This window comes from Novosphingobium sp. ZW T3_23, from assembly GCF_044987305.1.
GTDB lineage: Bacteria > Pseudomonadota > Alphaproteobacteria > Sphingomonadales > Sphingomonadaceae > Novosphingobium.
This window is the reverse complement of the sequence record NZ_JBJDRF010000010.1, coordinates 52,461-109,537: the sequence shown is the minus strand read 5'-3', so window position 1 is coordinate 109,537 and position 57,077 is coordinate 52,461. Positions and strand designations below refer to the sequence as shown.

47 protein-coding genes, 1 tRNA gene and 1 pseudogene (1 of these 49 only partly in view) are annotated in these 57,077 nt (G+C 65.8%); 33 read left to right on the top strand and 16 right to left on the bottom strand.

The window, feature by feature from the left end; genetic code table 11:
- The 5 genes and pseudogenes from ACI3K3_RS08380 to ACI3K3_RS08360 form a co-directional block, all read left to right on the top strand.
- Positions 1-162 (top strand): annotated as a pseudogene (locus tag ACI3K3_RS08380) (tRNA (adenosine(37)-N6)-threonylcarbamoyltransferase complex transferase subunit TsaD); the annotation flags it as partial.
- On the top strand, positions 159-1,163 hold the full coding sequence (locus tag ACI3K3_RS08375; protein ID WP_404913145.1) for an NAD(P)H-dependent glycerol-3-phosphate dehydrogenase: 1,005 nt from the start codon (positions 159-161) through the stop codon (positions 1,161-1,163). The pseudogene ACI3K3_RS08380 and the gene ACI3K3_RS08375, both read left to right, overlap by 4 nt.
- Positions 1,160-2,683, top strand: a complete 1,524-nt coding sequence (locus tag ACI3K3_RS08370) for a lipopolysaccharide biosynthesis protein (RefSeq protein WP_404913144.1) — start codon at positions 1,160-1,162, stop codon at positions 2,681-2,683. The genes ACI3K3_RS08375 and ACI3K3_RS08370 overlap by 4 nt, the downstream gene beginning before the upstream one ends.
- Positions 2,684-2,771: 88 nt before the next feature.
- Positions 2,772-3,494 (top strand): OmpA family protein, encoded by a 723-nt coding sequence (locus tag ACI3K3_RS08365; RefSeq protein WP_404913143.1) that lies wholly within the window; start codon positions 2,772-2,774, stop codon positions 3,492-3,494.
- Between the two features lie 152 nt (positions 3,495-3,646).
- Complete coding sequence (locus ACI3K3_RS08360; protein ID WP_404913148.1) at positions 3,647-4,228, top strand: hypothetical protein; 582 nt, start codon at positions 3,647-3,649, stop codon at positions 4,226-4,228.
- An 84-nt stretch (positions 4,229-4,312) separates the two neighbouring features.
- On the opposite strand, the gene ACI3K3_RS08355 is transcribed toward ACI3K3_RS08360, so the two are convergent.
- Positions 4,313-5,260, bottom strand: a complete 948-nt coding sequence (locus ACI3K3_RS08355; protein ID WP_404913142.1) for a complex I NDUFA9 subunit family protein — start codon at positions 5,258-5,260, stop codon at positions 4,313-4,315.
- 257 nt (positions 5,261-5,517) lie between these two features.
- Here ACI3K3_RS08355 and ACI3K3_RS08350 point away from each other — a divergent pair.
- The 3 genes from ACI3K3_RS08350 to ACI3K3_RS08340 all read left to right on the top strand — a co-directional run bounded on the left by ACI3K3_RS08350 (position 5,518) and on the right by ACI3K3_RS08340 (position 9,764).
- Positions 5,518-5,604, top strand: a tRNA-Leu gene (locus tag ACI3K3_RS08350).
- A gap of 352 nt (positions 5,605-5,956) precedes the next feature.
- On the top strand, positions 5,957-7,453 hold the full coding sequence (locus ACI3K3_RS08345; RefSeq protein WP_404913141.1) for a lipopolysaccharide biosynthesis protein: 1,497 nt from the start codon (positions 5,957-5,959) through the stop codon (positions 7,451-7,453).
- A 64-nt stretch (positions 7,454-7,517) separates the two neighbouring features.
- Positions 7,518-9,764 carry an FdhF/YdeP family oxidoreductase gene (locus ACI3K3_RS08340; RefSeq protein ID WP_404913140.1) on the top strand — a complete coding sequence of 749 codons (2,247 nt, stop codon included), beginning with the start codon at positions 7,518-7,520 and terminating at the stop codon, positions 9,762-9,764.
- Positions 9,765-9,961: 197 nt separating this feature from the next.
- Here the strand turns inward: ACI3K3_RS08340 and ACI3K3_RS08335 are convergent, their stop codons facing one another.
- Positions 9,962-10,897 carry an autotransporter domain-containing protein gene (locus ACI3K3_RS08335; protein WP_404913139.1) on the bottom strand — a complete coding sequence of 312 codons (936 nt, stop codon included), beginning with the start codon at positions 10,895-10,897 and terminating at the stop codon, positions 9,962-9,964.
- Positions 10,897-13,059 (bottom strand): ATP-binding protein, encoded by a 2,163-nt coding sequence (locus ACI3K3_RS08330; protein ID WP_404913138.1) that lies wholly within the window; start codon positions 13,057-13,059, stop codon positions 10,897-10,899. Before ACI3K3_RS08330 ends, ACI3K3_RS08335 begins: the two co-directional genes overlap by 1 nt.
- A 664-nt stretch (positions 13,060-13,723) precedes the next feature.
- Here ACI3K3_RS08330 and ACI3K3_RS08325 point away from each other — a divergent pair.
- From ACI3K3_RS08325 to ACI3K3_RS08315, 3 genes are all read left to right on the top strand, one after another.
- Positions 13,724-14,518 (top strand): response regulator, encoded by a 795-nt coding sequence (locus ACI3K3_RS08325; protein WP_404913137.1) that lies wholly within the window; start codon positions 13,724-13,726, stop codon positions 14,516-14,518.
- Positions 14,519-14,693: 175 nt separating this feature from the next.
- Complete coding sequence (locus ACI3K3_RS08320) at positions 14,694-15,623, top strand: intradiol ring-cleavage dioxygenase (protein WP_404913136.1); 930 nt, start codon at positions 14,694-14,696, stop codon at positions 15,621-15,623.
- A 99-nt stretch (positions 15,624-15,722) separates the two neighbouring features.
- Positions 15,723-18,899, top strand: a complete 3,177-nt coding sequence (locus tag ACI3K3_RS08315) for an autotransporter domain-containing protein (RefSeq protein WP_404913135.1) — start codon at positions 15,723-15,725, stop codon at positions 18,897-18,899.
- Positions 18,900-19,069: 170 nt separating this feature from the next.
- Here the strand turns inward: ACI3K3_RS08315 and galE are convergent, their stop codons facing one another.
- Positions 19,070-20,074, bottom strand: a complete 1,005-nt coding sequence (gene galE, locus ACI3K3_RS08310; protein ID WP_404913134.1) for a UDP-glucose 4-epimerase GalE — start codon at positions 20,072-20,074, stop codon at positions 19,070-19,072.
- Positions 20,075-20,615: 541 nt separating this feature from the next.
- On the opposite strand from galE, the gene ACI3K3_RS08305 reads away from it, so the two are divergent.
- From ACI3K3_RS08305 to ACI3K3_RS08265, 9 genes are all read left to right on the top strand, one after another.
- Positions 20,616-21,248 carry a polysaccharide biosynthesis/export family protein gene (locus ACI3K3_RS08305; protein ID WP_404913133.1) on the top strand — a complete coding sequence of 211 codons (633 nt, stop codon included), beginning with the start codon at positions 20,616-20,618 and terminating at the stop codon, positions 21,246-21,248.
- Positions 21,249-21,411: 163 nt separating this feature from the next.
- Positions 21,412-22,467 carry a glycosyltransferase family 4 protein gene (locus tag ACI3K3_RS08300; RefSeq protein WP_404913132.1) on the top strand — a complete coding sequence of 352 codons (1,056 nt, stop codon included), beginning with the start codon at positions 21,412-21,414 and terminating at the stop codon, positions 22,465-22,467.
- A complete protein-coding gene (locus ACI3K3_RS08295) occupies positions 22,464-23,858 on the top strand; it encodes a hypothetical protein (protein WP_404913131.1) in 1,395 nt (464 codons plus the stop codon). The genes ACI3K3_RS08300 and ACI3K3_RS08295 overlap by 4 nt, the downstream gene beginning before the upstream one ends.
- Before the next feature lie 32 nt (positions 23,859-23,890).
- A complete protein-coding gene (locus tag ACI3K3_RS08290) occupies positions 23,891-25,183 on the top strand; it encodes a glycosyltransferase family 4 protein (protein WP_404913130.1) in 1,293 nt (430 codons plus the stop codon).
- A complete protein-coding gene (locus ACI3K3_RS08285; RefSeq protein ID WP_404913129.1) occupies positions 25,173-25,706 on the top strand; it encodes a serine O-acetyltransferase in 534 nt (177 codons plus the stop codon). Before ACI3K3_RS08290 ends, ACI3K3_RS08285 begins: the two co-directional genes overlap by 11 nt.
- Positions 25,703-26,173, top strand: coding sequence for a serine O-acetyltransferase (locus ACI3K3_RS08280; protein ID WP_404913128.1), 471 nt, complete (start codon positions 25,703-25,705; stop codon positions 26,171-26,173). The genes ACI3K3_RS08285 and ACI3K3_RS08280 overlap by 4 nt, the downstream gene beginning before the upstream one ends.
- 26 nt (positions 26,174-26,199) lie before the next feature.
- Positions 26,200-27,639: a lipopolysaccharide biosynthesis protein gene (locus ACI3K3_RS08275; protein WP_404913127.1), complete on the top strand. Its 1,440-nt coding sequence runs from the start codon at positions 26,200-26,202 to the stop codon at positions 27,637-27,639.
- Positions 27,636-29,009 (top strand): O-antigen ligase family protein, encoded by a 1,374-nt coding sequence (locus ACI3K3_RS08270; protein ID WP_404913126.1) that lies wholly within the window; start codon positions 27,636-27,638, stop codon positions 29,007-29,009. Before ACI3K3_RS08275 ends, ACI3K3_RS08270 begins: the two co-directional genes overlap by 4 nt.
- Positions 29,010-29,027: 18 nt before the next feature.
- Complete coding sequence (locus ACI3K3_RS08265; RefSeq protein WP_404913125.1) at positions 29,028-30,005, top strand: acyltransferase family protein; 978 nt, start codon at positions 29,028-29,030, stop codon at positions 30,003-30,005.
- A gap of 52 nt (positions 30,006-30,057) precedes the next feature.
- On the opposite strand, the gene ACI3K3_RS08260 is transcribed toward ACI3K3_RS08265, so the two are convergent.
- Complete coding sequence (locus ACI3K3_RS08260) at positions 30,058-31,101, bottom strand: NAD-dependent epimerase (protein WP_404913124.1); 1,044 nt, start codon at positions 31,099-31,101, stop codon at positions 30,058-30,060.
- A gap of 727 nt (positions 31,102-31,828) precedes the next feature.
- Here ACI3K3_RS08260 and ACI3K3_RS08255 point away from each other — a divergent pair.
- From ACI3K3_RS08255 to ACI3K3_RS08230, 6 genes are all read left to right on the top strand, one after another.
- A complete protein-coding gene (locus ACI3K3_RS08255; RefSeq protein ID WP_404913123.1) occupies positions 31,829-32,995 on the top strand; it encodes a nucleotide sugar dehydrogenase in 1,167 nt (388 codons plus the stop codon).
- Positions 32,996-33,039: 44 nt separating this feature from the next.
- Positions 33,040-34,227, top strand: a complete 1,188-nt coding sequence (locus ACI3K3_RS08250; RefSeq protein ID WP_404913122.1) for a glycosyltransferase — start codon at positions 33,040-33,042, stop codon at positions 34,225-34,227.
- Between the two features lie 645 nt (positions 34,228-34,872).
- Positions 34,873-36,303, top strand: a complete 1,431-nt coding sequence (locus ACI3K3_RS08245; RefSeq protein WP_404913121.1) for an O-antigen ligase family protein — start codon at positions 34,873-34,875, stop codon at positions 36,301-36,303.
- Positions 36,304-36,359: 56 nt separating this feature from the next.
- Positions 36,360-38,552: a GumC family protein gene (locus ACI3K3_RS08240; protein WP_404913120.1), complete on the top strand. Its 2,193-nt coding sequence runs from the start codon at positions 36,360-36,362 to the stop codon at positions 38,550-38,552.
- 6 nt (positions 38,553-38,558) lie between these two features.
- Complete coding sequence (locus ACI3K3_RS08235) at positions 38,559-39,719, top strand: hypothetical protein (protein WP_404913119.1); 1,161 nt, start codon at positions 38,559-38,561, stop codon at positions 39,717-39,719.
- A 304-nt stretch (positions 39,720-40,023) separates the two neighbouring features.
- Complete coding sequence (locus tag ACI3K3_RS08230; RefSeq protein ID WP_404913118.1) at positions 40,024-41,385, top strand: UDP-glucose dehydrogenase family protein; 1,362 nt, start codon at positions 40,024-40,026, stop codon at positions 41,383-41,385.
- A 123-nt stretch (positions 41,386-41,508) separates the two neighbouring features.
- Here ACI3K3_RS08230 and ACI3K3_RS08225 read toward each other — a convergent pair whose 3' ends face one another.
- The 4 genes from ACI3K3_RS08225 to otsB form a co-directional block, all read right to left on the bottom strand.
- Positions 41,509-41,763, bottom strand: coding sequence for a hypothetical protein (locus ACI3K3_RS08225; RefSeq protein ID WP_404913117.1), 255 nt, complete (start codon positions 41,761-41,763; stop codon positions 41,509-41,511).
- Positions 41,764-42,141: 378 nt separating this feature from the next.
- Positions 42,142-43,560: an alpha,alpha-trehalose-phosphate synthase (UDP-forming) gene (gene otsA / locus ACI3K3_RS08220; protein ID WP_404913116.1), complete on the bottom strand. Its 1,419-nt coding sequence runs from the start codon at positions 43,558-43,560 to the stop codon at positions 42,142-42,144.
- A 60-nt stretch (positions 43,561-43,620) separates the two neighbouring features.
- On the bottom strand, positions 43,621-45,435 hold the full coding sequence (locus ACI3K3_RS08215; protein ID WP_404913115.1) for a glycoside hydrolase family 15 protein: 1,815 nt from the start codon (positions 45,433-45,435) through the stop codon (positions 43,621-43,623).
- Positions 45,432-46,262 carry a trehalose-phosphatase gene (gene otsB, locus ACI3K3_RS08210; RefSeq protein ID WP_404913114.1) on the bottom strand — a complete coding sequence of 277 codons (831 nt, stop codon included), beginning with the start codon at positions 46,260-46,262 and terminating at the stop codon, positions 45,432-45,434. Before otsB ends, ACI3K3_RS08215 begins: the two co-directional genes overlap by 4 nt.
- Positions 46,263-46,537: 275 nt before the next feature.
- Here otsB and ACI3K3_RS08205 point away from each other — a divergent pair, with 275 nt between their 5' ends.
- From ACI3K3_RS08205 to ACI3K3_RS08180, 6 genes are all read left to right on the top strand, one after another.
- Complete coding sequence (locus tag ACI3K3_RS08205) at positions 46,538-47,290, top strand: HAD-IIB family hydrolase (RefSeq protein ID WP_404913113.1); 753 nt, start codon at positions 46,538-46,540, stop codon at positions 47,288-47,290.
- A gap of 20 nt (positions 47,291-47,310) precedes the next feature.
- On the top strand, positions 47,311-47,868 hold the full coding sequence (locus ACI3K3_RS08200) for a hypothetical protein (RefSeq protein WP_404913112.1): 558 nt from the start codon (positions 47,311-47,313) through the stop codon (positions 47,866-47,868).
- A gap of 99 nt (positions 47,869-47,967) precedes the next feature.
- Positions 47,968-48,426, top strand: coding sequence for a Dps family protein (locus ACI3K3_RS08195; protein WP_404913111.1), 459 nt, complete (start codon positions 47,968-47,970; stop codon positions 48,424-48,426).
- Between the two features lie 161 nt (positions 48,427-48,587).
- Positions 48,588-49,208 carry a 6-phosphogluconolactonase gene (locus tag ACI3K3_RS08190; RefSeq protein ID WP_404913110.1) on the top strand — a complete coding sequence of 207 codons (621 nt, stop codon included), beginning with the start codon at positions 48,588-48,590 and terminating at the stop codon, positions 49,206-49,208.
- On the top strand, positions 49,196-49,699 hold the full coding sequence (locus ACI3K3_RS08185) for an NUDIX domain-containing protein (protein WP_404913109.1): 504 nt from the start codon (positions 49,196-49,198) through the stop codon (positions 49,697-49,699). The genes ACI3K3_RS08190 and ACI3K3_RS08185 overlap by 13 nt, the downstream gene beginning before the upstream one ends.
- Positions 49,692-50,213: a GNAT family N-acetyltransferase gene (locus ACI3K3_RS08180; protein ID WP_404913108.1), complete on the top strand. Its 522-nt coding sequence runs from the start codon at positions 49,692-49,694 to the stop codon at positions 50,211-50,213. The genes ACI3K3_RS08185 and ACI3K3_RS08180 overlap by 8 nt, the downstream gene beginning before the upstream one ends.
- Positions 50,214-50,376: 163 nt before the next feature.
- On the opposite strand, the gene dinB is transcribed toward ACI3K3_RS08180, so the two are convergent.
- Positions 50,377-51,513 carry a DNA polymerase IV gene (gene dinB, locus ACI3K3_RS08175; RefSeq protein WP_404913107.1) on the bottom strand — a complete coding sequence of 379 codons (1,137 nt, stop codon included), beginning with the start codon at positions 51,511-51,513 and terminating at the stop codon, positions 50,377-50,379.
- Between the two features lie 50 nt (positions 51,514-51,563).
- Between dinB and ACI3K3_RS08170 the strand changes: the two genes are divergently transcribed.
- The gene (locus tag ACI3K3_RS08170) at positions 51,564-52,862 is read left to right on the top strand and encodes a multidrug effflux MFS transporter (RefSeq protein ID WP_404913106.1); all 1,299 of its coding nucleotides are present in this window, start codon (positions 51,564-51,566) and stop codon (positions 52,860-52,862) included.
- Between the two features lie 34 nt (positions 52,863-52,896).
- Here ACI3K3_RS08170 and ACI3K3_RS08165 read toward each other — a convergent pair whose 3' ends face one another.
- From ACI3K3_RS08165 to crtY, 6 genes are all read right to left on the bottom strand, one after another.
- Positions 52,897-53,046, bottom strand: a complete 150-nt coding sequence (locus ACI3K3_RS08165; RefSeq protein ID WP_021232111.1) for a lmo0937 family membrane protein — start codon at positions 53,044-53,046, stop codon at positions 52,897-52,899.
- Positions 53,047-53,445: 399 nt separating this feature from the next.
- On the bottom strand, positions 53,446-54,426 hold the full coding sequence (locus ACI3K3_RS08160) for a phytoene/squalene synthase family protein (RefSeq protein ID WP_404913147.1): 981 nt from the start codon (positions 54,424-54,426) through the stop codon (positions 53,446-53,448).
- 51 nt (positions 54,427-54,477) lie between these two features.
- Positions 54,478-55,074 carry a TIGR00730 family Rossman fold protein gene (locus ACI3K3_RS08155; protein WP_404913105.1) on the bottom strand — a complete coding sequence of 199 codons (597 nt, stop codon included), beginning with the start codon at positions 55,072-55,074 and terminating at the stop codon, positions 54,478-54,480.
- Positions 55,074-55,529 (bottom strand): hypothetical protein, encoded by a 456-nt coding sequence (locus ACI3K3_RS08150; RefSeq protein ID WP_404913104.1) that lies wholly within the window; start codon positions 55,527-55,529, stop codon positions 55,074-55,076. Before ACI3K3_RS08150 ends, ACI3K3_RS08155 begins: the two co-directional genes overlap by 1 nt.
- Positions 55,526-57,004 carry a phytoene desaturase gene (locus ACI3K3_RS08145; RefSeq protein WP_313436593.1) on the bottom strand — a complete coding sequence of 493 codons (1,479 nt, stop codon included), beginning with the start codon at positions 57,002-57,004 and terminating at the stop codon, positions 55,526-55,528. Before ACI3K3_RS08145 ends, ACI3K3_RS08150 begins: the two co-directional genes overlap by 4 nt.
- A protein-coding gene (gene crtY, locus ACI3K3_RS08140) for a lycopene beta-cyclase CrtY (RefSeq protein WP_404913103.1) crosses the window boundary here: on the bottom strand, positions 57,001-57,077 show its end. The gene runs 1,123 nt beyond the window's last position; 77 of the gene's 1,200 nt are visible here — the last part of the coding sequence; its start codon lies off the right edge, out of view; it ends in the stop codon at positions 57,001-57,003. Before crtY ends, ACI3K3_RS08145 begins: the two co-directional genes overlap by 4 nt.

Below are 57,077 nucleotides of genomic sequence, written 5' to 3'. Positions count from 1 at the left end.
CCGCCGCTGGGGCTCTGCACCGACAACGCGGCGATGATCGCCTGGGCGGGCGTGGAGCGCTTCGCCATGGGCCAGTCCGACCCGCTCGACGTGGCGGCGCGTCCGCGATGGCCGCTCGACCCCGAGGCCGAGACCGTGCGCGGCGCGGGGGTGAAGGCATGACCGCGCAGGTTGGCGTGATCGGCGCCGGGGCCTGGGGCACCGCGCTGGCGCAGTCGCTCGCGGGCGACGGCAGCGACGTCCTGCTCTGGGCGCGCGAACCGGAACTCGTGGATCGGATCAACGCCGAGCGGCGCAACGTGGCCTATCTGCCCAGCGCCGAACTGGCGGAGACGGTGCGGGCCACCAGCGCGCTTGCCGAACTTGCGAAATTGCCCGCGCTGCTGGCCGTCGTGCCCGCGCAGTTCCTGGGCGGCGTGCTGGCGCAACTGCCCGCGCTCGGCTTCGCTGGCGATCTGGTGCTCTGCGCCAAGGGTATTGAGGCGGGCAGCGGCCGGCTCATGGCAGAGGTAGCCGCCGAAGCGGTGCCCGGCGCGGAGATCGCCGTGCTTTCCGGGCCTACGTTCGCGCACGAAGTGGCGGCCGGATTGCCCACGGCAGTGACGCTGGCCTGTTCGGGCGGCGAAGCGCAGTGGCGGCGTCTTTCGCCGGTCATCGCGCGGCCTTCGCTGCGTCCTTATTATTCCGACGACGTCGTCGGCGCCGAGATCGGCGGCGCGGTGAAGAACGTGCTCGCCATTGCCTGCGGTGTCGTCGACGGGTTGAAGCTCGGCCAGAACGCTCGCGCCGCGCTGATCGCGCGCGGCTATGCCGAGATGCTGCGCTTCGGCCTTGCCCGCGGCGCCCGCGCGGAAACGCTTTCCGGCCTTTGCGGCCTTGGAGACCTTGTGCTCACCTGTTCCTCTACTTCCAGTCGCAACTTCTCGCTCGGCCTTGCGCTGGGGCAGGGGCTGACCGCCGCCGAGGCGCTTTCCGGCAAGAATTCCGTAGCAGAAGGCGCCGCCACCGCGCCGGTCCTGGCAGAGATCGCCCGCCGCGACGGCATAGAGATGCCCATTGCCGAGGCCGTCTGCCGCCTTCTCGAAGGCAAGGCTCCGGCTGCCGAAGTGGTCTCCCAGATTCTTGCCCGCCCGCTGCGTGCCGAGCAGGAGCCGCTTTCTTGACGGACGGCCTCGCAAGCGGCTCCGAATTGAAGCAGGCCGCCAAGGAACACGACGATATCGCGGCGCTCGCCAAGGGCGGCCGCACGAACCTCTTCGGATTTTTCCTGCGGCTGGCCGCGCGCATCCCCTTCCTGTTCATCGCCGGCCGCGCTTCGGTCTACGGCCCGGCTGCGCTGGGGCGCTTCGCCTCGGCGCTGGTGGTGATCGAACTGACCTCGATGATCTGCACCATGGGCGAGAAGCGCGGGTTGGCGCAGCGCCTGTCGGACACCGAGGGGCAGGTTCGTCCGGCCAACGTGATCGCCGACGGTACGATCATTGCCCTCACCGCGTCCTGCACGGCGGCGCTGTTCTTCTGGTTCGTGCCCACGCCGATGTTCCCCGGCGGACATTTCACCCAGCTCGACCGGTTGATGGTGATCGCCATTCCGCCGCTGACGATGACCGAGATCTGGCTGGCGGCACTGGCCTATCGCCTGCGGGTGACGCCGACCGTGTGGTCGCGCGCGATCGTCGAGCCGTGGACGATCTCCATCCTGGCGGGCGCGATGATCTGGATCGCGCCCGAGAGCGGCCTTTCTATCGCCTACATCGGATCGGTCCTGGCAGCGGCGATCACGGCTTTCATCCCGTTCTTCCGCGAGTACGGCTTGCCGCAGGGCTGGCGGCCACGGCTGGGCGACATGCGCAGGCTGGCCATCCGGTCGACTCCCATCGCGCTGGCGGACACGATCGAATGGGCCACCCGCCGCGTCGATATCTTCCTGCTCGGTTTTCTGGCGCCGTCCTCTGCCGTGGGCGTCTATTATGCGGCGCAGCAGGTCGCCAGCCTGCCGCAGAAGCTCAAGACCAGTTTCGAGCCGGTGCTGGGCCCGGTCATCACCCGCAACCTGAAGCAGAAGGACTACGGCGCGATCGCCCGGCAGGTATGCCAGGTCGGCTTCTGGATCACCGCGGCCCAGGCGGGCATCGCCCTGGCCCTGGGCATCCCCGGGGAAGGCGTGATGGGCCTGGTCGGCCGCGAGTTCGTGGGCGGAACCGGAGCGCTGGTCTTCCTGCTGGCCGCCGAAGTGGTGGCGGCCACTGCCGTCGTCAGCGAGGCGGCGCTGGTCTACGTGGCGCGGATGCGCAACCTGATCGTGTCGGTGGCGACCATCGCGCTCCAGGCGGTGCTGACGCTGGGCGGTATCCTGGTCATGCAGGAACTGGGCTACAACTCGCTGTTCCAGGCCGCCACGGCGGCAGCGGCGCTGATGCTGGCGCTCGGCTTCGCCTCGCTGGTGAAGTCGAAGATGCTGGCTGCGTTCCTGAAAGAACCGATCAACAACTGGCGCTGGGCGCTGGTATGGGCGGCGGCGCCGGCCGTGGTGCTGGGCTATCTGGCCACGCAGTTCCTGCCGGAATGGGCCGAGCTGGCCTTCGGCATTCCGGCGATACTCGGATCGTACTTCCTGGTGATCTGGAAAAAGGCGTTCGGGCCCGAAGATCGCAAGCTGTTCCAGAAGACCAAGGCGGCGTGACCGCGCCGCCGGGTTTTTCTTCGGTTTTTCGTGCGATTTCGATGCTGCCGGCATTTCCGCAGTCGAGTTTACACCCTAGGCTGGTGCCATGAACCCCCGTCGCGCTTCCATCGTCGCCGCCGGTGCCGCCTTGTGCCTGGCGCTTTCCTTCGTGGCCACCGACGTCCGCGGGCCGATCTTCATCGGCCAGCTAGAGCATGAGGCGGAGCTGGTGCGAGACCAGGCGGGCGGCCGAAGTGTCGATCTGGCTTTTCGCGACCGTTATGGCTGGCTCACCCGGCATCCGGTGCTCTCGGGCGGCCAGGCGCTCGATTCCGATACCCGCAAGCGCGTGGCTGCCGCCGTGGCCGGGGTGCCGGGCATCGGTGGCATAACATGGTCTAGCGAGGGTGAAGCAGGCGCCATGAAACTGCGCTGCCAGGACGACGTCGAGGCAATCCTTGCCAGCCGGACCATCCGTTTCACCGAGGCCAGCGCCCGGATCGATCCGGTAAGCGAGCGGCTGCTGGATGAAGTCGCCCGGGCCTTGCGCCCCTGCGTGGGCAGCATCATCGCGGTGACGGGACATACCGACGCCACCGGCAATCCCGAAGCGAACAAGGCGCTGTCGCTGGCGCGTGCCGAATCCGTGCGCTGGGCCCTGATCGGGCGCGGCATCCCCGCCGATGGCCTGCGCGCCGCGGGGCTGGGATCGAAGACGCCGATCGAAGGGCTCGATCCGCTCGATCCGGCCAATCGTCGCATCGAATTCTCGGTGATCGCCTCTGCGCCTATCAAGCCGACGCCGATCGATACGCCGGGCCCCGAATGACAGGGGACAAGGTGATCGGGTGCAAATTACGATGAAAGGAGCCGCCGATGCCGCTATGGCTTGAGATGGCCGTCTCGGTGCTGCTGACCTACATGGCGGGTTTCGGCATCGGCTGGCTGGTGTGGAACCGGAAGGGATAAGTTGTGGTGGAAATGATTTCGGCCAACTGGCTGATATTCGTCGTCGCGTTGCTGGTGGGCATCGCGATAGCCTATTGGCTGTTCGCGCGTGCCTCCAGGCCCGCACCCCGCCAGCATCGTCCCGACGTGCTGGACGAGGGCGCCGCGCCCGCGCAGCGCAACCAGGCGCTGTTGGACGATGCTCCGCCGGCGGCGCAGTTCACCGCGCCGGTCCACATCGATCCCCCGGCCATGGCGGGCACGATGGCCGGGATCGGCGAAGTGATCGCGGTGGCTGCACAGGAGGAAGTCGACGCGGTCAAGCCGCCGCCGCAGACGATCGCGGCGGAGCCCGAAGCCGGGGAAACTGCGGCGGAAGGTGATGACTTGCGCAAGATCAAGGGCCTGGGCCCGAAGATGCTGACGCTGCTTCAGTCGCTGGGCATTACCCGGTTCGAGCAGATCGCTGCCTGGACGGAGGCCGATCTGGATGAACTGGACGGCAAGCTGGGCGCCTTTGCAGGCCGGCCGCGCCGTGACAGCTGGGTGGAGCAGGCCCGCCTGCTCGCCAGCGGCGATACCGGCGCTTATGAGGGCAAGTTCGGAAAGCTCTGAGAGCCGGTCCGATCGAGATGCGAAAAGGGGCGGGAAGTGCGAACTTCCCGCCCCTTTTTCATTTACGGCTGGGCCGTGGGCCGATCAGGCGGCGGCCTTGGTGCCGAAGCGGCCGTGATTGCGGAACGGCGTCATCCAGCGATCCAGGAACAGTTCCAGCGGGCGCGGGGCAATGCCGAGTTCCACGAGGCCCGGATAGGCGCCGCCGGCGACGTTTCCGGCCTTGAGCAGCTTGATCTGGTCCGCGCTGATCGGGGTTCCAGGCAGTGCGGCGATGAGGCCGGCAACGCCATCCGGCAGTTCCGCGAAAGTGCGCTTGCGGCAGGCCGCTTCGGCGATGCGCTTGTTGAGATCGATCATCGAGATCACCTCCGGCCCGGCCAGTTCGAAGGTCTTGCCGCCATGGATGTCCGGCGCGCCGAGGGTTTCGGCGATGGCCAAGGCCACGTCGTCCACGAAGACCGGCTGGAGCCGGGCCTGCGGCGCGAAGACCGGCAGGACCGGCAGGCGCGAGACGAGGTTGCCGAACATCATCACGAAGTTGTCGTCCGGCCCGAACATGACCGAAGGGCGCAGGATCGTGGCGGCCGGGAAGGCAGCGAGCACTGCCTTTTCGCCTTCCGCCTTGGTGCGGGCATAGGCGACGCTCGACGAAGCGTCGGCGCCGATCGCGGAGATGTGGACGAATGCCGTGGCACCTGCCGTCTTGGCGGCGGCGGCGATGCGGCCCGCGCCTTCACCCTGCACGGCGTCGAGGTTGCCGGTGAAGGCGCCGACGAGGTTCACGACCGCATCCGATCCGGCGAGCACGGCTGCCAGCGATTCGGGCTTGGTCACGTCCACGCCTGCGAACTGCACTTGCCCCAGATTGCCGAGCGGCTTGAGCGCGTAGGACTTCTTGGGATTGCGGCTGGCGATGCGCAGGCGGGCGCCGCGCGCGAGCAGTTCCTGCGCAACGTGCTTGCCAACGAAGCCGCTGCCGCCCAGCAGCGTGACGATTTTGCCGTAGAGAGGGTCGGTGGCTTGGCTCATGTTCAGAACGGTCCTTCAGCGTGGCGCAGGCGCGGCCGAAGGAGAAAAGAGCCGCCTGCGCCGGTTTCGCGCATGATAAGCGCCCTTGGCACAAGCCCGGTTCCCGAGCAACCGGGCGCAGGCTCTCAAGCCGGTTTTCGCCTTTTTTCGCGTGATTTGAAAAAAGTTCGAGAACGAGCGTTGACAAGAATCGGGGAGCCCCTTAGAGGCGCCCTCCTACCCGGCGAGGACGGCACCAACGGCCCCCTCGCTTCCGTGCCCAGATGGCGGAATTGGTAGACGCACCAGCTTCAGGTGCTGGCGCTCGCAAGGGCGTGGAGGTTCGAGTCCTCTTCTGGGCACCATTCTCAACTCGGTTGAGAATACGTAAGGGGTCGCCGAAAGGTGGCCCCTTAGTCGTTTCTGCGCTCCGGACATTTCGGTCCTCATGTGCCTCGTCGGCCTGCCGCCTCATCCGCTGCGCTACGCCTTTCGGTGTAGTTCCCGAGGGGCCACTCATTCCTATGAAGTCCTGATAATCCCGCGACTTGGACCTTTCGGGTGATGGTGCTCGGCGGAGGGCGAAGCTACTCTGCGCGCGAAACCGGCAGCCCCTGCCGCGGCGGAATGCAGCTTCGAAAGGTCGCAGCCTTGATGGCACCGGCAAAGCAGTCGATTATCGCCGCCATGCCCATTATCGGCATCTAAGGTCCGGCCATGACGAAAACCGACGAGATCGGCCGGAAGGCCACGCGGGGCATGGCCTCGACCGGACTGGCGCAGATCGTCAAGGTCTTCACCACCATGGCGACGACCATTGTGGTGGCCCGCATCCTCTCGCCCTCGGACTACGGCGTGGCCGCCATGGTCGCGCCGTTGATGGGCCTGATCATGACCTTCCAGAACCTCGGGTTCACGCAGGCCGTGGTACAGGCGCGAGAGCTGGGTTCCGAGCAATCGAACGCACTGTTCTGGCTGAGCGTGGCCATCTCGATCGTCGCGGCGCTGGTGATGGTGGCGCTGGCGCCGCTGGCAGGGAGCTTCTACGGAGACGCACGGGCCGGATATGTGACGGCCGCGACCGGCCTGACCATTCTCGTCACCGGCTTCAAGCTTCAGCACCAGGCCCTGCTCAACCGCGAGATGCGGTTCCATGCGCTCAGTGTGAACGATATCGTCGTGGCCATCGCCACGTTCGTATTGACGGCGCTCGCGGCGCTGATCCTGAAGAACTACTGGGCGATCTGGCTGGGCACGCTGCTCAACGCAGTGGTCAGCACGGCGATGATGTGGCGGGCCTACCCCTGGCGGCCGCGTCTGGGCGCTTCGTTCGCGGGGGTGCGCAAGCTGGTGGTCTTCGGGGCGAACCTGACCGGGTTCAACCTCGTCAACTTCTTCGCCCGCAATCTGGACAACGTGATCATCGCCAAGGCCGAAGGCGCCGATGCGGTGGGCCTCTACGATCGCAGCTACAAGCTGATGCTGTTCCCGCTGCAGAACATCAACCAGCCGCTCAGCCGGGTGATGCTGCCGGTGCTGAGCCGGGTGCGCGACGAACCCGCGCGCTACCGCCGGGTCTACGAGATGGCCTTGCGGGCTCTGGCGCTTGTCTCGATGCCCGGCATCCTGGCGGCGGCGATCTGCAGCGAGCAGCTCGTGCCCTTCCTGCTGGGCGAGCGCTGGGCGGGGGCGAGCCCGATCTTCTTCTGGCTGAGCCTCACCGCGATCGTGCAATGCGTGCCGAACACCACCGGCTGGCTCTACATCACCAGCGGCAACACGCGGAACATGATGTATTGGGGCATGTTCTCCAGCACGGTCAGCATCGTCAGTTTCGTCATCGGCGTACGCTGGGGCGCGGTGGGCGTGGCCTGCGCCTATTTCATCGGCCAGCTCGTCACCCTGCCGCTGCTGTACCACTATGCGACCAGGGGCACGCCGGTTTCCCAGCGCTTCATGTACCTGGTTCAGCTACCTTCGCTGGTGGGCGGCCTGTTCGCCTGGGGCGTGGTCGAATTGGTCCGCGAGACGGCGGCCGGCCGGGCGTTGCCGACGATCTGGCTGTTGATGCTTGCGGTGACCGCCAGCTACATCGGGGCGGTGGCGGCGCAGGCCTGCACCTCGGGAGGGCGGCAGGCCATGCTGGAGATGCTGCGCCTTGCCGCAAACCTCTTGCCCGATCGCTTCCGGCGCGGAAAACTCCAGCCGCGTTGACCGTAAGCAGCCTGTTCCTTCGTGGATCGTTGGTCTAAGCGACGAGTCTCAGAAGGACAGGTTCATGGCCGAAAATCACCCCGTCGACGGCAATCCCGAAGGCATTAACGACTACAAGGGGCCCGCCGGGGGCTGGGGTGCGCTGGGCGCGGTGGCGCGCACCGTGCGCGAGCAGATGAAGGCCAGTCCGGACACCCGCGCGCTGCTCCAGATGAACCAGCCCGACGGATTCGACTGCCCCGGTTGCGCCTGGCCCGACCCCAAGCATACCTCTTCCTTCGAGTTCTGCGAGAACGGCGCCAAGGCGGTGACCTGGGAAGCGACCGTCAAGCGCGTCGATCCCGAATTCTTCGCGCAGCACAGCGTCAGCGAGTTGTGGACCTGGAGCGACCACCGGCTGGAAGACGCCGGCCGCCTCACCGAGCCGCTGCGCTACGACCCCGACACCGACCACTTCGTGCCGATCAGCTGGGACGAGGCTTTCGCCCGCGCCGGCGCCGTTCTGCGCGACCTTGACGATCCGCACGCCTGCGAATTCTACTGCTCGGGCCGCGCTTCCAACGAGGCGGCGTTCCTCTATCAGCTTTTCGCACGCGAGTTCGGCACCAACAACTTCCCCGATTGCTCCAACATGTGCCACGAGGCGACGAGCGTCGGGCTGCCCAAGTCGATCGGCATCGGCAAGGGCACGGTGACGCTGGAAGACTTCGACCATGCCGATGCCATCTTCTGCATCGGCCACAATCCCGGCACCAACCACCCGCGCATGCTCTCCACGCTGGCCGCCGCTTCCAAGCGGGGCGTGCCGATCGTCGTCGCCAATCCCATGCGCGAGCGCGGGCTGGAGCGCTTCAAGTCGCCGCAGCACCCCACCGAGATGCTGTCCACCCACGCCACGCCGCTGGCTTCCGCCTATCATCAGGTGCGGATCGGCGGCGACATGGCGATGCTCAAGGGGATGATGAAGCTGGTGATCGCGGCCGACGCGCTGGATCATGCCTTCATCGCCGAGCATACCGAGGGGATCGAGGCGCTCAAGGCCGATCTCGACGCGACCTCGTGGGACTGGATCGAGACGGAGTCCGGCCTGACGCGCGATGCCATCGAGACGATGGCCAGGGTCTACATGAATGCCGATCGGGTGATCGTCTGCTACGGCATGGGCATCACCCAGCACCGCCACGGCACGCAGAACGTGCAGTCGATCGCCAATCTGCTGCTGCTGCGGGGCATGTTCGGCAAGCCCGGCGCCGGCATCTGCCCCTTGCGCGGCCACAGCAACGTCCAGGGCGACCGCACCGTGGGCATCACCGAGATCCCGGCCGAGGAGATGCTCGAACGGCTCGACGCCACCTACGGGATCACTTCGCCGCGTGAGCATGGGCACAATGCCGTCGAGGCGCTGGAGGCCATGCGCGACGGGCGATCGAAGGCGCTGATCAGCCTCGGCGGCAACCTCGCCGTCGCCATGCCCGATCCGGATGCCTGCTTCGCCGCCGTGCGCAGGCTGGACCTCTCGGTGAACATCCTGACCAAGTTCAACCGCACCTGCATGCTCACCGCCAGGGAGACGCTGGTGCTGCCCTGCCTGGGCCGGACCGAGCTGGACGAGCAGGCTACGGGCGCGCAGTTCGTCACCGTGGAAGACAGCATGTCCATGGTTCACGCCTCGCGCGGGAAGCTGAAGTCGCCGGGGCCGCTGGTGCGCTCGGAGCCGGCGATCGTCGCGGGGCTCGCCAAGGCGGCCATGCCGCGCTCCCTGGTCGATTGGGACGTGCTGGTGGCCGATTACGACCGTATTCGCGAAGGGATCGAGCAGGTCTATCCCGACTTCCACGACTTCAACGGCCGCGTCCGCGAGCCGGGCGGTTTCCGCCTTACCATCGCGCCCGATCACCGCGTCTGGAAGACGCCCAGCGGCAAGGCGCAGTTCATCGCCCACTCGGTGGAGGCGGAGCACGGCGCGCGGTCCATGCTGCTCACCACGATCCGCAGCCATGACCAGTACAACACCACGATCTACAGCCTGGACGATCGCTATCGCGGCGTGACCGGCCGCCGCGACGTGATCTTCGCGAACGAGGTCGATCTCGACATGCTGGGCCTGGCGCATGGCGATATCGTCGACGTGACCACCGCCGCCGGGCGCGCGCTGAAGGGCTACACGGTCGTCAAGCACGCCATCGCGCGCGGCTCGCTGGCGGCCTATTATCCCGAGGCGAATTGCCTGGTGCCGCTGGAGGACTTCGATCCGGTGAGCGGGACACCGGCCTACAAGTCGATACCGGTGGAGATTGTGCGGGCGGCGTAGGGTCCGGTCCTTCGCGGCCCACGCGGGCTTTCAGGCGTTAGTGCCTTAGTGCCTCCGCCACCTCAGACCCAAACGCCACGTCATCCTGAACTTGTTTCAGGATCCATTGGTGACCATCACCCGTCGCCCGATCGGCGAAATGGATCCTGAAACGAGTTCAGGATGACGTTAGCGGTTTGGTGGAATGGTGGCTGCTCTCAAAACGACCGTCGCAGCGAAACCCCTGCGGAGGTCGTGTTGCCCGCCAGCGCATCGAAACTGCGCGAGGCATAGAGGTCGAGATGGAGCCGGTCCGTCAGCTTCATGTTGGTGCTGACCCCCACTTCCCACCAGGCATCCGAATAATGCTGCGAGGGGAGCAGGCCCGAGCGGGGGACGTCGCTCAGATCCTCGAACTGTCCGCCCGTAACTTGCGAGACCGCATTGCTCGTCCAGTTCCGGGAGACCGAGAGCCCGGCGTAATTATCCGCGTTCCTGCCGAAGGCATGGTCGATGCGCAGGGTGCTGCCGAGCGTCCAGGTGGGCTCGCGGGTTTCCAGGTCGATCAGGCCGGTGAATTCGGGCGCCGGGCGCAGCAGCCGCCCTTCGGCATAGGAGCCGACGACGGTAGGCGTCACGAACCAGCGGGGCGATAGCGGCAGGATCCGGCCGAAGTCGCCCCCCAACGCGAAATAGCGGCTGCTCTTGGCGCCGGTGCTCTCGCGGCTGCCCCGGCCGGTGGTGATGCGGCCGTATTCCTGCCGGCCGTAGCTGGCCCAGCCGTCCACCACCCAGTTGTCGAAATTTCCGCCCGCGCCAAGGGTGCCGACGTAATAGTCCGAGGGCAGGGCGGTATAGGACTGGATCAGCGTGCCGTGATAGCGCATCAGCCCGCCGCGCACATAGCCTCTGCCCAGTTGCCGTGTGAGGGACAGCGACTGCCAGGAACCGTCGGGGCCGTCGTCGCGATTGCTCACTCCGGCGGATGCGGTGACCGTCCACGGCGCGGGTGCCGGTGGTTCGGGAGCGTCCTGTAGCACGGCATCGGCATTACCTGTGCTCTCTGCCGAGACGTCCTGCGCTTGTGCCGAGGGAGCAAGGAACAGAGCGACGACTCCCGCCGCGAGCAGGCGCGCCTGCGATGTGCGGGGCATCAGGCGACCTTTCGCAGGGTCGTGTCGAAGGCCGCGGGAACCGTCACGCGGGCCGCGAACCCGTCTCCGCCGTGCGCGAAGCTGACATCCCCGCCGTGCGCGCGCGCGATCGAGCGGCAGACCGCCAGGCCCAACCCGGTGCCTTTCTGGCCGGAGCGGCGGGCGTTGTCGGATCGGTAGAACGGTTCGAACGCCCGATCGAACTCCGCTTCGGGAATGCCGGGGCCGGCATCGACGATCTCGGCCACGGCCTCGCCGTCCAGCAGGCTGACGCGGACCTTGGCGCTCTCGCCGTACTTGATGGCATTCTCCAGCAGGTTGCCCAGCAGGCGGCGGATGCCGACCGGGTCCACTTCGACGGGGATGTGGAGGTTGTGTTCGATCGTCACCCGGCCGCCCACGAACTGCGCATCGGCCACGCTGCCGGCAATGAGATCGGCGAAGTCCACGCGCTCGCGCGGGCCCGGTGTCGAGGCGTCGCGGATGAACGCGATGACCTGGCTGATCATCGCTTCCATCTCGCTCACTTCCTTCAGCAGGCCGTCCCGCTGATCGTCGGGCACATCCTCGATGCGGAAGCGCAGGCGGGTGAGCGGCGTGCGCAAGTCGTGGCTGATCGCGCCGACCATGGCCGTGCGATCGTCCACGAAAGCGCGCAGCCGGTGGCGCATCTGGTTGAAGGCATTGGCGGCACGGCCGATCTCGGCGGGACCGGAGAGTGGCAGGATCGTCGCCGACGGGTCGCGGCCAAGCTGTTCGGCAGCTTGCGCGAAGTCCTTGAGCGGCACGACGATGCGGCGCGCGAACAGCCAGGCGAGCGGGCTGATGATCGCCAGTGAGAGAGCGAACCACAGCATGACGCGCTTCTGCCAGGCATTGGGGAAGGGCTCCGCACGGGGCGCGACCGCCAGCCATTGACCGTCCGGCTGGCGGGTGGCGGCGACGAAATCCCCCTCGATGAAGGGGGGCGAGGTCAGCGCGAAGAAGCTGCCGCCCGAATGGCGGAAGGGTATCGGCTGCGGCGCGCCGGGGATCGCGGGCTGCGGTGTCGATGGTGTGTCTGGGCGCGCCTCCACGTCAGGGTTTTCCGGAGCTTCCGACACGGCGGAGGGTGACGCGGCGGGTGGGGTCAGCATCACCGGCGGCGCCGCGACGGTGAGCGGCCGGGGGCGGCTGGGCCCGGCTGGGCTGGCGACCGGATCGGGCGTGGCGATCGGAAGGATCGTGCGGGGTATGTCGTTCATGCGGGGCATGACCGGCCCGGCCATGCCCGATCCCAAGGCACCGCCTCCGACCGGCCCGGTGATCCCGCCGGGCCCCGCGAAACCACCTGGGCGGAGGCCGAGGCCGGGCGACTGTCCGGGGCGGCCTTCCGGGTTGGCGATTTCGCCGCTTGGTCCACCGGGGCGTTGACCGGACGAGGGGGGACCAGACGCTGGCGCTTGGCCGGCGTTCGGCGCGCCGGGCACCTTTCCGCCCGGCACTTGGCCTCCTGGCGCTTGGCCACCCGGCGCGCGAACGGGGGGAGCGCGCATGCCCGAGGCGCCGCCGGGCATCGACGGCACGCGCGGCATCGAGCCGCCCGGCATTTGTCCTCCGGGCATCTGGCCGCCCGGAAAATGCCCGCCCGGCATCCCGCCGGGACCGGCCGCGCCACCCGGAGGCGGTCCACCCGGAATCGACTGTGCGTCCGCGGAACCGATCAGCAGCGAGGCCGCGCCGCCGTGCGCCTTGGGGACGCCTTCGACCTTCGCCAGAGGAGAGCGGCCATTGCTCGGCACGGCCACGCCGCCCACCGGCAACTGGGTGTAGAACGCCAGGACCACGTCCTTGCGCGGGCGGCCGAGGCGTTGCGCCAGGGCGTCGCGGGAGGATTCGGACACGAGCCAGCCTTGCCCGCTGACGTCCGGCGGGCCCAGCATCGGCTTGCGTTCGAGCCGGTCGGGGACTTCGCCGGAGGTCAGGGCGCTGGCCACCTCGTCGATATTCCAGCGCGCGGTGGGGCTGGGAGGGAGGATCACGGTAAGCCCCAGCGTCACCAGCTGCGCACCGATGAGGGCGCAGACGAGGATGACGATCATCTGCATCGCCAACGGCAGGCCGAGACGGTTGGCGAAACGGGGAAGGATCGGGCGGGCCGGAATCCGGAGGGGTGGGCTCATGATCGCGCCAATGCCACGAATCGGCGAAGGGTTCGAGCGAATCGGAGATTTTGCGAAGCAGGTTCGGAAGAGAGGGACACCGCTCTTCCGAACCCGCTCCGCGCCCCGGCCGAACAGTCCGCGACTGTGCGACGAGGGCGGTCACCCAGGTACCTTTCCGGGGCGGGCCTTCCTGGCCTTGCCGGAAAGAGAATTCCGTGCGCGCCCGCCGGCGCATCATGTCGTGCGCGGCCGGGGCGGCGATGTGCCGGGTAGCACCGGTTTGTGTCACTATCGGGAAGGCGTTCCGGCCTTCGATCGCCGACTGATATAAGTCCGGGACCGTCGCAGGACAGGGCGGGTGCGACTACGTGACCTGCCGCGGCGACGGACCCGGCACCGTCCGGCGCCTTGGCGGTGGCTAACCGGACGGCGGTTCCGGCCGTTCCGGAAGAATGCAGTGGAGAATCGAGAACAACGGGGGAGGTCGCTCGATCTGCGCTGCGGTCCCTCCAGGACGGAACCTGACGAACTGGAATGTTCATGTCGCTGGATTTTGGCCCGCGAGTTTGCCTGCGGATTTCACGCAGGTTGCAATAGGGCTGCGATCTTGTCGCAAGCTGTATTGCCCCTATTGCAAACTGAGCGAAATCCGGGTGGCACATGGGGTTCCTATCGGTGCACAATGATCCTAGAACGCGCACCGATGGACCTCGAAACCCGCATCCTCATCGTCGATGACGATGAAGGCATCCGCTCGCTGATCAGCGAGTTCCTGGGCAAGCACGGCTATGCCACCGAGACGGCAGCCGATCCTTCCGCCATGCGTGAACATCTTGCGCGCGGGCATTTCGACCTGATCGTGCTGGACGTGATGATGCCGCGCGAGGACGGTCTTACCGCCTTGCGGGCGCTGGGCCCCGATGCGCCGCCGGTGATCATGCTTTCGGCGGTAGGCAGCGACGTCGATCGCATCGTCGGCCTGGAGATGGGGGCGGACGACTATCTGGCCAAGCCCTGCAACCCCCGCGAACTGCTTGCCCGCATCCGCACCGTGCTGCGCCGCCGCGCCGGTGCGGGGCCGGTGGAGCGGGTCGTCTCGCCGCAATCCGTGGCCGAGCAGCGCCCGGTGAACGACGTTCATTCCGGCGAGTGCCTTCATTTCGCCGGCTGGCGCATGGACGTGGGCCTGCGCCTGCTGTTCGATCCGGCCAATCGCCTGATCTCGCTTTCGGATGGCGAATTCCGCCTGCTCAGGGCCTTCGCCGAGCATCCGCGCCGCGTGCTCACGCGCGACCAGTTGCTCGACTGGTCACGCGGAGAGGACAGCGATCACTACGATCGCGCCATCGATGTCCAGCTTTCCCGCCTGCGCCGCAAACTTTCGGAAGGCCAGGGCGGCGGTGACATCATCCGCACCGTGCGCAATGAGGGGTACCTTTTCGTCCCCTCGGTCTCGGGCGATATTTCGCCTGGATGACAAGGTGCTCCCCTGCCGGACGGGCGACGCAAACGTTCCGTCAAAGGGATGAAATCCGCCTGAAATTGGGCCGAAATTCCAACGCAAACGCCGCGCCCCACTCGTCGTCGTGAACTGATCCGCGACGACGGCCTCCCAACCCGTCGCGCGAAACGCGACATGCGGGGAGACTGCAATGGAAGACCATGACCACGATCGCGGCCTGGCCCACGATCTGAAGACCTTGAACGAAAACCTGATCGGCCGCCGCCGCGCGCTTGCCATCCTGGCGAGTGCGGGGGGCTTCACCGCCGTCGCGGCCTGCGGAGGCGATGACGGATCTTTGTCCAGCGGCTCCAGCGGCTCCACCAGCACATCGAGCACGACTTCGAGCAGTTCCAGCTCTACCGGCACGTCCTCCACGAGCACGTCCACGACCTCGGGCGGCACGTCCGGCAGCACCTGCATCGCCGATCCTGCCGAGACCAACGGCCCCTATCCGGCCGACGGCACCAACAGCGCCAGCGGTGCGACCTCCAACGTGCTGACCGTCAGCGGCGTGGTCCGTTCGGACATCCGCTCCAGCTTCATCAATTCCACGACCACGGCGGACGGCGTGCTGCTGGAACTCACCTTGCAGCTGGTGGACGTGAACAAGGGCTGCGCCGCGATCGAGGGAGCGGCGATCTACATCTGGCAATGCGACGCGGCGGGCCGCTACTCGCTCTATTCCAGCGGCGTCACCACCGAGAGCTATCTGCGCGGCGTGCAGGTGACCGACGCCGAGGGCAAGGTGACGTTCACGACGATCTACCCCGCCTGCTATTCCGGACGCTGGCCGCATATCCATTTCGAGATCTTCACCGGCGGCCTGACGTCCGCGAGCACGGGCCGCTCGGCCAGCCTGATCTCGCAGCTGGCGCTGCCTGCGGCGACCAATGCCGCCGTCTTCACCGGCGACACTCGCTACACCGCCAGCATCGCCAACTACAACGCGATCTCGCTCTCGTCGGACAATGTCTTCGGCGACAACACCTCGGCGCAGATCGCACAGATGACCCCCACGCTGAGCGGCAGCCTGACCGCCGGATACACCGGCACCGCGCTGATCGGCATCGCCGTCTGACCCCTGCGTCGGCGGCGATCTTCGCCGCCCGCCGCACCCCAGCCTTTCGCTTCGGGGCCTATCGCTTCCGGGCCTTTCGCTCATGACGAGACCAAAGACATGACCTCGCTGCACACATCTTCCAGCATCGGCGCCCTCGTGCTCGCGCTTGCCGCCGCGCCTTCGCTTGCGGCCACCACCGTTTCCACTTCCACCACCAAGGCCCTCGTCACGTCCAGCGCAGGCGATGTCACCGTGACCGAGGACGGCACGATCACCCTGCCAAGCGGCAGCGCGATCACCGTGGACGGCAACAATGCGGTCGATCTCGAAGGCGCGATCGTCCTCGACGATGCCGACGGCGCCAGTGGCATCACCGTGGATGCCGGCACCACCGCCACCATCACCCTGGGCGAGGATGCCACGCTTACCGTAACCGAGGACTTCGTGCCGGCGGACACCGATTCGAACGGTATTGCCGACGGTGCGATCGCCTCCGCAAGCAATCGTTACGGCATCCACGTCCTGTCCGGCGCGACCAGCAGCGGATCGATCCTCAACGAGGGCACGATCAAGGTGGAAGGCCTGAATTCCGGCGGCATCGTCGTCGATTCGGACTATGTCGGCAGCGTGACCAATACCGGCACGATCAACGTGATCGGCGATAACTCGGTTGGCATCTCCACCAGGAGCGTGGACGGCGACGTGACGGTGGAAGGCACCGTCTACGCCACGGGCGCTGGCGCCCAGGCACTGGTGGTGGACGGCGACGTCAGCGGCGCCGTGACGATCCAGGGCACTGTCTCGCAGCGCGCCTCCTATACGAACGACGACAGCGCCACCACCGTGCTTTCACGCGCGGCCCTGCGTTCGGGCGCTGCGGCGGTGGAGATCACCGGCAACGTGGCGGGCGGCATCTATGTGGCGGCGCCTCCGGTCGACAACGACAGCTCCAACGACGACGAGGACGGCGACGGTGTCGACGATGACGATGAAGGCACCGGCGCCGTCATCGCCTATGGCAACGGCCCGGCGATCCAGGTCGGCGGCACCGGCGACATCACCGTGGGCGGGGTGTCGAGCAATTCGGGCACTTACTCCATTGCCATCGACGGCTCGGTCAGCGCCAATGCCTATTACAGCAACACCGATGCCTATGGCCTGGTGATCGGCGGGCAAGGGGGCAACGTCAACCTGACCGACGGTATCGGGGTGACCGGCACTCTAAACGCCACGACTTACGATTCGGCCGCGACCGCGTTGCTGATCAATGCGGGCAGCACGGCGACCAGCCTTTACAACAGCGGCTCGATCACCGCGTCGATCACCTCTCAGGGTGAAGGCTCCTCCACCGCAATCCGCGACCTTTCCGGCACGCTGACCACGATCGAGAACACCGGCTACATCGCGGCGAGCGGATCGAGCACCGACACCCGCACCGCGATAGACCTGTCCGCCAACACCACCGGCGTCACCATCAACCAGTACCTCAACGCCGCCGATATCGAGACCAGCGCCGACTATCTGGACGACAACGACACGGACACCGATCCCACCATCTACACCGCGATCACCGGCAATATCCTGCTGGGATCGGGCGATGACACCATCGCTGCCTCATCGGGCACGATCACCGGGAACACCACGTTCGGCGATGGTGACGACAGACTGAGCCTGTCCGGCAACGCGGTCTACACGGGCGACGTCTATTTCGGCGCCGGAACGGGAACCGCCACCATGGCGGGAACCTCCAGCTTCGTCGGCACCATGGATTTCGATGGAAACATCGGGACGCTGACCCTGGCGGACAGTGCCGTCTACTCAGGCGATTTCGACAATGCCGACAATCTGACCCTTACGGTCGGCAGCGGCGCCAAGCTGACCGCCAGCGATTCGGACACTATCGCCTTCGGTAGCCTGATCGTGAAATCGGGGGGCTCGCTGGGGGTCTATGTCGATACGGCGGAAGGGACAAGTTCGCTCTACACCGTAGCCAATGCCACGCTTGAGGACGGCGCCAAGGTCACGGCTACCGTCACCGACCTGGGGGACGCGGAAGGCACTTACACGGTGCTCACCGCCAGCAGCCTGGACGTGCAGGGCACCCTGGACGGGACCGACACCGACCTGCCGTTCATCTACAACGGCGATGTCACCACCGACGCGAACAGCATCTACCTGACCATCGCGCGCAAGACGACGGACGAACTGGGCCTCACCCGCAGCGAGGCTTCGGCCTGGGATGCGATCTATTCCACGGCCCAGAACGACGACAGCCTGACCTCCAGCCTGCTTCAGGTCGAGGATTCGGCGACGCTCCAGAGCCAGGTGGCAGGACTGCTGCCTGACCATTCGGGCGGCGTCTTCGATGCCGTGACGCACGGCGACCGCATGGCCTCGCGCCACCTTTCGGACGAGACCTCGCTCTTCACGATCTCCGACATCGGCGGCTGGTTCGAGCCTGTCTACTGGCGCACGGCCAAGGATGCGGGTTCGACGGCGGGCTACAAGGCCAGCGGCTGGGGCCTCTCCGCCGGTGTCGAGCGGCGGACGAACCTGGGTTACTTCGGCGTGTCCTACGCCTGGCTTCACGGCACAGTGACCAACAACAGCGGCAGCGGCGATCTGGGTGTGGGCCAGCACGACCTCGGCCTGTTCTGGCGCACCGGCAAGGGGCCGTTCATGGCCTGGGCGCGCATCGGCGCCTCGAAGATATCGGTCGATTCCACCCGCACGTTCACCGGCACTATCGACGATACCGATTTCACCTATTCGGCCGACGGCAAATGGAATGGCTGGCTCATCTCCGGCCTGGCGGGTGCCTCGTACCGCTTCCAGATGTCGCGCCGCTTCAACCTCAAGCCCAAGGTCGAACTCGAACAGTTCTGGCTGAAAGAAAACGGCTACAGCGAAACCGCCGACAGCGACGCGATGGCGCTGACGGTGGCCGACCGCACCAGCAAGATGACCACGGTGACGCCCACGCTGACGGCATCCTATTCGCTGGGCGCGATCTCGCCCGATTGGCGGCCGCTGACCTTCCAGCTCGAAGCCGGCCGCCGCGAGGTGCTGTCCGGCAAGCTCGGCAGCACCACCGCCTGGTTCAACGGCGGCGAGACTTACGACGCGGGAAGCGCCTTCACCATTACGCCCGAGAGCCTGAAGGGGGCATGGGTCAGCGAAGTCTCGATGCTGGCGGGCGGCTATGATTTCACCTGGAAGCTCTCCGCCCGCGCCGAACGGACCCAGGACGCCACCGACTTGTCAGCCCGCGCTTCGCTGAGCGTGGCGTTCTGACAAGGAGGTAACCCACGTCGTCCCGGACTTGATCCGGGACCGCTGGCAATTCTTGAGGCGGGAGCTATCGACAGCGCCTTGCCGAGAGGTGGGTTGGACACGGCCAGCGGTCCTGGATCAAGTCCGGGACGACGTATTTTCCGACGCGCTTCTCTCGTGTTGCCGCGCTCCTAAACCCCGCGCAGTTCCGTCAACCGGCGCTCCCAGGCGAGCGCATGTTCCACGATCTTCCCGAGATCGGCGTACTTCGGCTGCCAGGGCAGCGTCGCCTTGATCCGGCGATTGTCCGAGATCAGCGCGTCGGGATCGCCGGCGCGGCGGCCCTGCAGGCGGCGGTCGATCGTGCGATTGGTGACGCGGTCCACGGCGTCCAGCACTTCCAGCACCGAGAAGCCCTGGCCGTAGCCGCAGTTCATCGTCAGCGATTCCGTGGGTGCGGCGATCAGCTGTTCGAGCGCCAGGACGTGGGCATCGGCAAGGTCGGAGACATGGATGTAGTCGCGCACGCCGGTGCCGTCCGGCGTTTCGAAATCGGTGCCGAACACGCCGACATGCTCGCGCTTGCCCAGCGCCGCTTCCACCGCCACCTTGATGAGATGCGTGGCGCCCGCCGTAGACTGGCCGGTGCGGGCCTTGGGGTCGGCCCCGGCGACGTTGAAGTAGCGCAGCGCGCAGTAGTTGAAGGCATGGGCGCGCGATACGTCGCCCAGCATGATCTCGGTCATCAGCTTGGACATGCCGTAGGGATTGATCGGCTGCTTGGGGCTGTCCTCTGTAACCGGCGAAACTTTCGGAATGCCGTAGGTGGCGGCGGTGGAACTGAAGATGAAGTGCGGCACGCCCGCCTTGACCGCCGCGTCGATCAGGGCGCGGCTCTTGGCGGTGTTGTTGTGGTAGTACTTCAGCGGGTTCTCTACCGATTCCGGCACGATGATCGAGCCGGCGAAATGCATCACCGCCCGGGTGCCCTGTTCGCGGAAGATCCGCGCGAGCAGCGCGGCGTCCTCTATATCGCCTTCGTAGAGCGGCACGCCTTCGGGGATGGCGAAGCCGAAGCCGGTGGTGAGGTTGTCGATCACGGCGACCGGCCAGCCGGCATCCTTCAGGGCAAGAACGGCATGGCTGCCGATATAACCGGCCCCGCCGGTGACGAGCACGGGAATCTTGTCAGTCATGTTCCTGCCCTGCTGGACGATCGATCCGCCGGGCGGCCGAACGTTACGCTTATTCCTACCCTTTGACGGGCCGATCAAAGGGATAGGCGGCACGCTGCGCTGCGTCAAACCCAACTCGCTCCATTGCTGCGCCATCCTTTCGAGGGCGCTAACCAATTCGAGAGGCGTTAAGCTAAGAATTACTGCCTTTTAACTGAAATATCGCTGGGCAGCTCAGTTGAATGCCACATGAACGACCTTAAAGCGCCATGCTAACCATTGCATCGCCCGATCGGATTCGCCGCCATTTTGACCGGTTCATTCCGGCCAAGGGCAGTTCGACTTCGCACTTGCGGAAGAGATTTGCGACGTGCCGTTTTAGGATTGGGTTTCGCCGTTTTCGTGCCCCGCCCAGCCACTTGCACCCTCATGCGCAGCTGATTACCCGAATAGGCGATTGACAATGGCCTTATGGAGACGACCGTAAGTGCACTGCACAAGAAAATTTTCCGGGTTCGCTGTTCTCCTTTACGGCACCATCCTGACCGGCTGTACCTCTACCATGACGTCCAATCCGGATGTTCCGGTAGGGCAGGCCGCCTATCAGACCATTCCCGCCACCGTTCCGGCGCCCACCGTCTATGCGATCTCTCCAAAGGACGTCCTTCAGGTTCGCGTGCTGGGGGAACCGGACCTCTCGGTAGAGAAGTCGCGCGTGGACGAAGCCGGCTTCATCCAGCTTCCCCTCGCCGGCCAGATCAAGGCGGCGGGCCGCAGTGCCCCCGAAGTGACGAGCGAGGTCGCGGCCGTGCTGGGGCGCAAGTATCTGAAAAACCCCCAAGTCTCCATCTCGGTGGACGAGGCGGCGCCGCGCTTCGTTTCGGTCGAAGGCGAAGTGAAGGTGCCGGGCGTCTACGAGATGACCAGCAACACCACGCTGCTGGGCGCGCTGGCGCGGGCTCAAAGCCCGCTCATCACCGCCAAGCTGGACCAGGTGGTGATCTTCAGGACCATCAACGGCCAGCGCATGGCCGCGCGGTTTGATCTGAAGGACATTCGCGGCGGCGTCAGCCCCGATCCCATCGTCATGGATGGCGATGTCGTCGTGGTCGGGTTCTCGCAGATCAAGGGTCTTTGGCAGGATTTCCTGAGGACTGCCCCGATCTTCAATGCCTTCGCCGTCTTCGCGCGCTGACGGAGTGATCCGGCGGTCCAAGAGTGCCGATACCCGTCCGTTGAAAGGATAACCGATGTTGAATCCGGCAAGTGGCGGAACTGATCCTATGAAATATAGAATCGCCTTTTTGTCTCCGGTGCCCTTTTTTAAAGGAGGGGCGGAGCGATCGCTGTTCGATCTGATGGCCAATCCGCATATCGATCCCCTGCTGGTCGTGCCCGCGCAAGGCCCCGTGTCGGAGCAGGCGGCCAGTCGGGGAATCCCGGTGGAAGTCGTGGACTTCGGACAAGTGGCGGCGATCCGGCGGCCGGTGCGGCCGTCGAGCGTCAGCGCGGCGATGAGCGACTGGTTTGGCGCCGCGCGCAGGCTCAAGGATGTGACCCGGCGTCATGGCGCGCAGATCGTGCACAGCAACGGCCTGAAGGCGCACTGCATCGCCGGGCTTGCCCGCAAGCTGGGCGGCGAAGCCTGCGTATTCCACGTCAGGGACATCGCCGTGCGCGGTTCCGAGCGGCTGATCTGGAAGGGCCTCGCCCGCACGTCCGATCACACCGTGCTGGTCAGCCGCGCCTGCTGGCCGGGCGAGATGCTGCCGGGCAACGTTTCCGTGGTGTTCAACGGCGTCAAGCCGGACACCATGCCCGCGTCGCTCGACACGGCGATCCAGGCCCGCCGCACGGGCGGATCGCTGGTCGTCGGCATCTGCGGGCGCATCCATCCCTTCAAGGGTCATCACGTCGCGCTCGACTGGCTGGGCGCCGCGCATCGGCGCGGCCTTCGCATCACGCTGCTGGTGCGGGGCGAGGCCGAGGAAGAGGATCGTCCCTACCTCGAAAGCCTGAAGCGCCAGGCCGAAGCGCTGGGCCTCAGGGACTTCGTGCACTTCGAAGGCCGCTTCGAAGGGCTGGCCGCGATCTACAACGGGCTCGACGCGGTGCTTGTGCCGTCCGAGACGCCTGACCCGCTGCCGCGCTCGGTGATGGAGGCGATGTCGATGGGGTTGCCGGTGGTCGGCTATCCGGCGGGCGGCATCGTCGAGATGATCGATCATCGTGAAAACGGCTGGCTGGCGGGCGATGCCCAGGCTTTCTGCACGGCCATGGAGGAAATCTCCAGCCTTGGCCCGATGCTGGTGGAACTCCAGAAGAGCGCCGCGCGCACCGTGGCAGAGCGCTTCGGCATGGAGCGCATGCACCGGCAGGTGAACGACGTCTATTCGGCGGTGCTCGGCAGGTGATCGACTGGCGGCAGCATGGGAGTGGGCAGGGCGGGACTGTCCTGGGCACGGCGCGCCGCCGGGCGCGGCGGGCGCGTCTGCGCAATGCCGTGCTGGCGGGCGTGCTTTTGCTCACCCCCGGCGCTTTACTGGCCGCTGCCCTGCTGCTCCAGCCCGCCGCCGTCCGTTCCGAGCGCCATGTAGCCGCGCCGGTAGGCGACGTGGTGGGCATTGCCGGAAACAACCTCAAGCCCGCCGATCTTGACCGCATCGCCGCACTGGGCCTGCGCTATGTGCGCAGCGATTTCAGCTGGGCCGGGACCGAGCGCAAACCCGGCACTTACGACTTCGGCACTTATCTGGAATTCGCGCGGGAAGTTCATGCGCGCGGGATGCGGCCGCTGTTCATTCTCGACTACGGCAATCCGGTCCACACGCCGTTCACCAGGATCCAGTGGCGGGGCAAGGACGAGCGGCGCACTTCGCCGCCGGTCGCCCCGGACCAGATCAAGGCCTATAGCGACTGGGCTGCCGCCGCGGCCAAGGCTTTCGCCGCTTACGATCCGGTCTGGGAGGTCTGGAACGAGCCGGATCATCCTCGTTTCTGGCCGCCGAAGCCGGACGCCGCCGCCTATGGCCGCATGGCGCTTTCCGCCTGCCAGGCCATCCGCAGCGCCGACAGCGGTGCCGAGGTCTACGGCCCTGCCGCCGCCAAATGGGTGGACGGGGCGTTCCTTTCGGCGCTGGCGAGTTCGAAGGCCATGACCTGCTTCAGCCGGATCAGCGTCCACCCCTATCAGATGACCGGAGACGCCACCCGCGATGCCGGTCTCTGGGAAGGCCTGCGCCGCCGGATAGCGGCGGGCGGTCAGGTCTCGGCGCCTCGGATCGCCAATTCCGAATGGGGCCGCCCGGTCGTCGGCCGGGTCGATGGTGAAGCGCAGGCGCGTTATCTCGTCCGCACGCTGGTTTCCGCGCTGGCGGCCGATGTGGCGCCGAACGTCTGGTATTCCTGGAAGGACGCGGGCAGCGATCCCGACTACGACCAGCACCATTTCGGCCTGCTGCTGCCCGACGGCATGCCCAAGCCAGCCTACCATGCCTTGCGCACCCTGCTGAAGGAACTCGGCGCGATGCGCTATGCCTGCCCGGTCCGGCGGGCCGGGGTGGAGGGGGCGTTCTTTTCCGGGGACAGCGGGGTGGAGGCACTGGTCTGGGCCAAGACCGGCGCGGCCCTGCTGGAACCTGCGAAGCTGGCGCCATCCGGCTGGAAGGTCGCAGGGCTTCTCGACATGACCGGCAAGCCTCTTCCCGATGGCGAGCAGCGGCTGGGCAATGCCCCCGTCTACATGCGCCTGCGCCCCGCCTCCAGCGGCGCGCGCGCGGCGCTGAACTGCCCGCAGAACCCCTGAGCACGAACGAAACGAGCACGAGCGAAACGAGCATGAGCGAAATGAGCATCACCGGCCGCAACGGAGACAGCACGTCCATGACGCCGCGACGAATTCTCTTCATCATCCGCTCCTACCGGCCCGACCAGGTGGGCGGCGGCGCCAAGTCCGTGCAGACCCTGGCCGAGGGCCTGGTCGAGCGCGGGCATGACGTCCACATCCTGCGCCTGGCCCCGCGCGGAGAGGAAGCCGCGACCTTGCGTGCTGGCATGGAAGCCGGGGTGACCGGGCCGGGCAAGCCGACGCTGCACGTCCTGCCGATCCGCAACATCTACTGGCCTTACGACAAGCGCCGCCGCTCTCCGGCGATGAAGGCGGTGTGGCACACGCTGGACCTGTGGAACTTCCGCGCCGCGCGCGACGTGCGGCAGATGCTGGACATCATCCGCCCCGACGTGGTCAACACCAGCATCATCGACGGCTTCTCCACCGCGATCCTGCGCGAAGCCAAGCGCAGCGGTGCTCGGCTGATCCACACCATGCGCGACTACTACCTCATCTGCAGCCGCTCCGGCATGTACCGCGCGGGCGAGAACTGCACCTCGCTTTGCTCGGGTTGCAAGGTGGTGGCCGGCGTCAACCGCCGCCAGACGCGCAATGTCGACATGTTCCTGTCCAACAGCGCCTTCGTGGCCGAGACCCATCGCCGCCATGGTGCGTTCGGGGACGACAAGCCCTGTGCGGTGCAATGGAACGTCAACGATCGGCCGCTCGTGCCGGAACCGAGGGCGCTGGCGGACGGCGCGCCGATGGTGTTCGGCTATATCGGCCGCCTCGCGCCTACCAAGGGCGTGGAGAAGCTGATCGAGGCGGTCCGTCAACTGCCGCAGGGCGGTCGTCCCTGGACGCTGGTGATCGCGGGCGACGGCGAACCCAGCTATGTCGAGGGGCTCAAGGCGCAGGCGGCGGGCGATCCGCGCGTGAAGTTCCTGGGCTGGCAGGCGGCGGAAGACTTCTACGGCGCGGTGGACGTGGTGATCTGCCCCTCGGTCTACAACGAGCCGCTGCCCCGCGTGATCTACGAGGCCTATGGCTTCGCCCTGCCGGTCGTCGCCTCGCGCGTCGGCGGCAACCCCGAAGTCGTGACCCCCGGCGAGACCGGCGAGCTTTACGAAGGCGAGGACGCGGCGGAACTGGCCGAGAAGATCCAGCACTTCCGCACCCTCCCGGCGGACGCTTACGCCCATTACAGCGCGGGCGCGCTGGACATGGGCGCGGTGTTCACCTCCGGCGCGGTGATTGACCGCTACGAGAGCCATCTGGAGAAGCTGTTCGATGCGGCCTGAGCGCGAGATGGCGGTGACCTTCGGGGAGGTGCCGCCGGTTTCCTTCGTGGCGGCGAGCCTGCCGGTCGGGCGATTCAGTCCGAGCAGCGGCATTCTGCGCGCCTGGCAGCGCATGAGCGGCCTATGGGCCTCGGGGCCAGCGGGGCGTCTGCTCGCGCGGGCGATCCGGGGGCATATCCGGCGCGCCTACGGCTGCTACATCGCGCCGACCACGAAAGTGGGCGAGGCGGTCTACCTGCCGCACCCCGTGGGCGTGGTGATCGGCGACAATGCCGTGATCGCGGACGGCGTGACGATTTACCAGAACGTGACCATCGGCCAGGACGGCACAGCCGGGCGCTGCCCGCGCATCGGCGCCGGGGCGACGATCTTCGCGGGCGCGACGGTGATCGGCGATATCGATATCGGCGCGGGCGCGGTGATCGGCGCCAATGCCGTGGTGAAGTCTTCGGTTCCGGCCGGGCATATCGCCGTGGGCGTTCCCGCGCGCATTCTGCCGCCCTCGCGGAGAGCCGCGCCATGAGCGCCGCGCGCGCAATGGAAGGCGCGGGCCTGGTCTCGCTGTGGCAGCGCATGTGCCGCCTCCACCGGCGCGGCGGCGCGAGCCGGGCGCTGGCCAACGTGATCCGGCGCTACATCCACTGGCGCTACGCCTGCCACATCTCCCCGCTCTCGCGCCCGGCGGGCTGGATCAACCTGCCGCATCCGGTGGGCATCGTGATCGGCCACAATGTCGAGATCGGCGAAAACGCCACGATCTACCAGAACGTCACCTTGGGCCAGTCGGGCCGCGAGGAAGGCTATCCGGTGATCGGCGCGGATGCGGTGATTTATGCCGGGGCCGTGGTCGTCGGACCGCTGCGCATCGGCCAAGGAAGCCGGATCGGCGCCAATTCCGTGGTCCTGAGCGATGTGCCGGAAGGCGCTACATCGGTCGGCGCCCCGGCCCGGATCGTGACGCCGAAGCGCAAGGACCGTCTGGCCGGATGAAACTCGCCCACACGAAACTTGGCAGCATGAAACTTTCCAAGGGCGCGATCACCACGGCGGCGCTCGGCATTTCCAGCGGGCTCAATTTCCTGTCGCTGATCGTCTGGACGCACCTGCTCAGCCCGGCCGAGTTCGGCACTTACGCGCTCGTCTCGGCAACGGTGCTGTTCCTGAATGCCGCGATCTTCGAGTGGCTGCGCCTCACCGCCTCGCGCCTGCTCTACGATCCCTCGGCCGAGCACCAGCTCAATCCCGAGATCGCCAATGCGCTTTCCATGGTCTGTCTCGGGCTGATCCTGCTGCTGCTGCCGGTGGCCCTGTCGCTGCGCGCGTTCCAGATTCACTTCCTGGGCGTGGCGCCGGACTGGTGGCCGGCCATGTGGCTCTGGCTGTTTTCGGAAATGCTCTTCGCGATCAGCACCGTCACCGCGCGCCTGCGCCTGCTGAGCTGGCGCTTCTTCGCGATGATGACGCTGCGTTCCTCGCTCTCGCTGGCGGTGGGCGCGGTGCTGGTCTGGGTCTTCGACATGGGCGCGCTGGGCGTGGCGCTGGGCATCCTCGGCGCGCAGATCGGTTGCGCGGTGCTGGGCAACGTGACCGACGCCGCCTGGCGAGGCCTGCGGCCCTTCCGCGCCCGCCGCGCCGATCTCAAGGAAATCATGAGCTACGGTGCGCCGCTGATCGTCAGCTCGGGCCTGGGCTATGCCAGCGCCGTGGCGGACCGCTACATCGTCTCCTCCACGCTTGGCCAGGCGGCGGTCGGGCAATATTCGGTCTCGGTGGACCTGATGCAGAAGACCGTCATCTTCCTGATGCTGGCGGTCAACCTTTCCGCCTATCCCGCCATCGTCCGCGCTTTCGAGAACGACGGACGCGAGGCGGGTGAGAAGATCCTGGCCGAGAACTTCATCGTCTACCTGATGATCGGCGCCCCGGCGGCGGCGATCCTGGCGGCGCTCTCTCCGGGGGTGGCGCGGCTTTTCGTCGGCCCCTCGTTCCGCGACACCGTGGCCATGCTGCTGCCCTACGTGGCGATCGCGGCGATCCTGAAGGCGCTGACGACGTTCCACCTCTCGGTCGCGCTGCAACTGGTCAAGAAGACCAAGTTGCTGATCATCTCGCCTGCCGTCAATCTGGCGCTGCTGGTGCCGAGCGGGATCGTCGGCGTGAAACTGGCGGGCCTTGCCGGCATGGCGATCGGCATCGCCATCTCGCAGATCGGCAGCTTCGCCTTGTTCTATCTGGTGGTGAGCCGCCATGTCCGCACCCCGCTGCTGACGCGTTCGTCGCTGTTCGTGGTCGTGCTCTCGCTGGCCCTCGGCGCGGCGCTGGTGCCGCTGCGCGGCTTCAGCGAGCCGATCGCCTGCCTCGGCCTGCTGGCGGCGGCGGGGCTGGTCTACTGCTTCGTCATCTGGCGCGGACGCGGCTGGATCATGCGCAACAGCCAGAGCTGGAGCCCGGCATGAACGCCGATACCTATTATCGGCCTGTTCCCCGCCGTCCTGTCCAGTCCCAGCCCGGCCCGCGCGGCCCAGGAAGGCGCAGCTTCGCGACGCTTCTGACGACGCTGACCGGCGGCGCCGTGCTGCTGATCGTGGCGCGCGAAGTCTTCGGCGGGGCGGCGCGCTATTATTTCGACCGCTTCGGGCTTGGCCCGCTCTGGTTCGTGCCCGATCTGGCGGTGATCGCAGTCGTGATGATGCGGCTGCTGCTGGCCGCGGTGACCTTGCGCCTGCCCACGCCGCTGATCTGGCTCTTCGCCGCGACCGGGGTGCAGATGGCAGTAGGCATGATCGTCTATCACAACCCGGTGGCGGTGTTCTCGGGCTTCAAGCTGCTCTGCCCGATCATCGCCGTGCTCATGCTGCCGCCGGGCTATATCAACGCGAAGTGGTGGCGCACCGTCTGCCTGGTGCTGCTGGCGCTCGGCATCGCCGGGGTGGCGGCGGACACCCGTATGACCATGCCCTGGACCGGCTATTCCGTCTCGCAGTTCGGCGTAGAACGCGAGGCGGGCCGCGAATGGTGGATCCACGGGCAGGAGCGTATCGCCGGGCTCGGCGCCGCCAGCAGCGCCTCGGCCAGCGTCCTGCTGCTGCTGGCGCTGATCGTGCTGCGGCAGGCCCGTGCCTGGCATGTCCGCCTGCTGATCTACGTCGCGACGCTCTGGGCGCTGAACACCACGACTTCGCGCACCAACCTCATCGCGCTGGCCGTGGCGATGATCGTGGACTTCTGGCCATGGCACTGGTTCCAGAACCTCGGCCCGGGCCGCAAAACGCTGGGCGCGCTGCTCTCGATCTGCTTCTTCCTGCCTGCGCTGGCCGGGCTCTGGCTGTTGGCGATCGACGGCGTGGGCGAGATATCGGTGGGCATGAGCAGTACGGTCGTGCGCCTTCACGTCACCTGGCCAGGCGTATGGGACATGATCATGGACGGCGGCCCGGCCACCGCGCTGCTGGGCCACGGCTTCGGATCGGTGGGGCCGGCGGCCTTCTACACCGGGGTCTATGTCTCGCCGTTCAGCGCGGTGGACAACCTGTTCCTCTACATCTTCTACCAGTTCGGCCTGTTCGGCGTGCTGATGGGCGTGGAACTGATCCGCAGGCTGGTGCGCGTGCCCCGGCCGGACCGTCACATCGGTTTCGTGATCGCGATCCTTTCCGCCACGATCAATTGCCAGGGCGCCGCACCGCTGGTGCTGATCGGCCTCGCCGCCTCGCTCGGCGCCTATCCGGCGCTGGCGAACAACGCGAGGAATGCAGGGCGCAAGGCGATCCGCATGCTGCCGAAGCCGCGCTCCACGCCGGGCGCCTGGCAGCCCCGGACGCTCTGATGACGAACCGAGGAAGCCATGAGAATTAAGGGCCTGGACGCCGCGCGCGGCGCGGCGATCGTCTTCGTCGTGTTCGGCCACGTCTGGCGCGGGTTGGACGGACAAGGACTCGTTGAACCGCGCCTGTTCGAGACGATCGACCGCGCGGTCTATCTCTTCCACATGCCGGTGTTCTTCCTGATTTCCGGCATGCTGTTCAAGGCACCGCAGAGCTTGCGGGGCGGCCTTTCACGCAGCGCCTTCAACCTGCTCTGGCCGATGTGCCTCTGGGCCTGGGTCGAGGGCTGCGTCCATCTCGTCACCGGCGCGGGCAACAAGGGGCGGATCTCGCCTTTCGAAGTGCTGGCCTATCCGTTTCCGCCCAAGAGCGTGTTCTGGTTCCTGCTGGCGCTGTTCCTGTTCCAGGCGGCGGCGATGCTCCTGCGCGGGCGAGCGGCCGCTGCCCTGATCGCGGCCGGCAGCGTGGCCCTTGTCGCGATCGCGCAGCCGCAGGGGCTGACCGGCCAGATCCTCCAGCACGCGCCGTTCTTCTTCGTCGGCCTGCTGGCAGGCACCCGCTGGTTGGAGAAGGGGCTGCCGCTGGCCGCCAGTCTCGCCGCTTTCGCCTTGGCTGAGGGCGTCGCCTGGGCGCTGGCGGTTTCGCCTTTCGAGACTGTGCCCGCCTATATCTGCGGCTTCGTCGCCTGCGTGGGCTTTCTCGGAATCTGCCTGAACGGCCCCGCCCTGGTCCGCAAGCTGGGCGAGCGGACGATGCCGATCTACCTCACTCACATCATCTTCGCGGCCGGTATGCGGGTCGTGCTGACGCGGCTCGGCCTGAAGGACGTGGCGACGGTGGTACTGGTCTCGACGGCGGCGGGCGTTGTCCTGCCGCTGATCCTGTTCGAGATATCGCGACGCTTGGGCCTCGCGGGGATATTGGGCTTCGAACCGCTGCGAAAGCGCCGCGCAGACACGATCATCGCGCCGCCCGAGGGGCACGGCATACAGGCATGAAAAAAGGGGCCGCGTCGGCGACGCAGCCCCTTTCCCGGTGGAGCCTGAGCTATCAGACCTGATAGTAGTCGCGATACCAGTCCACGAACTTGGCCACGCCTTCGGTCACCGATGTCGTCGGGCGATAGCCGGTAAGCTCCTGGAGCAGCGAGGCGTCGGCCCAGGTCGCGGGCACGTCTCCGGGCTGCATCGGCATCATGTTGATTTCGGCTTTCATGCCGGTCGCGGTTTCGATCGCGCGGACGAAGTCCATCAGCTGCACCGAATCCGAGTTGCCGATATTCACCGCGCGCCACGGCGCCACCGGCGAAAGGCTGTCGTGACCGGCGATGTCCTCGGCGCTTTCAGGGCGGACCGGGGCGCTGTCGATCAGCAGGCGGATGCCCTGGACGAGATCCTCCACATAAGTGAAGTCACGCTTCATGTCGCCGTGGTTGTAGACGTCGATCGGCTTGCCCGCGAGGATGTTCTTGGTGAACTTGAACAGCGCCATGTCTGGGCGACCCCAGGGACCGTAGACCGTGAAGAAACGGAACATCGTGATCGGCAGACCGTAGAGATGGGCATAGGAATGCGCCATCGCTTCATTGGCCTTCTTGGTGGCCGCATAGAACGACATCTGCGTATCGACCTTGTGGGTCTCCGCATAAGGCATCTCTGTATTGGCGCCGTAGACCGATGATGTGGATGCCATCAGCATGTGCTGCGGCGGATAGGCGCGCGCGGCTTCCAGCAGTTCGAAAACGCCGATCAGGTTCGCCTCGACATAGGCGCGCGGGTTGTCGATCGAATAGCGCACGCCCGCCTGCGCGGCGAGGTTGACCACGATGTCCGGGCGCTCATCCGCGAAAAGCTGCATCAGCCGCTCGGGGTCTTCCAGCTTGCCCTTGATGAAGCGGAAGTGCTCGTTCTGGCTGAGCATCGCCAGGCGGCGCTCCTTCAGGGCGACTTCGTAGTAATCATTCAGGCTGTCCAGACCGATTACGCGAAAACCGTCATCCAGCAGTCTGCGACAAAGGTAGTACCCAATAAAACCCGCGGCACCCGTAATCAAAGCCGTGCGGGGGGCTGCCTTGCCGACGACGTCATCAGTCATGCTAAAGTCCAGATTTTGTGGAGATGTCCGCACTTTCTGAAGGCTTCACGCAGACTTGGCAAGTCGTCCGAAAGGGCAGGTGTCCGACTAGCGGAACGGGTGGCCGACAGTTTCGCTCCGGTTGTTCGCAGTCGAGACCGCGAAATGATTTTCGCCAGCCATCCTACAAATCGATTGCAGCGGAGGATCTTCAACGCTGCCGGGCCGATGCAAACCTTTCGCACCGCAACAATGGCCTGACACAGGCTCCGCGATCCTGCCGTCCCCGGATGTCGCCATACGGTCAAGCGAGCCTTCCGGTTGGTAAATCGCGTCTAAACTATTATTTCCTTTCAGATAGATGTATCAAAGATGAACACCCTGGAGTGGCCTATCGATCCGTTTCGATCCGCGAATCGGACCTCCGTTTCGTGAACAGACCGCCCTAACCGAGATGCTCGTAACGAACCGGTTCGGCTGGAAATTGGGTGCGCCGCAGCATTCCGATCAGGGCCGGAAGGGAACGATTTGCGGATAGAGCCGAATTCCGTCGCGTTACTGCACCCGATTATCCCATATTTTCCCGAAGCGCTTGAACCGCCAGCCGATCCTCGGCAGAGCACGGACAGCCCATCGGTAGCGGTTTCATGGGCCGGAACTTTCCGATATCCCCGCGTCGGAAGCGCCGGATCACCCTGCCGGCGCGCACTTGCCGAACCTGCCCAGTCGGGCGGTCAGAGGAGCAGAGATGAAGATCGCGGTTGCTGGCGTTGGATATGTCGGTCTTTCGAATGCGCTGTTGCTGGCGCAGAACCATGAAGTTGTGGCGAAGGACGTCGTCCCTGCCAAAGTGGACATGATCAATGCCGGCCGGTCCCCGATCGTCGATACCGAATGCGAGGCTTTCCTCCGCCGGGACGACCTGAACTTGCGCGCCACCCTCGATCCGGTGGAGGCTTACAGCGGCGCCGACTATGTGATCATCGCCGCTCCGACCAACTACGACGAAGTGACCAATCGCTTCGACACCACGCTGGTAGAGGCCGTGATCCGCGAAGTCATGGAACATGCGCCCGATGCGGTCATGGTCATCAAGTCCACCATCCCGGTCGGCTTCACCACCGCGACGGCGCAGGCCATGGGCACCCGCAACCTGATCTTCAGCCCCGAGTTCCTGCGCGAGGGCAGGGCGCTGCACGACAATCTCCACCCCAGTCGTATCGTGGTGGGCGAGCAGTCGGAGCGGGCGAAAGTCTTTGCGGAACTGCTGCTGGAAGGTGCGATCAAGAAGGACGTGGAAGTTCTCTTCACCGATCCTTCCGAAGCGGAAGCGATCAAGCTATTCGCGAATACCTATCTCGCCATGCGCGTCGCCTACTTCAACGAACTGGACAGCTATGCGCTCTCGCGCGGGCTGGAGGCGCGCCAGATCATCGAAGGCATCGGCCTCGATCCGCGTATCGGTTCGCACTACAACAACCCTTCGTTCGGTTACGGCGGATACTGCCTGCCGAAGGACACGAAGCAGTTGTTGGCCAATTACCATGACGTGCCGCAGACCATCATCGGCGCCATCGTCGAGGCGAACCGCACGCGCAAGGATTTCATTTCCGACACGATCCTGGCCCGCAGACCTAAAGTCGTGGGCTTCTACCGACTGGTGATGAAGGCCGGCTCCGACAATTTCCGCCAAAGCTCGATCCAGGGCATCATGAAGCGCATCAAGGCCAAGGGCATCGAAACGGTGCTCTACGAGCCGAGCTACCCGGACGACACCTTCTTCAACACCCCGGTCGAAGCGGATCTGGAAACGTTCAAGCGGCGGGCCGACGTGATCGTCACCAACCGCATTTTGCCGGAACTGGACGATGTGCGGGACAAGGTGTTCTCACGCGACCTGTTCGGCTCCGACTAAGCCTAAACTGAAGATCCGCTCCCCTTCGAAGGACCACTTACGCCATGAAACATAGTGTTCCTGTCGCCCAGGCACCCGCAACGGGGAGCGAGGCGCTGATCCATGGCGAGCGCATTGCGCTCGTCCATGACTGGATTCCGGTGATCGCCGGAGCAGAGCGGGTGCTCCAGCAAATGGCGCACTGCACGCCGGGCAGCGACATCTACACCCTGTTCAACTTCCTGCCCGAAGAGACGACGCATGTGTTCTTCGGTGAAGATCACCGTATCCACACCTCGGGACTGAACGACCTTCCGCTGGTGGAGCAGTATTACCGCTTCCTCCTCCTGCAATCGACCCGCGCCATCGAAGGCTTCGACCTGTCGGAACACGACGTGGTACTCAGTTCCTCTGCCGCGCTGGCGAAGGGCGTGATTACCGGGCCGGGGCAGTTGCATGTCAGTTACGTCCACAGTCCCGCCCGTTATGCCTGGGATCTGACTCACGAATACATTGCCACCGTGGGTGGGACGCTGGGCGGATTGAAGCGGGCCGTCGCGCGCGAGATGATGCATCGCTTCCGGCTATGGGACATGCGCACCGCGCAGAGCGTGGATCACTACCTTGCCAATTCGCAGTTCATCGCGCGGCGCATCTGGAAGATCTACCGCCGCGAGGCGCAGGTCATCTATCCGCCGGTCAACACCGGCAACTTCGTGCCCGGCACTGCCCCGCGCGGGGACCACTTCGTCACCGCGTCTCGCCTGGTGCCCTACAAGCGGGTGGAAATGATCGTGGAAGCCTTCAACCGCCGCCCCGATCTGCATCTTCGCGTTATCGGTGATGGACCGGACATGAAGAAAGTGCGGCAGATCGCGGGACCGAACGTCGAGATCCTGGGCCATGTCCCGTTCGAGCAACTGATCGCGGAGTTCCAGACGGCGCGCGCCTTCGTCTTCGCTGCCCTTGAGGATTTCGGCATCGTGCCCGTTGAAGCGCAGGCATGTGGGACACCGGTGATCTGCCTGGGCAAAGGCGGCACTGCGGAAACCGTGCGACCGCTCGGAGAAGGCGCGGCTACCGGAGTGTGGTTCGAGGACCAGACCGTGGAAAGCCTTGTCGGCGCGATCGACCGGTTCGTCGAAGGCGAAGGCGACATCCATGCCGAGGACTGCATCGCCAATGCCGCCAGCTTCGGCGAAGAGCGGTTTCGGCAGCAGTATTCCGAGTGCGTCAATAGTTTCATTAGCTGATAGACTATACGCGGCGCAGTCGAATCGGTCTTATACTTGAGCCAGGCAAAGCCGGGGCAAGCGATGCGCTTGGCCCGGCTTTTTGCGTGCGGTGTGCCAATGCCCTGAAACGGCGCAGATAACCGGGCTTACGAATCCTCCGGGTCCAGACCTGGCCCCGAGCCATCGCTTCCAGTCGATGCAATCGGTTTTACTATCAGGGCATCTACGCGGAGTTTTGCCGCACTGCGGTGGAAAGGCTTGAAACTGCGACGAGAGGGTGGGTGTAGTGGCGAAATGGCGCCATCCCGGTTTGCCCCTCATTGTGCAGCGCGATATAGTCGAAGCAGACGATCGACCTGTATAACGCAGTTCCAGGAGGACTCATGAAGCAGAGAAGCGCGCCGCCTTCGACGATGGCTGCCAGCGTCGCGATGATCGGCGATGCTTCGGGTTGCGGAAATTATACCGCAGACATCTGCTCCATGACTGAATGATATCTGATCTGGCCGAAACTATTTCAATACAAACTGCGGATGTTGTTGGCCGGCAGGATCGTAAAGGCCGGCGGGAACGGTGATCCGAGGGCAGTAGCCCTGGTATCCGATCTGCAATCATAAGGAAGAAGCTCTGTCTGGGTCGTTAGCTGACAAGCGCACGGTTTTCGTGCCGAAAGGTCGAGTGGCCGGTTTCCGGGCGAGCAGTCGCGCGGTGCAGGCTGGGTTCCTGGTGTTGGCCGCTCTTCTGTTCGGCGGCGGAGGTTCCGGCGCCGGCCTGGCCAACCTTGTCGTGCAACTCGTTGCCCTGGCCCTTCTGGCCGTCAACGGTTCGGCGGTGAGCGCGTTCTTTCGCTCGGCGCCGCGCGGATTCGTCGTCCTCATCGGCATGACGCTGATCTTGCCGCTGCTCCAGCTGGTGCCCTTGCCGCCTGCGATCTGGCAGGCATTGCCCGGCCGCGAATTCGCCGCGCAGGCTCTCGAAGTCACGGGCGGTGCCGATGTATGGATGCCGTTCTCGCTCGAACCGAACCGAACCGCGATCGCCTTTCTTTCGCTGATACCGGCGCTGGCGGCCCTGGTGCTGGCCTGGCAGCTTCCACGAGAGGACCGCCGCGGGCTGCTGATGGTCGTGGTGGCATGCGGGCTCGTCGTGGTTCTGCTGGGGGCGCAGCAACTTGCAAGCGGCAACCGCCACCTGGTGTTCTATGCCGAGAACCTTGGCTCCCCCGATCTCCAGGGCACTTTCGCCAACCGTAACACCGGCGGGCTGATGCTGAACATTGCGCTTGTAGCGCTTGTCGGCGTGTTTCCGCTGCGTCAGATTCGCGCGATCTGGACGCTGGGCGGGATGGCCACCGCGGTGCTCCTGATCGTCGGCGTCGTCCTCACCCGCTCGCGGTCCAGCATGACGCTTCTGCTCGTTCCCGCGGCGCTGGCGCTCTGGCGCTGGTTGCGCTGGCGACGCCCCGCCTTCAACAGGCGCGCGGCCTTCGCGCTTGCCGCCGCGCTGGTCGTGGTGGCGGGAGCGGCGGGCGTTCTCGCCACGAACCAGCGCGTGCAGAGTGCCTTCGGCCGGTTCGACGCGGTCGAGGACGAGCAGCGCCCGCTGATCTGGAAGGACACCGTGGTCGCCATCGGGCGCTTCATGCCGGTGGGCAGCGGTATCGGCAGCTTCGACGACGTTTTCCAGGCCGACGAAGCCCTGGAAAACCTCAGCTACGGCCGGGCCCAGCGCGCGCATGACGATTTCCTGGAGGCGGCTCTCGAATCCGGTCTGGTCGGCATCGCGCTGGTGCTGGGCTGGGCCTTCGTCCTGGCGCGATCCGGCGTGCAGGCGCTTCTTCGTGGCGGCAGCGGACTGGCGGCGGTGGGCATTTTCGCCCTGATCGCGCTCCAGTCGATCACCGACTATCCGTTGCGCAGCCAGACGCTGCTCTGCCTGTTCGGCCTCATGCTGGCGCTGCTGATCGGCAGCCAGGGCCCAAATGGTGAGGCTGATGGCGAAGAGGATGGCGCCCGCAGCGCACAAAGGCCGCGACGGACCAGCGGCAGGCCGGACGCCGCCCGGCATTCCAGCACGGATCTTCTGAAACGATGAACGAAATTCGGGTCAACCACTACTCGCGTGGAAACGATAACAAGGCGGGATACATCTTGAACCAAGCTTTTCTCGATCGGGTCGATCTGGAAGGATCCGCTTATCCGGAGGAGTCCGGCCCGGACCTGACGGCGCTGTTGAAGACCATCATGGGCATGGTGCGCCGGAACCTGGCCCTGATCGCGGCGATCGTCGGCGCGACGCTGGTGCTGGGCGTGATCGTGACCTTGCTGATCGCGCCGCGCTATAGCGCCGAGGTCCGCGTGCTGATCGAGGATCAGGCGGACCAGATCATCGAAGGCAGCGAACTTCAGAAAGTGACCAACGTGCAGGACGCAGAGCGTTTCCTGCAGACCCAGCTGGGCATCATCCAGAGCCGTTCGCTGGCCGAGAGCGTGGTCGAAAGCGGCCGTCTGGACCGTGATCCCGCTTTCTACGAGGCGATGGGCGTCGACATGCCGACGCAGGAAGACGTGCTGAAGTCCGGCGGCGCCAAGAAGCTGGACCAGATGCGCAAGGAAGCTTCGATCGAGTCGCTGCTGCGCAACCTCACGGTAACGCTGCCGCCGGACAGCCGCATCGTCAGCATCAGCGTCAGCAGCCGCAGCGCTGCCTATTCCGCCAAGCTGGCCCAGCTCTATGGCGAGCGCTACATCGAGCGGAACCTCAACCAGAAGTACGACAGTTCGTCCTACGCCCGCCGCTTCCTGGCCGACCAGCTGGACGAGGCACGCGCGAAGGTCACCCAGTCCGAGCGCGATCTCAACCAGTATGCCAGTGCCGCCGGGCTGATCCGCGTCACCAGCCAGGGCCAGGACGGCAACCAGGAATCGGTGCTTTCGGTCACCAACAACAGCCTCGTCCAGCTCAATGACGCTGCGGCCAAGGCCACGGCCGACCGGATCGCCGCGCAGGATCGCTGGTTGACGGTGGCCAAGGCGACGCCGCTCGCCATGCCGGAAGTCAATTCCAATCCGGCGGTGTCGGGATTGCTGGCTGAGAAGGCCAAGGTAGAGGCCGCGCTGGCCGAAGAACGCACCCGCCACCTCGACGACTTCGTCACGATCAAGTCGAAGCAGGCGGAAATCGCCGAGTACGACCGGCGCATCGGGGCCATCGCCGATTCCATCAAGAAATCCGCCTATCTCGAATACCAGTCTGCGGTGGAGCGCGAGAAGACCTTCTCGGGCCAGGTGGATTCGCTAAGGGGAGAGGCGCTGAAGGAGCAGGATCGCGGCGTCCAGCTGGCCGTGCTGAAGCGCATCGCCGATACCAACAAGACGCTCTACGACACGCTGCTCTCGCGCTACAACCAGCTCAACGCCACGGCGGGCGCGTCCTCCAACAACCTGACGCTGGTCGACAAGGCCGAAGTGCCGGCAAAGCCCTATTCGCCGCGCCTGGTGGTGAATATCGCCGCTTCGCTGGTGCTGGGCCTGATCCTCGCCGCCGGCGCCGTGCTGCTGCGCGAGATCTTCGACGACGCGATCCGCTCGCCCGAGGATGTGGAGCGCAAGCTGGGCATGCCGCTGCTCGGCCTGGTTCCGCTGGAGAAGGGCGGCGACGTTGCCGGTCATCTCGACGACCGCCGATCGCGGGTCAGCGAGGCCTATCGCTCGCTTGTCACCAACTTGCGCTATTCGACCGCGACCGGCCTGCCGGAAGTGCTGATGGTCACCAGTTCGCGCGAGGGCGAAGGCAAGTCGACCACGGCCCGCGCCGTCGCCCACGACATCGCGGTTCTGGGCAAGCGGGTGCTGCTGGTGGATGCCGACTTGCGGCGCCCGACGCTGCACAACTTCGCCGCAGACCGCAAGGCGACCGGCCTGACCGACGTGCTGACCGGCGAAAAGACCTTCGATGCCGCGCTCCAGCCGGCCGAGGTGCCGACGCTGCGCTACATGTCGGCCCTGCCCGCGCCGCCGGACCCGGCGCTGATCCTTGCCGGTGAAGGCCTCAATCGCTTCATGGAAGAGGCGCGGCGCAAGTTCGACGTGGTGGTGATCGATTCCCCGCCGCTGCTGGGCCTGTCGGACGCGGCGCTGCTGGCCAACCATGCCGACGGCGTGCTGTTCATGGTCGACGCCTCCAGCTTCCATCGCGGCGCGGTGAAGTCGGCGCTGCGCCGTCTCGCCCTGATCAAGGCGAACATGCTGGGCGTCGTGCTCAACCGCTTCGACCCCAAGGTCGGCGGCGAGGACTACAACTACTACGCGGCCAGCTATTACAGCTACGGCGAGAAGGACTGACCCACGATGACATCGCTCTTCGGCCGGGTGGCGTGGATCGTGGTTCTGGGGATCGTCGCGGTCGCGGCGGTGGGCCTGCAAATGGACCGGGAAGGGCGCCGCAATTTTGCCGTCGCACAAGCGGTGCCGGCGCCCTTCCGGTCGTCGTCGCTCGAATCGCTGGCGCATGCGGCCTACGACGCCGGTAACGTCGAGGGCGGGCTGGCGCTTGCGCGCGACATGGTGCGGCGTCGGCCGATTCCTTCCGAAGGGCTGGCGCTGCTGGCCTATGGGCAGCTCCAGAAGGGTGACCAGGACGCGGCGCTGCAATCGGTGATCATGGCCGGCGATCGCGGCTGGCGGGACCGCTTCACCCAGGAGACGCTGGTGATGCTGGCGCTTCAGGCCGGAGAGTGGAGCATTGCCGCGCAGCGCACCGTTGCGCTCTGGCGGATCGGCATCAACGACGATCGTCTGAAGGCGATGACCGCCGACCTGCTGTCGCAACCGCGCGGGGTGGATGCCTTCACCGCCCAGGTCGGCCGGGAGAAATACTGGGCAAACGCCTTTCTTCCCTGGGCCGGCGCTGCCCTTGCACCCCCGGCATTGGCCGAGGTCGCCTCGACGATGGCCCGCAAGGGGGCGCGGGTGGACTGCGCGGCGCTTTCTCCGCGCACGCTGACTCTGGTTCGGTCGGGCAGGGCGGAGCCTGCCTCGATCCTGTGGCGCAACCTGTGTGCGAACGGCCATTTCACCGAACCCGCCGCCTTCGCCTTTCGCGAGGATCTGGGCGACGACGCCCCCATCGGGCCGTTCGACTGGCAATACCCCGAAGTATCTGGCGTGGACCGCACCTTCTCGCGCGGCAAGCAGGGCCCGGTTCTGGCCTATCGCAACCGCGAGCCGCTGCGCAGCGTGATCGCCAAGCGCAATGCCGTCCTGAAGGCGGGCAACTATACCGCCAGGCTCGACGGCGCGGCCCACGCGGAGGCGGGTTTCCGCCCGATCGTGTTCCAGATCATCTGCTACGCGCGCGACGGCAGCGCCCGGCGCCTGGGCGACGCGGAAATGAGTTCGGGATCGACCGACTTCTTCATCCCGGACACCTTCTGCGACAGCCAGGAACTGGTGTTCCTATCCGGTCGCGGCGAGGGCGAGATCAGCAACCTGACGATTACGCCGCAATAAAGGGTCCGTTTGGAAATTCGCTGAAGGCGAATTTCGCGGCACCAGCCCGCGCCCCCACCCTACCACCCAACGAGTATCCTGCGGGTGGTAGGGTGGGGGCGCGGGCCGGTGCCGCACCGAAAATGCCCTCCTGGGCATTTTCAAGACAGCCTCTTGGAAAGCGAACGAACCGGGAAGTCCCCGGCAAGTCGAGAGAGATTTCGGCTAGGTACCTGCCCGAATGGCTGACTTGCCGCGAGAGCAGGCGGCAAGGATAAGTTCGCCCGATCCACATCTCCGAGTTTCATAAGGAAATGGAAGCGCCATGAAGATTGCGATGGTAGGTTCAGGCTACGTCGGCCTTGTCTCGGGTGCCTGCTTTGCCGATTTCGGGCATGAAGTCGTCTGCATCGACAAGGACGAAACCAAGATCCAGCGGCTGCTCCACGGCATGATGCCGATCTACGAGCCGGGCCTTGCCGAACTGGTGGAATCCAACGTCGCCGCCAAGCGCCTGTCCTTCACCACCGACCTTGCCGAGGGCATTGCCGGGGCGCAGGCGATCTTCATCGCCGTGGGCACGCCGTCGCGTCGCGGGGACGGCCATGCGGACTTGTCCTATGTCTACGCCGTGGCGCAGGAAGTGGGCGAGCATCTGTCGAACGATGCGGTGATCGTCACTAAATCCACCGTGCCGGTGGGAACCGGCGACGAAGTGGAGCGCATCATCGGCGCGTGCAATCCGGCGCATCGCTTCTCGGTGGTCTCCAACCCCGAATTCCTGCGCGAAGGTGCGGCGATCGGCGATTTCAAGCGTCCGGATCGCATCGTCATCGGTGCCGAGGACGACTTCGGCCGGGACGTCATGCGCGAGGTCTATCGCCCGCTGTTCCTCAACGAATCGCCCATCCTCTTCGTCAGCCGCCGCTCCTCGGAACTGACCAAATATGCCGCCAACGCCTTCCTCGCAGTGAAGATCACCTTCATCAACGAGATGGCCGACCTCTGCGAGAAGGTGGGCGGCAACGTGCAGGATGTCGCCCGCGGCATCGGCCTGGACAATCGTATCGGCTCGAAATTCCTACATGCCGGGCCGGGCTATGGCGGATCATGTTTCCCGAAAGACACCTTGGCCCTGCTCAAGACGGCCGAGGATTACGACAGCCCGGTCCGCATCGTCGAGGCCGTGGTCAAGGTCAACGACGCGCGCAAGCGGGCCATGGGCCGCAAGGTCGTGGACGCGCTCGGCGGCGTGGAAGAGGCGCGGGGCAAGCGCGTCGCCATGCTGGGCCTGACCTTCAAGCCCAATACCGACGACATGCGCGATTCGCCCTCGATCGCCATCGCCCAGACCCTGGCCGACGCCGGTGTAAGCGTTGCCGCCTACGATCCCGAAGGGATGGAGCAGGCCCGCCCGCTGATGCCCGGTGTCGAGATGAAGCAGGATCCCTATGCCGCCATCGAGGGGGCCGACGCGGTGGTGCTCGTCACCGAATGGGATGCCTTCCGCGCTCTGGATCTCGCCCGCATCAAGGCCATCGCGAAGGCCCCGGTGCTGGTCGACTTGCGCAATGTCTACAAGCCCGAGCACGTCCGTGAAGCCGGCTTCACCTACCTCTCGATCGGGCGGGGAACTTCCGCGAAGGAGAAGAGCCGGGACGGAGAACTGGCCGCCGTTCCCGCCTGAGTGTTGCCACCGGCCAGCCCCGGATTCGAGCTTGTCTCGGGTTCGGGGTTTGGCTTTTTTCGAAAGAAAGTAATGGGTTCGCGCGAACCCTTAAACTCCTGATTCTACCTTCAGGCGCAGCCCTCAGGCCAGCGCGAAATGCTGGACGATCTGCGAATCCAGGGGCTCGGCGAAGCGCACCGAAAGGCTGCGCGAATCCTTGCGCGTGGCAGTGGCGGCGAAGGGGCCGACGGCGCCGATCCACAGCGTCAGATCGCCTTCGATGCCCGCCACGGGAGCATCGGCTTCAACGGCGCAGCCAAGGCTGGCGAGGTCGGAAATGCGGACGGCGGTCGAACCGCCGGCGCTGACGCATTCGCCGTAGAGAGTCGTATCCATAATCTTCAGTGCCTGTTCTTCGAACCCGGTTTCCCGAGATCCTTCTGGTCATCCTGCGGCCCGCGACTTTGCCGCGTGACCTTGCGGAATCACTTCCGCATTTCCCTTCTTAGTGTCGTTAGAGGTCAGATTGGTGGCAGGCGAGTGACGTTTTGCGAATGACGGCGATTTTCATGGTGAATGCTGGTTCTTACGGGTTAAAGCATTTTCTAATCAGGTGGAATCACCTGATGACTCGGAAAATGCGGCAAACCAGAAACTTAGAGCGGTTGATCCGGTGCAACCGGATCAACCGCTCTAGCCCGAGGGGCAATGGGCAGCACGAAATCGCAGGCGATGCTGCGATGCCGTGCTGCAACAAATCCGCAGCAAAAAGTGTCAGGCCGCCTCGCCCTGCGTGGTCTTCGTAGCCTTCTGCGAAGCCTTGCCGACCAGCGCCGCGACGAAATCCTGACGCCAGCGCTGCACGTCGTTCTCCCGCACCGAGGCCAGCAGCCGGGCATGGCGCTTGCGCCTTTCGGCCAGCGGCATGTCCAGCGCCTTGCGGATGGTTTCCGCAACATGTTCGATCGAGTGCGGATTGACCTGGAGCGCGTCCTTGAGCTGATGCGCGGCCCCGGCGAATTGCGACAGGATCAGCACGCCGGGATTTTCCGGATCCTGCGCGGCGATATATTCCTTCGCCACCAGGTTCATCCCGTCGCGCAGCGGCGTGACGAGCCCGATGTCCGCCGCCCGGTAGAACCCGGCCAGTTGTTCGCGCGGGTAGCCCTGGTTGACGTAGCGGATGGGCACGAAGGCCACGTCGGCATGGGCCCCATTGATATGCCCGGTCTTGCGCTCCAGATCCTCGCGAATCTGCTGATAGCTGGCTACGTCCCCGCGTGAGGGCGGCGCGATCTGAAGCAGTACCGCCTTGCCGGCATCCTGAGGATTGTCGGCCAGGAAGCGCCCGAACGCCTCGAACCGCTCGCCCAGTCCCTTGGAATAGTCGAGCCGGTCGACACCGATCAGGATCTTGCGGCCGCGCACACTGGACTTGAGGCGGTCGTGCGCCTCCTTGGCCTCGGGGCCTTGGGCGGATTCGGTGAATTCCTGGAAGTCGATGCCGATCGGGAAGGCGCGGGCGATGATCTTGCGGCCCTTGTACTCGACAGAATTGTCGAGATTGACCTTCAGGCCCATTTCCTTCTGAACATAATGCAGGAAGCTCTCCAGCCATTCGGTGTTCTGGAAACCGATGACGTCGTATTCCAGCATGGAGGCCACCAGCCGTTCGTGGAAGGGCAGCGAAACCAGCAGGCGCGTCGGTGGCCAGGGCGTGTGGAGGAACAGGCCCATGCGGTTCTTCACGCCCTTTTCGCGCAACTGGGAGCCGAGCGGGAGGAGGTGGTAATCGTGGACCCAGACCAGGTCTTCGTCCTCGATCAGGGGTAGCACCGAAGTGGCGAAGCGGGCGTTCACCCGTTCATAGCCTTCGCCGAAATTGCGATCGTATTCGGTCAGGTCGATGCGATAGTGGAACAGCGGCCAGAGAGTGCGATTGGCATATCCATTGTAGTATTCCTCGATATCCTGGGGTTCGAGGTCGATCGTGGCCGTGGTGATGCCGTCGTTCCGCTGCATGTCGAGGTGGCCGGTGAATTCCTCCGTCTCCTGCCCCGACCAGCCGAACCAAATGCCGCCATGCTCGCGCAGCGCCGAGTTGAGCGCCACTGCCAGCCCTCCCTGCGCCCCGGCTGCGCCTGCCGCCTTGGGAACGGAGACCCGGTTCGAGACGACGATCAATCTACCCATTTCAAATCCCCTGCGGCGCGCCCGCAAAGCCTGGGGCCGACACGCATAGCGGGACCGGCTTCAGCGCCAGTCCCGCCAAGACCGGGACAGTTGCCCGGCACAATTGATGATACCTACTAGCGAATAGGTCTGCGGAAAGTTCCCCCACAGCTCGCCGGTCTCGAAATCCATGTCTTCGGACAGGAGCCCGGAGCGGGTGCGATGATCGAGCATGGCTTCGAACAGGCGGCGGGCTTCCTCGTCCTCGCCGCTGCGGTGAAGTGCCTCGATCAGCCAGAACGTGCAGATGTTGAACGCCGTCTCGGGAAGGCCGAAATCGTCCTCGCTGTCGTAGCGCAGCATGTGCTCGCCCCGACGCAGCGCATTCTGAACGGCCTGGAGCGTGGCGCGAGAGCGCGGATCGTCCGCCTCTAGGTAGCGAAGCTCGACCATCTGCAGCAGGCTGGCGTCAAGTTGCGATCCGCCGAAAGTGGCGGCGTAGTGTCCGCCCGCGCCGCCATCGTCGAAGTCCGGCCCGTCCACTTCGTGCCAGGCGTGCTCGTCGATATGCTTCCGAACGGTAGCGGCCCGCTCGCGCCAGATCGCGGCGCGATCGTCGAGCCCCAGGAATTCGGCGGCATTGGCCAGACGGTCGCAGGCGGCCCAGCTCATCACGCTGGAATAGGTGTGCACCGCCGTGCGCGTGCGCAGCTCCCATAACCCGGCATCGGGCTGGTCATGCGTTTTCCAGGCCATCTCGCCGACCTGCTCCAGGCTGGCGAAATCCTCCTTGGTGGCGATGCGCAGCAGGCGCTGGTCGGAGAAGGCCTGGATCGCGGGCAGGACGATCTGGCCGTAGCAGTCGTTCTGCACCTGGTAATAGGCGGCGTTGCCGATCCGCACCGGCCCCATGCCGCGATAGCCGGCAAGGTCAGGGGCTTCCCACTCGATGATCTCGCGCCCGCCGCTGACCGCATAGAGCGGCTGGATCGCCCCGCCTTCGGCATCGTCGACGATGTTGCGAAGGTAGGCGAGGTACTTTTCCAGCACGTCCAGCGCGCCGAGGTGGTTGAGCGCCTGCACGGTGTAATAGGCATCTCGGATCCAGCAGTAGCGATAGTCCCAGTTGCGCTGGCTGCCCGGTGCCTCCGGGATCGAGGTGGTGAGCGCGGCCACGATCGCGCCGGTTTCCTCGTGCTGGCAGAGCTTGAGCGTGATCGCGGCTCGAATCACCGCGTCCTGCCAGTCCAGCGGGGTGGCAAGGCCACGCACCCACAGGCGCCAGTAGTCGCCGGTGTGGCGCAGCATCGATTCCATCTCGTGCTCGATGTCGCCCGCGAAGGGCTCGTCCGGGCCGAGGAAGAAGTGCTGGGCACCCTCCAGCCGGTAGTAGCGCTCGTCCAGCACATAGCCGACCGGCGCATTGGTGGTGAGCCGCAGGGTATTGCGTTCCACCAGGTAGCGGATGTGGTTCGAGCCGCGCGTGACCGTCGCCAGTTGCGCGCCGTAGCCGCTCATCGGCGTCAACACCGTGCGGATGCGGGGCGAGCCGCTGACGGGGCGGACGATGCGGGCATATGCGACCGGGCGATAGGTACGGCCCGAGCGCTCGAAGCGCGGGCAGAAGTCGATCACTTCCACCACGCCGCCCCGGTCGTCTTCCAGGCGGGTGATCAGGATCGGCGTATTGCGCGAATAGCGCTGGCTGACCGAGACCTGATTCTCCAGTTCGAAGCGCCAGGTGCCGGCGTCCTGCCCTTCCGGGCCGCGCAGCAGGGCGCAGAACGTGGGGTCGCCGTCCACCCGGGGCACGCAGCCCCAGACGAGGGCGCCATTGGTGTCGATCAGGCCGGAGACCTGGCAGTTGCCGATGGGCCAGAGTTCGAGCGCGCTCATGCCGGGCTGTTCTCCTTCTGCGGATGGGAATCTGTATCGAGGGCTGCGGCTAGCCAGGCGTGAACATCCGCCACGCCGTCCAGCCGCCAACGCGCGTGGGTCTGTCGCATGGGGCCGACGAGTATACCTGCGCCGTCCAGTGTGTTCACGGCGGCGAAGGCGTCTTCATCGGTAACGTCATCGCCCACGAACAGCGGGCGCGCTCCGGCGAAGGTGGGCGTCTGCATGAAGCGTTCGACCGCGCTGCCCTTGTCGGAACCGGGCATCGAAAGCTCGATCACCTGCTTGCCGTGCTTCATCTTCAGCCCGAATGCCTCGCCCGTCTCGCTTGCGCGGGCGAGCAGGGCGGGAAGTGCCTCGGGATGACCGCGGTAATGGACCGCGATGCTGAACGGCTTCGGTTCAACCAGCAGGCCATGTTCCTCGGCAAAGGCGCAAAGGCCTGCGGCCACTTCGGAGGGCAGAGGCTGGGCGAGGGCTTGCACCTCGCGGCTGCCCGCCGGCCGGAATTCGCCGCCGTGCGAGCCCGCGACGGCCACCTCCAAAGTTCCGAGCAACCCTTCGAGCGCATCGAGCGAGCGGCCGGTGACGATCGCAAAGCGGCCACCCAGCCGCTGCGAGAGGCGCGCGAGCATCCCCGGCAGTTCAGGGGGAACGAAGACGCCGTCTGGGTGGTCCGCGATCTCCACAAGCGTACCGTCGAAATCGAGAAACAGCGCGTCGGCGGCAGGCGCCAGCAGGGGGGGCGCCAGAAGGGGAGGAAGCGGCAGATCGCGCGGAATTGCGCCATGTTCCGCCAGCGAGTGGGCTTCGCGTGGATCGGTCATTGCGTTCAGTCTTGCACCTTCGAAGGAGGATGGCCACCCCTCTTGCGGCGAAACTTGCGCCGGATCGGCCGAATGATGCAGTGCAACGAATGGTTCTCGCAACGGTTCCGGACAAAGAGCTGCAGCGAGCGCCATTTTGGAGGTAACTCTCTGCGGTTCAGGGAATTTTCCGCACGTTTCGCGGATTTTGTCATCGTATTGGTGCAGGAATGCGATTTCCTTGTCCGGGCTTTGGTGGCAGGGCCGCTGACACTCGCAGATGCGGAAGGCAGGAAATGAAGCAGATCGTAGCGTTCGACCTCGATGGAACCCTGGCGCTGAGCAAGCAGCCGCTGACCGACGAGATGGCGCAGCTGATGGCCGCGCTGCTGGAAGTGGCGCAAGTCGCGGTGATTTCCGGCGGCGACTGGCCGCAGTTCGACAAGCAGGTGGCCAGTCGGCTGCCCGCCCATGCAGATCGTTCGCGGCTCTGGCTGATGCCCACCAGCGGCGCCAAGCTCTATGTCCACAAGGAAGCAGGCTGGACCCCGGTCTACGCCGAGCTGTTCACCGACGAGCAGAAGCGCGAGATTCTGGATGCTTTCGACGCCTCGCTGGCCGCCACCGGCTTTACGCCCGAGGAAACCTGGGGCGAACGGATCGAGGATCGCGGCAGCCAGATCACCTTCTCGGCACTGGGGCAGCAGGCCCCGCTGGAAGCCAAGGAAGTGTGGGATCCGGACTTCGCCAAGCGCAAGATCATCCAGGCCGATCTGGTGAAGCGCCTGCCCGGCGTTTCGGTCAATCTGGGCGGGGCCACTTCGGTGGATGTCACCCAGCCCGGCGTGGACAAGGCCTGGGGCCTCAAGCGCCTGGCCGAGCATAGCGGCGTGGCCGAGGCGGACATGCTGTTCATCGGCGACGCCATCTTCCCCGGCGGCAACGACTATCCGGCCAAGGCCATGGGCCTCGACACCATCTGCGTGCGCGACCCCGCCGACACCGCCAACGTCATCGCCGCCATTGTCGCCTGCCAGAAGGCGGGCTGAACCATCGGTCGCGGGGACGGATGCCCGCGTTCTATCTGACCCTGATCGCAGTCCTGCTCGCCGGTTTCGGCGGGCGGGACCAGGCGACGATCGCCGGCCTGACCACACGGCAGGGGCAGCGGCCGGGGGTACTGCTGGTGGGGCTGCTCTGTGCCGGCCTGACCGCGGCTTTCGCGGCCTGGCTGGCCGGGATCATGCTCGCTCAGTTGCCTCCGCCGGCGCGCGCCATCTTCGCAGGGATCGCGCTGGGGCTGGCGGGACTCGAATCGATCCTGTTCGTGCCGAAGCGCCGCCCGGCCGAGCCGACGAACTCGCTGGGCGCGCTGCTGCTGGTGCTGCTGGCGGGCCAGGTCACGGATGCGGCCCGCTTCGTGGTCTTTGCCCTGGGCGTAGGCATGGCGGCGCCGCTGGCGGCGGGTGCCGCAGGCGCCGTGGGCGGCGCGATCCTGGTAGCTGCGGCCTGGGCCGGGCCGCAGATTCTCGATGGCGCGGCGGCGCGGCGGGTTCGCCGCACCATGGGCATCGTGCTGCTGCTGGCATCCCTCATTTTGTTCCTGCGGGAATTCTCGATACTCTGATCGAAAAATGATGGCGAACCGGGGGTTCAAATCCGCCTTCATAAATCTACATAGTTCAACGAATAGAAGACGCCATCCAGCAACAAGGGGACCATCGGCATGACTTCCAAGGACAACTCCAAGGCCGCTCTGATCGACAGCCTGAACGGGCTGCTCGCGGATACCTTCGCGCTCTACATCAAGACCAAGAACTTTCACTGGCACGTTCGCGGGCCGCAGTTCCACGACCTGCACCTGCTGTTCGACACCCAGGCGACCGAGATCTTCGGCCTGACCGACCTGATCGCCGAGCGCGTCCGCAAGCTGGGCGGCACCACCCTTACATCGATCGGCTCGATCGCCGCCAAGACCTCGATCAAGGACGAGGACGATACCCGTCTCGATGCCATGGCGATGGTCAAGGAACTGTTCCAGGACAATTCGTCTTACGTGGCCGCGCTCAAGTCGACCAAGGAATTGGCCGGCGAAGCGGGCGACAACGCTACCGACGGCATCATCGACGACTGGACCGACCAGGCCGAACAGCGCGCCTGGTTCCTGCGCGAGATCATCGCCTGATCACTGCATCGGGGCTCTTCCCTGTGAGCCCCCATAGTGCCGGCGCGGACACGCTGTCCCTTGCGGGGCCGCTCCGGTGAAGAATGGCGTCGCTCCCTTGCGGGGGCGGCGCCTTTCCTTTCACTCTCGCGTAACCGGCGAAATCGGCCTAAGCATCGCCCATGCCCAAGCTCGAAATCATCGAAGGCGCCGACGACAGCGCCATTGCCGCATGGTTCGCGGAGCGCCTCAAGGCGGCGCTGGCGATCAGTCCCGAGGACATCGCGGTGACCGTGCCCGGCGGTTCCACGCCGTTTCCGATCTTCGACCGTCTGGCGGCCATGGATCTGCCCTGGCACCGCATCGCGGTCTGGCCGGGCGATGACCGCATCGTCGACGAGGACCATCCGGCCAGCAATGTCGGCAAGATCCGCGCCCGGCTGGAACCCGTCGGCGCGCGGATCGTGGCGCTGAGCGAAGACGCGCAGCCGCCGCACTTTGCCATCGCCTGGCTCGGCATGGGTGGTGACGGGCACATCGCCTCGCTGTTTCCCAACACCGATCCGCAAGCGGACGATCCTTACGCGATCCGTCGCCTCACGCCCGATCCGCTACCGCAGGAGGCACCCTTCGATCGCCTGAGCCTCACCATTCCGGCCCTGACCGACAGCGACGAGATCGTCTTCGTGATTCGCGGCGCGGACAAGCGCGCGGTGTTCGAGGCGGCGGTGAAGGGCGAGCACGACCTGCCGGTCGCCCGCCTGCTGCGCGCCGCCCGGCACAAGGTGACGTGCTTCTGCTGAGCGCACTTCTGGGGCCGGCGCTCCGCCGCCTTCCGGCGCCTCTGCACCGCAGGCTCTATCGGCTGGCGCATTGGTGCCGCAAGCAGGTCTGGCGGATCTGGCAGCCCAGCCTCCATGGCGTGCGGGTGCTGGCGCTCGATGCCGAGGGCCGCGTGCTGCTGGTCCGGCATTCCTACGGTTCAAACAAGTGGATGCCCCCCGGCGGCGGCCTCAACCGCGCGGAAGAGCCCGTAGCTGCCGCCGAACGCGAACTGCTGGAGGAAACCGGCTGCCGGCTGGCCGAGGCGCGTCTGCTGACGGTGGCCACCGAGGATCTGGTCGGCGCCAGCAATCATGTCCATGTCGTGGCGGGGCGAACCGACGATAGCCCGCGCGTGGACGGCCGCGAGATCGTGGAGGCACGGTTCTTCGCCCTCGACGCCTTGCCCGGGCAGATGGCGGCGCGCCTTCCCGCCGAAATCCGGCGATGGGTGGCGGATTATCATGCCTGACGGGCCGACCCTGGAGACGCAGCGACTGCGACTGCGCCCGCCCGCCGGTGTCGACTTCGAGGCGATGCGGCAGATGTTCCGCGATCCGCGCGTCACGCAGCATATCGGCGGCAACCCGCTGCCACGCGCCGATGCCTGGATGCGTTTCCAGCGTGACGTGGGGCATTGGACGCTGGAAGGTTTCGGACAGTTCACGGTGCTGGAGAAGGCTTCCGGCCGTTATGTGGGCAAGCTCGGCCATGCAAGGTTCCTGCGCGACCTTGGACCGAACGCGGAAGCCGAGATCGAGATGACCTGGACCCTGGCCTCGGGGTTTCACGGTCAGGGCTATGGCTTCGAGGCGGGCCGCGCGGCCCTGGACTGGTTCGACGCGCTGGGACGGCAGCGCACGGCCTGCATCGTCGCGGAGGCGAACATGCCTTCGCTGCGGCTGGCGGCGAAGCTGGGATATCGGGAGATCGACAGGCTTGAAGGCATGCGGATCGTGTTGGTGCGCGACGCTCCGATAGAGTGAATCCTCCGTCGAAAACGGCCTCCGCCGAAATGGTCTTCGTCGTCCCGGACTTGATCCGGGACCGCTGGCAAATCTTGAGGCGATAGCTTGCGTGATAGCGCCCTGCCGCAAGATGGGCTGTTCCCTGCCAGCGGTCCCGGATCGAGTCCGGGACGACGTGCATTCAAAGTAGCGGCAACTGCCCGTCTTTCGATGGCCGGCTGTCCTGTTCTCCCCGCTCCAGCGCCGAAAGCGTCAGGCCCATCAGCCGGATCGGTTGGGGAAGGGGCAGCAGTTCTTCCAGCAGGACCTGGCCCAGCGCGGCGAACTCGGCCTTGTCGGCCACGAAGTGATGTACCGAGCGCGCGCGGGTGAGGGTGGTGAAATCGGCATAGCGCAGCTTCAGGGTGACCGTGCGGCCACGGGCCTCGGCGCGCTCTATGCGGTCCCAGACGATGTCGATGATATTGCCGAGCGTCTCGCGCAGGGCCTCGGTGCCGTGGATGTTCTCGAAGAACGTCCGCTCTCCGCCCACCGACTTGCGCGGCCGGTTGGCGCGCACTTGCCTGAGGTCCACGCCGCGCGCCGCCTGGAAGAGGTACTCTGCGAAGCTGCCGAACTGGGCGCGCAGGAAAACTATGTCCTTGGCCCGGAGGTCCGCCCCCGTTTCGATGCCCAGCCGGGCCATCTTCTCGGCGCCGCGCGGACCCACGCCGTGGAAGCGCCGCACCGGCAGCCCGGCCACGAACCGGGCGCCCTGGCCGGGGCGGATCACGCAGAGGCCATCGGGCTTGTTCTGGTCGCTGGCGAGCTTGGCGAGGAACTTGTTGTACGAGACCCCGGCGCTGGCGGTAAGGCCGGTCTCTTCCTTGATGCGCCGGCGGATTTCCTCGGCGATACGCGTGGCTGAACCGATGCCCCGGAGGTCCGCCGTCACATCCAGGTAGGCCTCGTCCAGCGAGAGTGGCTCCACATGGGGGGTATATTCGTGGAAGATCGCGCGGATCTGCTGGCTGACCGCGCGGTAGACCTCGAAGCGGGGCTTGCAAAAGATGAGGTCGGGGCAGAGCCGCGCCGCACGGGCGGAGGGCATGGCCGAACGGACGCCGAACTTGCGCGCTTCATAGCTGGCGGCGGCCACCACGCCGCGCAGCGAGGAGCCACCCACGGCCACCGGCTTGCCGCGCAGCGAAGGCTCGTCGCGCTGTTCCACACTGGCGAAGAAGGCATCCATGTCGACATGGATCACCTTGCGCAGACCGTCCGCCTCCTCTCCGCCCGCCTCCTCTCCATTAGCCGATTCGGTGTCGTGCGATGCCATCGTGGCGATATAGGGCCGATCCCGGCAAATGCGCCATCCGGAGCGCGAAAATGCTGGCCAGTGCGGCGCAAGTGCTGCATGCGCCGGACATGACCTCCGACAAAGCGAATCCCGCGCCCTTTCCGATGCGGGGGGTCGAGTTCGTCGTCCTCATGGCCGCGTTGCAGGCTCTCCAGGCGCTCTCGATCGATATCATGTTGCCCGCCCTGGGCGAGATCAGCCGCGATCTTTCGGTTGGCGATCCCAATCAGCGCCAGCTGATCGTCGGCGTGTTCCTGATCTGCACGGGGCTGGGATCGCTGTTTCCCGGCGCCATCGCGGACCGTTACGGACGGCGGCCGGTGCTGCTTTTCGCAACCATCTGCTATGTCCTAAGCGCGCTGGCCTGCGCGCTGGTCACCAGCTTCCCGATGATGCTGGCGGCACGCGCGGTTTCCGGGCTCTGTACCTCGGCGCTGATGGTCATGCCGATGACGGTGATCCGCGACCGCTTCGAGGGCGATCGCATGGCCAGCATGCAGTCGCTGGTGTCGATGACGTTCATGGTCGTGCCGATGATCGCGCCGATGGTCGGTCAGGGAGTCATGCTCGTGGCCGGCTGGCGCTGGATCTTCGGCCTCATCGCGGTACTGGGTGCCTGCGTCTGCGTGTGGACGGCCTTGCGCCTGCCGGAGACGTTGCACCCCGACTATCGGCAGGAAATCCGGCCCAAGGTGATCGCCACCAACATGGCGCTTACCCTGCGCACGCGCGAATCCGTGGGCTACCTGTTTGGCGTAGCCTTCGTGCAAGCCGCGATGTTCGGCTATATCAACAGCGCTCAGCAGCTGGTGGCCGAGCATTTCGGCGCGGGCTTCTTCTTCCCGGCAGTGTTCGGCGGCATGGCGCTGGTCATGGCTTCGACGAACTTCGTCAATTCGCGCATCGTCCAGCGTTTCGGCGCCCGGCGCGTCTCGCAGGTGGCGCTGTTCGGCTATATCGGCAGTGCGGTGATCCACTTCCTGATCTCGCTGCGGGGCGAGACGCTGTGGGTGTTCATCCCGCTCATGACGTTCTCGATGTGCATGATGAGCTTCATCGGCTCGAACTTCCAGTCGATCGCGATCCAGCCCTTCGCCCGAACGGCGGGCGCCGCGGCATCGATCATGTCGTTCGTGCGGATGGTGATGGGTTCGGTGCTGGGGGCGATGATCGGCCAAGCCTATGACGGCACGCCGCGTCCCATCCTTGCGGCGATGGTGGTGGCCGGGCTGACCGGGCTGATCTTCGTGCTCTATTCGGAACGCGGCAAGCTGTTCCGGCGCCTGAACTATCCGCCGGGCTACTACGCGGCAGGCAAGCGGCCCTGAGGCGTAAGGGGGGCATGAAAGCCCCCCATATCCGCTAGACGGCTCGGCCGCCGCGGAACAGCTGGACCAGGCCCACGACGATGGCGATCACCAGCAGAACGTGGATGAGCGCGCTGGACACGTGGAACACGACGAAGCCGAGCAGCCAGAGGACCAGAAGCACGGCGGCGATGGTGAAGAGCATGGTTGTTCTCCCTTATTGTTACGAAGTGTAAACGCGCGGTCGCTAAGGAGGCTCCCAACCTTTCGCCGTGGTTTTCATATCCTTCCGGCGGATTTCGGGTTTCGGGGGTGCCTCGGGCAAGGATGGGGCATTGTCGGTCCGCCGCGAGATTTTGGACCTGTCGCAGTTCTCGCCGCGAAGCGCACACGTCATCCTGAACTTGTTTCAGAATCCATCTTGCCAATGGAGCCGCCGTCGATGGTCAGGAATGGATCCTGAAACAAGTTCAGGATGACGGCGTGTGATGCGATGGCTCTGGGAGCCGCGCCAGCATCGCCTCAGGCCGGGAGGCGGCGCTCTCGAATGGTCAGGGATGACGGCGTGTAGGGTGACTGCTCTGGGAGGTCGCGCCCGTTCGGCTCAGGCCTGCGCGAGCGCTCTCAATTCGCGCCTCGACAGCACCGGACGGGGGGCTTCGTCCTTAGGTTCGCTCGCCGTGCGGGCTTCCTCCAGCGCCGTCCAGACATGGCTCAGCTTCTCGCCACGGCTGGTGCTCACGCGGTGGTCCCAGGCATGGGCGCCCAGCCGCTCGACTTCGCGGGCGATACCGCCGTAGATGTTGGCGGCCGAAAGCACGGCCCAACGCTGGCGAAAGGCCAGCCGCGTCGCTCCCACTCGTGCCGAAGCCTCGTAGTCGCGGGCCAGGGCACAGGCGCGGGCGACCATCGGCACCAGCGCACCGCGATAGTGCGGTTTGGTGACCTCGCCCGGCGGAATGTCCGCCTCCACCAGCCACTCCACCGGCAGGTAGCAGCGGCCATGGGCATCGTCCTCCCAGACGTCGCGCACGATATTGGCGATCTGGAAGGCGATGCCGAGGTCGCAGGCGCGGTCCAGCGTGTCGTCGTCGTCGGGCGCCACGCCCATCACCGCCGCCATCATCACCCCGACGGCGCCGGCGACATGGAAGCAGTAGCGCAGCATGTCCGCTTCCGAACGCGGGCGCCAGTCGGCCGCGTCGAGCGCGAAGCCGGCGAGGACATCCTCCACCATCGCCGGTGTCAGCGGCACTTCGCGCATGAGCTGGCCCAGCGCGTCGAAAGCGGGTGTGCCGGTGGTTTCGCCAGCCATGGCCAGTTCGGTGAGCGTGCGGATCGTCGCCAGCCGGTCTTCTGGCGAGAGGCGCGTGCCGAGCCGAACCGGACCGATGGCATGGCCGTGGTCCTGCTCGTCGGCGATATCGTCGCAGGCGCGGCACCAGGCGTAAAGCAGCCAGACCCGCTCGCGCGTCTCGCGATCGAACAGGCGGCTGGCGGCCGAGAAGCTCTTCGATCCCTTGCGGATGGAGCGGTGCGCCTCCTTCACGAGCCGCGCCCGGTCCAGAGCCTTGCCGCTCCTGATCACGCCGTTCGTGGCGGCTTCGAGGAGAGTTTCAGCCGCCACCCGCGATCCTCACAGCGTGCTGGCGTCCATGCGGACGATCGGGACGATCGGCTCGTGCGCTTCCATGCGTTCGAGCAGGAGGTCCAGTTCGGTTTCGGCCAGGATGATGCCCTGATGAGCGGGACGGACGAAGCCGACTTCGGCCATGTGGCGGTTGAAGGCGAGCAGTCCGTCGTAGAAGCCGAAGGAATTGAGCACGCCCACCGGCTTGTCGTGATAGCCGAGCTGGGCCCAGCTTACCGCTTCCCACAGCTCGTCCATGGTGCCGACCCCGCCGGGCAGGACCAGGAAGCCATCCGAGAGGCGCGTGAATTCGGCCTTGCGCTCGTGCATGGTCTTGACGACGTAAAGCTCGGTGCAATCGTGGTTGGCCACTTCGCCGCCCTTGCCATTGGCGCCGGTGAGTGCTTCGGGAATCACGCCGATCACTTCGCCGCCCTGTTCCAGCGCGCCGGATGCCACCGCGCCCATCAGGCCGAGGCGGCCGCCGCCATAGACGACGCCCAGGCCGCGCGCGGCAAGGGCGGCACCCACGTCGCGGGCAAGCTGGACGTAGCGGGGATCGGCGGGGGTGGCGGAGCCGCAATAGACGGCGATACGTTTCATCAGTCGCTAACCTTCAGTTGAACACGCGCGCCGTCCGGCAGATCCTTGGTTTGCCGGGCGAGATCGCCCGTCAGGTAGATCAGCTCGACAAGGCTGATCCTGACCAGATGCTCATGCCCGAAATCGCCGGACAGCAGTGCGGAAACCGTGCGGCTATAGACTTCGCCCATCGCGGTAAAGCCCAGGCGCTCTGTGGCGGCATCGACAAGGGCATCGGCGCGCCAGATGGCCTGCGTTTCGGCTAGCGCCATATGGGCCTGTGCCGCGGCTTCGTCTCCCAGGCGGTCCAGGCTCAGGATGTCCGGATCGAGATAATGAAACGCGCCCGCGCGGTCGACCACCAGCAGGTGGCCCATCAGGCTCTGGCCGACGATCTCGGCAAAATCCACGAGGGTCCAGCCCCATGCCTGCCGAAGCGCTTGCAGTGCCCGCGCCGTTTCGGCGACCACAGTCATTTCAGCCCTTCCAGCATGAGCTTCGCCGTCGCCTTCGCCGAACCGACGACGCCGGGGATGCCCGCGCCCGGATGGCAGCCCGCGCCCACCAGGTAGAAGTTCTTCAGCTTGTCGTCGCGGTTGTGGCCACGGAAGTAGGCGCTCTGCGTGAGCAGGGGTTCCAGGCTGAAGCCATTGCCGTTGTAGGCGCCCAGATCGCTTTCGAAATCGGGCGGGGCATAGTGGAACTTGGTGACGATGCGGTCGTCGATATCGGGGATCAGGCGGCGGCCGACCTCGGCCAGCACGCGCTGCTCCAGGATCGGGCCGGCTTCGTCCCAGTCGATCGGCAGCTTGCCCATGTTGGCAACCGGGACGAGCGCGTAGAACGTGCTCTTGCCAGCCGGCGCCATCGAGGGGTCGGTGACGGTGGGGTGATGAAGATAGATCGAGAAATCGCGCGGCAGCACGCCGTGCTCGAAGATGTCGTCCAGCAGGCCCTGATAGCGCGGGCCGAACAGGATCGTGTGGTGGGGAATGCCCGGCCAGGTGCCTTCCAGACCGAAATGGACGACGAAGAGGCTGGGCGAGAAGCGCTTCTTCTTGAGCTTGTGCGCCATGTCCTGGCCGCGCTGGTTGCCGGAGAGCAGGTCGCGGTAGGTGTGCATGATGTCGCCGTTGCTGGCGATGGCATCGAAGCGCTGCTTCCAGCCGCTGTCCGTCTCGACTTCGGTGACCTGGTCGCCCAGCGTGTGGATCTGCACGACCTTTTCGCCCAGGCGCAGTTCGCCGCCGAGCCGCTGGAACAGGCGGGCCATGCCCTGCGCCAGCTTGTTGGTGCCGCCGCGCGCCCACCAGACGCCGCCGTCCTTCTCCAGCTTGTGGATCAGGGCGTAGATCGCGCTGGTGGTCATCGGGTTGCCGCCCACCAGCAGCGTGTGGAACGACAGCGCCTGGCGCAGGTGCTCGTCCTTCACGTAGTGGCTGACCATCGAATAGACCGAGCGCCAGGCCTGGTAGCGGGCCAGCGCCGGAGCGGCCTTCACCATGCTGGAGAAATCGAGGAAGGCTTCATGCCCCAGCTTGACGTAGCCTTCCTGGTAGACCCCAGCGGCATAGCGCACGAATTCCTCGTAGCCCGCCATGTCCTTGGGCGCGACGCGATCGATTTCCCGCCGCAGAGCCAGTTCGTCGTTCGAATAGTCGAACGTGACGCCGTCGGTCCAGTTGAGGCGGTAGAACGGCAGGACCGGCATCAGGTCCACGTCGTCGGCGATGTCCTGCGAGGAAAGGGTCCAGAGTTCGCGCAGGGCGTCCGGATCGGTGATCACGGTGGGTCCGGCATCGAAGGTGAAGCCGTCCCGCTCCCAGGCGTAGGCCCGGCCGCCCACTTTGTCGCGCGCCTCGACCAGTGTGGTTTCGACACCGGCGCTCTGCAGGCGGATGGCGAGGGCAAGGCCGCCAAAGCCGGCGCCGATGACGCAGGCCTTCCTCATCGCGGCGCTCCTGCCAGGCCGAGATTGCTGAGCGGATAGCCGCCTCCGGCCAGGCTGGCCATGGCAGCGCCCA

Excerpts from the sequence above, each read along its gene's own strand:
- ACI3K3_RS08375 (WP_404913145.1), top strand. The coding sequence starts at position 159 with ATGACCGCGCAGGTTGGCGTGATCGGCGCCGGGGCCTGGGGCACCGCG.
- ACI3K3_RS08365 (WP_404913143.1), top strand. The coding sequence starts at position 2,772 with ATGAACCCCCGTCGCGCTTCCATCGTCGCCGCCGGTGCCGCCTTGTGC.
- ACI3K3_RS08360 (WP_404913148.1), top strand. The coding sequence starts at position 3,647 with ATGATTTCGGCCAACTGGCTGATATTCGTCGTCGCGTTGCTGGTGGGC.
- ACI3K3_RS08355 (WP_404913142.1), bottom strand. The coding sequence starts at position 5,260 with ATGAGCCAAGCCACCGACCCTCTCTACGGCAAAATCGTCACGCTGCTG.
- ACI3K3_RS08345 (WP_404913141.1), top strand. The coding sequence starts at position 5,957 with ATGACGAAAACCGACGAGATCGGCCGGAAGGCCACGCGGGGCATGGCC.
- ACI3K3_RS08340 (WP_404913140.1), top strand. The coding sequence starts at position 7,518 with ATGGCCGAAAATCACCCCGTCGACGGCAATCCCGAAGGCATTAACGAC.
- ACI3K3_RS08335 (WP_404913139.1), bottom strand. The coding sequence starts at position 10,897 with ATGCCCCGCACATCGCAGGCGCGCCTGCTCGCGGCGGGAGTCGTCGCT.
- ACI3K3_RS08330 (WP_404913138.1), bottom strand. The coding sequence starts at position 13,059 with ATGAGCCCACCCCTCCGGATTCCGGCCCGCCCGATCCTTCCCCGTTTC.
- ACI3K3_RS08325 (WP_404913137.1), top strand. The coding sequence starts at position 13,724 with ATGATCCTAGAACGCGCACCGATGGACCTCGAAACCCGCATCCTCATC.
- ACI3K3_RS08320 (WP_404913136.1), top strand. The coding sequence starts at position 14,694 with ATGGAAGACCATGACCACGATCGCGGCCTGGCCCACGATCTGAAGACC.
- ACI3K3_RS08315 (WP_404913135.1), top strand. The coding sequence starts at position 15,723 with ATGACCTCGCTGCACACATCTTCCAGCATCGGCGCCCTCGTGCTCGCG.
- galE (WP_404913134.1), bottom strand. The coding sequence starts at position 20,074 with ATGACTGACAAGATTCCCGTGCTCGTCACCGGCGGGGCCGGTTATATC.
- ACI3K3_RS08305 (WP_404913133.1), top strand. The coding sequence starts at position 20,616 with ATGACGTCCAATCCGGATGTTCCGGTAGGGCAGGCCGCCTATCAGACC.
- ACI3K3_RS08300 (WP_404913132.1), top strand. The coding sequence starts at position 21,412 with ATGGCCAATCCGCATATCGATCCCCTGCTGGTCGTGCCCGCGCAAGGC.
- ACI3K3_RS08290 (WP_404913130.1), top strand. The coding sequence starts at position 23,891 with ATGAGCGAAATGAGCATCACCGGCCGCAACGGAGACAGCACGTCCATG.
- ACI3K3_RS08285 (WP_404913129.1), top strand. The coding sequence starts at position 25,173 with ATGCGGCCTGAGCGCGAGATGGCGGTGACCTTCGGGGAGGTGCCGCCG.
- ACI3K3_RS08280 (WP_404913128.1), top strand. The coding sequence starts at position 25,703 with ATGAGCGCCGCGCGCGCAATGGAAGGCGCGGGCCTGGTCTCGCTGTGG.
- ACI3K3_RS08275 (WP_404913127.1), top strand. The coding sequence starts at position 26,200 with ATGAAACTTTCCAAGGGCGCGATCACCACGGCGGCGCTCGGCATTTCC.
- ACI3K3_RS08270 (WP_404913126.1), top strand. The coding sequence starts at position 27,636 with ATGAACGCCGATACCTATTATCGGCCTGTTCCCCGCCGTCCTGTCCAG.
- ACI3K3_RS08265 (WP_404913125.1), top strand. The coding sequence starts at position 29,028 with ATGAGAATTAAGGGCCTGGACGCCGCGCGCGGCGCGGCGATCGTCTTC.
- ACI3K3_RS08260 (WP_404913124.1), bottom strand. The coding sequence starts at position 31,101 with ATGACTGATGACGTCGTCGGCAAGGCAGCCCCCCGCACGGCTTTGATT.
- ACI3K3_RS08255 (WP_404913123.1), top strand. The coding sequence starts at position 31,829 with ATGAAGATCGCGGTTGCTGGCGTTGGATATGTCGGTCTTTCGAATGCG.
- ACI3K3_RS08250 (WP_404913122.1), top strand. The coding sequence starts at position 33,040 with ATGAAACATAGTGTTCCTGTCGCCCAGGCACCCGCAACGGGGAGCGAG.
- ACI3K3_RS08235 (WP_404913119.1), top strand. The coding sequence starts at position 38,559 with ATGACATCGCTCTTCGGCCGGGTGGCGTGGATCGTGGTTCTGGGGATC.
- ACI3K3_RS08230 (WP_404913118.1), top strand. The coding sequence starts at position 40,024 with ATGAAGATTGCGATGGTAGGTTCAGGCTACGTCGGCCTTGTCTCGGGT.
- ACI3K3_RS08225 (WP_404913117.1), bottom strand. The coding sequence starts at position 41,763 with ATGGATACGACTCTCTACGGCGAATGCGTCAGCGCCGGCGGTTCGACC.
- otsA (WP_404913116.1), bottom strand. The coding sequence starts at position 43,560 with ATGGGTAGATTGATCGTCGTCTCGAACCGGGTCTCCGTTCCCAAGGCG.
- ACI3K3_RS08215 (WP_404913115.1), bottom strand. The coding sequence starts at position 45,435 with ATGAGCGCGCTCGAACTCTGGCCCATCGGCAACTGCCAGGTCTCCGGC.
- otsB (WP_404913114.1), bottom strand. The coding sequence starts at position 46,262 with ATGACCGATCCACGCGAAGCCCACTCGCTGGCGGAACATGGCGCAATT.
- ACI3K3_RS08205 (WP_404913113.1), top strand. The coding sequence starts at position 46,538 with ATGAAGCAGATCGTAGCGTTCGACCTCGATGGAACCCTGGCGCTGAGC.
- ACI3K3_RS08200 (WP_404913112.1), top strand. The coding sequence starts at position 47,311 with ATGCCCGCGTTCTATCTGACCCTGATCGCAGTCCTGCTCGCCGGTTTC.
- ACI3K3_RS08195 (WP_404913111.1), top strand. The coding sequence starts at position 47,968 with ATGACTTCCAAGGACAACTCCAAGGCCGCTCTGATCGACAGCCTGAAC.
- ACI3K3_RS08190 (WP_404913110.1), top strand. The coding sequence starts at position 48,588 with ATGCCCAAGCTCGAAATCATCGAAGGCGCCGACGACAGCGCCATTGCC.
- ACI3K3_RS08180 (WP_404913108.1), top strand. The coding sequence starts at position 49,692 with ATGCCTGACGGGCCGACCCTGGAGACGCAGCGACTGCGACTGCGCCCG.
- dinB (WP_404913107.1), bottom strand. The coding sequence starts at position 51,513 with ATGGCATCGCACGACACCGAATCGGCTAATGGAGAGGAGGCGGGCGGA.
- ACI3K3_RS08170 (WP_404913106.1), top strand. The coding sequence starts at position 51,564 with ATGCTGGCCAGTGCGGCGCAAGTGCTGCATGCGCCGGACATGACCTCC.
- ACI3K3_RS08165 (WP_021232111.1), bottom strand. The coding sequence starts at position 53,046 with ATGCTCTTCACCATCGCCGCCGTGCTTCTGGTCCTCTGGCTGCTCGGC.
- ACI3K3_RS08155 (WP_404913105.1), bottom strand. The coding sequence starts at position 55,074 with ATGAAACGTATCGCCGTCTATTGCGGCTCCGCCACCCCCGCCGATCCC.
- ACI3K3_RS08150 (WP_404913104.1), bottom strand. The coding sequence starts at position 55,529 with ATGACTGTGGTCGCCGAAACGGCGCGGGCACTGCAAGCGCTTCGGCAG.
- ACI3K3_RS08145 (WP_313436593.1), bottom strand. The coding sequence starts at position 57,004 with ATGAGGAAGGCCTGCGTCATCGGCGCCGGCTTTGGCGGCCTTGCCCTC.